Below are 55,839 nucleotides of genomic sequence, written 5' to 3'. Positions count from 1 at the left end.
ATTAACAGGCCCGCGAACTTCAAGGTAAATCTGTTCATGATTCAACCTCCTCGTTCAAGGTTTTGTGACCGGATCTTTAACGCCTGGCGGGGCGCGCAGGGCAGGAGGCGGGGCAAACTTGATCCGGCGCGCCGACTCGATCTGGTCAGGTTTGAAGAACGCCGCAGGCATCGCTGAACTGAGCTTCCAGTCACTGAAATCGACCTGATGCCGGGATCGGGTCGGGTCATCGAGAAACACTGCGCGCAGCCGGCGCGGGAGCTTGTCCTCGGCACCGATCCAGGCTTGGACGAACACGGTGTCGCTGGTGTATGCAATCACATCGGTGGTGGTATCGCCGACCACCGTGGACTGGCCGATGTAGAACGCCACACGCATATCCCTGGACAGGTCTTTATACGGATCAGCGACGATCACGTCGGTAAACGGAAAATAAATTGCCGCACGCTGGTACGCGGCCGCAAGCGTCGCGTCGATGGTGGGAGGCGCATCGGCTTGTGCGAGCAGTTTGTCTTTGCGCTCAAAGGCATAGGCTTGCTTGCCGTCGTAATAGAACTCGGTGGCCGAACCATCGCCTGAGGTCATGACACGAAGCTGATCCGGGCGTTGCTCAGTGACCAGCGCCACCGAGCTATAGGCCAGGGGTGGCCCAAGCCGGCTGGGCTTTTCGTAGGTGGTAACGGCTTTGAAACTCAGGCCCTTGGCGCTGGTCAGGCGAGCGCTCATGGCCTTCAGAATATCCAGCGCCTTGGGCTCCAATTGCACCGCAGGCGCATCGACCGCCGGTGTCTGGGCAGCGTGCAACGGGGTGGCAACGACAGCCATCACCATGCTGACCGTGAACAAGCAGGCGTACTGCTGGAGGCTAGGCATCTTTTGTTCTCCGCAGAGAGAGGTCAGGCGTTAAACGACGGGTGACGAAAATGACGTCGTAACGGATCGTATTCATATGAATACGTGTAGATGATGTATGCCTTGCACCGGTTTGCAGTCATCGACCACCCGGATATATCAGCAAAGCTCAATTTGCGGTCATTCGCCATTCATTCGAAAAAATAACCGGACCAATTCGGGTAATAAAAGTCAGTGCGGAACGCATGGGCTGGATATTTCAGCATTGCTACCTACGCTCTCCTCAGAAGTGTTTGCATTTCGACGCAAGTGGTCGATGGCCGACTGCATTAACGCCGAAACAATCGAATTTATCCCGGGAGCACACACCACCATGAACCTGTACCGAAAACTGCTCATCGGCACCGCATTGGCCACAATCCTGCTCGGCGGTTGCACCTCCAAAGTCACCGAGACGACGCAATACTCCGGTTTCCTGTCGAGCTACAGCGACCTCAAGGAAGTCGAAACGCCCAGCGGTGGCACGGCGATGCGCTGGGTGAGCCCCTCGTTTGACCGGAATGCGTATACCACCGTGGCGTTCAATACGCTGGAGTTCTACCCCGCGCCAAAACCCAACGAGCGGGTCAATATGCAGACGTTGCTCGACTTGCAGAACTACATGACCAGCACGGCCAAAAGCGTGCTGGGCCAGAAATACCGGATAGTGTCTAGCGCGGCCGCAGCACCGGCCGGAGCAAACACCCTGATCCTGCGTGCGGCAATCACTGGGGTCAGCGCCTCGAACGAAGGCATGAAGTGGTATGAAGTGGTGCCGATTGCAGCCGTTGTAGGAGCGACTCAGGCCGCCACCGGTCACCGGGATCAGGACACTAACCTGTTTATCGAAGCCGAGCTCATCGACGCCAGGACTAATCAAACCGTCGTCAAAGTGGTGCGCAAAATTTTCGGCACCCCGCTGGAGAACGACAAGCAGGCAATCACCACCAAGGACTTCAAAGCCGCGATCGACAAATTGAACGCCGATATCTGGGCGTTCATCCGCAGTTGAGCCCTGTTTCAACCGCCAAATAAGGTTGGCGGTTGAATTAACCCAAGCAGAGGACATTTGACATGCATCCGTTTTCCTCACGTCCATTATCAAATGTGCACAGAACGTTGTTCTTCACCGCGCTCATCGGTTGTGTACTGGCGTTAAGCGCTTGCGCAACGGTGGAAGCCCAGACAACCCAGTATGTTGGGGTCCCACAGTATCCGCCGACCATTGCGGCCGAAGTCCAGGTGTTACGCACAGACCCGAAGCGCCCCTTTGTACGACTGGGTGAAATTCTGATTGATGCCAGCATCGAACCGGCACCCCCGATGGCCGAGATTGAACTCAAACTGCAAAGCGAAGGCGCCAAGCTTGGCGCAGACGCGGTTGTCGTGGTTTACGACAAAATTGCGACCGTCGGGGCCTACGTGTCCGGCCCGGTATGGGCCCGTGACGTCAATACGATCCAGGGGCGCAAGCTCAAAGCCATTGCCATCAAATACAAATAAACAATTACCGACAATGAGGAACACCGCATGAAAGCAATCCTGTCCTGGATGACCCTCACGTTGGCGGCTGTGCTAATCAGTGCCTGCTCTGCTGTCGGATCAAGCTCTGGCGGTGCCGGTGAGATGGAGATTCGATCAGGGAAGATCGAGCAGATAACGCTGACACAGATGCAGACCAATCACGACAGTGGCATCGGTGCCGTACTCGGCGGCATTGGCGGTCTCGGTATCGGCAGCCTGATCGGTCATGGCACCGGGCGCGATGTCGCCATGGTTGCCGGTGCGCTCGCCGGTGCTGCCGGGGGTAATTATGTAGAGAAGAAAAAGTATGACCAACCGGTAGCCGCGCAACAGGTCATCGTGCGGGTCACCAGTGGCGTGCTGGTATCAGTGACCCAGCCGATCAATCCGAACTTGAGTAAAGGCAAGAAAGTGTATATCGAAGGCTCAGGCAATGATGCCCGCGTGGTACTGCAAGGCGGTTAAGGTCACGAGATCAACATGAGCGGGCTGGGGCTCATCTGGGAAACAAAAACGTAATCGCCGCGCGAAATCCCCAGCCACGCGCACCGTCTTCGGGACTGTCGGCCCAATAGCGTGGCCCGGCCTGAATGGTCAGCGGCTGGTCTCCCAGCTTGAGCAGCTGAGTCACCGTGGCATTGATGGGGACTGACCATTCCTTGGTTTGCCAGTTGTAGGTCGACTCGGTGTTCACCCCAAACGTGGTGTAGGTGTGAGTGGTGTACGACCAAAAGGGCTGCAAGAACGTCTGATTGACCTTTGGCGCATTGGACTGCTCGCCGCTCAGGCTCCAGATCTGATTGGCCAGAATGCCGCGAGTCCATCCGTTTGATTGTTTCAGCGCCACGATGGTCGGCCCTGCCCCCCACTGGCGACTGCTCAGCAACCTGTCACTTCCGGTGGGAATCAGCAATACGGGTCCGCCACCAAGAATCCAGCCACTTGCCGTTGGGTCCTTGGGCGAGAAGAAAAAACTTTGGGTCACATCACCCACACCGGACTTGTCCGCCACGCCGTCTGGAGCCAGGCCATGCTGGTCGATAATCGGCAGGATCGTGCGGGAGATCAGGTTCCAGTGGTCATTCAACTCGAAGGGCAGGACCGGTTGGACGTTGGTCACGTTTTGCATGCCATCCCCTGTGGGGCCCATCTTCTGATTCCAGTTGTACTGGATCGGGAGGCTGTACAAGTTCGCGATCGGATTCAGGGATTTTTTGGCCAGCTCGGCGGAATCATCTGCGTGCGCACCTAACGCCCCGAAGAAAAGGGCACAAGGCAACAGATAATAATTTTCAGGTCGCAGGCTCGGCATGTTTAACACCTCGGTGGTTTGAGCATCAGCAAAGCGCAGTTTTATCGCTCTCACCATTCAATCGCTAAACAAATTGAAGTTTTGCGTAGGTTTTACCTCTTTTAAGAAGGCTGCTTCTGGAAATTTCGCAATACCTACCTAATCTCTTCGCGGGGGGATCCAATATTTCAGGAGAAGCCTGGGGGCTTCTTTTCAGCGTGCGAACCGCCGTACATAGGATCTTCATATGAACCGGAAAAAAATTTTCTCCGTACTCGCAACACCTTTGCTGATGTCGGCAATGTTTATCCCCGCAATGACACATGCCGCGGATAAGCCGCCCAACATCCTGGTGATCATGGGCGACGATATTGGCTGGTCCAACATCGGTGTCTACAACCAAGGCATGATGTCCGGTCGCACACCTCATCTCGACCAGCTCGCCAATGAGGGCATGCGCTTTACCGATTATTACGCCGAGGCCAGTTGTACCGCCGGGCGCGCCAACTTCATCACGGGTGAACTGCCGATCCGTACGGGCATGACCACCGTCGGCCAGGCCGGTTCGCCGATCGGTATTCCCGCCGAAGCCGTGACCATCGCCACCACCCTGAAATCCATGGGTTACGCCACCGGTCAGTTCGGCAAGAACCACTTGGGCGACCTGAACGAGTTCCTTCCCACCGTCCACGGCTTCGATGAGTTCTTCGGTTACCTCTACCACCTCGACGCCATGGAAGACCCGGCACACCCCAACTATCCAAAAGACCTGCTGGACAGGGTCGGCCCGCGCAATATGGTCCACAGCTGGGCCACCACCACCGATGACACCACCGTCATGCCGCGCTGGGGCAAGGTCGGCAAACAGAAAATCGAAGACGCCGGCACCCTTTATCCAGAGCGGATGAAAACCATCGACGAGGAGATTCGCGACAAAACCTTCACCTTCATCGACAAGGCCAAGCAGGACAACAAACCGTTTTTCGTCTGGTTGAACCCAACCCGCATGCACATCGTCACTCACCTGTCCGACAAGTACGAAGCCATGCGCAATGCAGAAAACGGCTGGTCGGAACAGGAAGCCGGCATGGCCCAGCTTGATGACATCGTCGGCGATGTCATGGACAAGCTGAAAAAAGAAGGCATGGATGACAACACCATCGTGGTTTTCACCACCGACAATGGTGCGGAAAACTTCACTTGGCCGGACGGCGGCACCACCCCGTTTGCTATGGGTAAAGGCACTGTGATGGAAGGCGGTTTCCGGGTGCCGGCGATCGTTCGCTGGCCGGGCAAAGTACCGGCTAACACGGTCGGCAACGGCATTATGTCGGGGATGGACTGGTTCCCGACTCTGGTCGCTGCGGCGGGTAACCCGAACATCACCACGGAACTGCTCAAAGGTAAACAACTGGGCGATACCACCTACAAGGTGCATCTCGACGGCTACGACCAGACACCGATGATCACCGGTAAAGGTCCGTCGAACCGGCATGAAATCTTCTACTTTGGAGAGAGTACGCTGGGTGCGGTGCGCATTGATGATTACAAGTACCGCTTCATTGACCAGCCTGGCGGCTGGTTGGGCGCCAAATTATCAGTAGATGTGCCAATCCTGACCAACCTTCGTCTTGACCCTTTTGAACGCATGGGTTGGCCGGAGAACCAGTCAGCACAGGGCTCCCAACAGTACTTCGACTGGTTCAAGTTCCAGTTCTGGCGCTTCGTATTCGTCCAGCAACAGGTGGCTAAACTGGCAGAAACCGCCATCGAGTACCCGCCAATGCAAAAAGGCGCGAGCTTCAACCTGGACTCGGTCAAGGCCAAGATCGAAGCCGCCCGGGCAGCCATGGCCAAGTAAGCAGCTGAATGCAAGGGTAGCCGGCGTCGGCTACCCTTGTTTGAAGGGACATTTTCTGGGGGGAAATCCATGCCGACAAAAAAAACAGTTGCCCTACCCACTTTCACCTTGATTGCCTTGTGCTGCCAGCAAGCCTGGGCCGGTGGCATCATGCTTTACGAAATAGGCACGGATAACGTCGGCCTGGCCAACGCCGGCGCCGCAGCCCGCGCTCAAGGCCCCTCGACCATCGCCTACAACCCGGCGGGCATGAGTTACTTGCCGGGTACGCAAATCACCGGCGGTTTGCAAGTGCTCTACGGTGACGTGTCCTTCAATCGCGATTCCGGCACCAACGGCACGGGCAGTGGCAGTGGTAACGCCCTCGATCCGATTCCCGGCGGCAGCTTCTTCGTCACCCATGAGCTGGACGATCACTGGAGCGTCGGTTTCGGCACCTACGGCGACTTCGGGCTCGCGGTCAATTACGACAACGATTGGTCCGGGCGCTATTTTGCACAAAACGCCAGTATCGTCGGTTTGTCCCTGGTGCCCAGTGTCTCTTACCGCTTCAACGAACAATGGTCGGTAGGTTTGGGCGTCAAGGCCATGTACGGCGAGTTGAAGGCGCAAACCGCCATTGACCGTAGTCCCTTCGGTTTCACCGATCGCACCGATGGCCAATACAAGTACCGGGATGGCACCTGGGGCTATGGCGCCAACGTGGGGGTGATCTACGCCCCGCAAGCGGGCACGCGCATCGGCCTGACCTACACCAGCCAGGTCGATCTGGACTTCGAAGACCGACTGGATGTGAAAGGCGATGGGCGACTGCTGGAGCGCGTCAACAACACCAATACCAAACTAGACGTGAAGGTGCCGCAAACCGCCACCCTCAGCTTGTTCCAGCAAATGGACCCGAAATTGGCGTTGCTGGCCTCGGTCAACTGGCAGGACTGGTCGGAGTTCGGCGACATAGGCGTACAGGTCGACACCACGGCGTTTGGAGCGCAGTCGACAACGGTCAACGCGCATTTCAAAGACACCTGGCACCTCTCCCTTGGCGCGCAATACCAGGCCACCGAGCAATGGCTGTGGAACGTTGGTGTGGCATACGACAGCAGCGCCGTGTCCGACAGCAATCGCAGCGTGATCGTGCCGATGAACGAATCATGGCGCCTTGGGACGGGAGCCACGTATGCTCTAGACAAGGACACCGACGTTAATGTCAGTTGGGCACTGATCTGGCTCGGGGACATGCCAGATCAGCAGATCAAGACCGTTTCGGGCAATCGAATTTCCGGTCAATTCGATAACGCCTGGATTCAAGCGCTGACCGGGAACATGACTTGGCGTTTCTGATGCATAGCAAAAAAAAAAACACGACTTAAACCATGGAGTAAACACTACTATGATTTTATCCCGAAGCTTGTTCATCGGTGCTGCACTGACCGGCGTCCTGTTGGGCGGTTGCACCTCGAAAGTCACCGAGACAACGCAGTACTCCGGTTTCCTGTCGAGCTACAACAACCTGCAGGAAGTCGAAACCCCCAGCGGTGGTACGGCGATGCGTTGGTTGAGCCCATCGTGGAACCCGAATGCGTATAACACAGTGGTATTCAACAAGCTGGATTTCTATCCAGCGCCGAAACCCAATGAACGGGTCAATAAGCAAACGCTGGCCGATATTCAGAACTACATGACCACCAAAGCCCGGGCCACACTGGGCACGAAATACCAGGTAGTCAGCACTCCGGCAGCCGCTCCGGCCGGTTCCAAAACATTGATCCTGCGCGCGGCAATCACGGGGGTGAGCGCTTCGAACGAAGGTATGAAGTGGTATGAAGTGGTGCCTATTGCGGCCGTCGTCGGGGCGACTCAGGCAGCCACCGGCCACCGCGACCAGAATACCGAGCTGTATATCGAGGCGGAATTCATCGACGCCAAAACCAACCAGACCGTGGGCCGAGTCGTGCGCAAAGTGTTTGGCACGACCCTGGAAAACGAAAGCCAGAATGTCACTGCGAAAGATTTTAAAACCGCTATCGACAAACTGAACTCTGACCTCCAGCAGCTCATCAAGTAACTGCTTTCAAGTCATAAAGCGGTCCTACCGGCGCCCCGTGAACGGGGCGTCGGCATTTTCGCCTCCGATCACTTTTTCATTCCCACCCGCCGTCGCATCTCGGCCGTAATCGTCTGCCGGGTCTTCTTCAGATCCGCCCAAGGAGCATTTCCCACCTCGGCCAGGCGTTCATGCACGGTGTGCACGTTCCATTGATTGCCACCCTTGAGTTCAGCGACCTCCTCGCGAAAGATGGGCACCGACACCGGCAACCCTTCACGGGTTCGTACCGCGTAGGCGCAAATGGTGGTGGCGCCCAGGCCGTTGCGCAGGTAATCGATGAAGATCCGCCCTACCCGATTTTTCGGTCCCGACACTGCGGAAAAACGCTCCGGCAACAACTTGGCCATATGGCTGACAATCGCATGGCTGAAGTCTTTTACTTCGTCCCAGCCGAGCTTGCGGGTCAACGGCACCACCAGATGAACGCCTTTGCCGCCGCTGGTTTTGAGAAACGCCTTGAGCCCCAGTTCATCGAGCACCGACAGCGTCAGTTGAGTGGCTTCGACCATGCTCTTCCAGGGCAGCGCCGGGTCCGGGTCGAGGTCGAGCACGAAGCGGTCAGGCCGGTCGAGTTTATCTGCGGTGGCATTCCAGGTGTGCAGTTCCACGGTGCTCATCTGAACGGCGCCAATCAACGCTTCGGCGTTGTTGATGATCATCACCGGTTGGCCGGTCAGCTCCTTGTCCAGAGTGGTGATGCCTGGAATAGCCAGGCGCTCGGCGTTTTTTTGGAAAAACAGCTCACCGGCGATGCCATCAGGCGCGCGAACCAACGCCACCGGGCGGTCCTTGAGCTCAGGCAAAATCCATTGGGCAACACTGGCGTAATACTCGGCCAGTTGCACTTTGGTAGTGCCGCTGGAGGCGTCGATGATCCGATCGGGATGAGTGATACGCACTTTGCCTTCGCCCAGGCCGATTTGCGACGGTGCCGGTTGGGCCGTGCTTTTTTTGGTGGCAGCGGGCTGTTTTTTCGCTGGGGTTTTCACCACTTTCGCTCGCTCCTCTGTGATGCCTTCGGCGGGTTTGTCCTCGCGCAGGCCATGGAACACCGCATGGCGAACCGAGCCTTCCTTGGTCATTTCAGCGAACGCCACTTCCGCCAGCACCTTGGGTTTGAGCCAGTGCACTCCCTTGGCCTCGAAACCGGTGGGTGGATTGACCACCGACGGCTTTTTCGCCTGCAATGGTTTCAGTTGTTCATAGATGTATTTGAGCGTGGTCTCGTTGAACCCTGTGCCGACCTTGCCGGCATAACGCAACTGGCCGCTGTCACGGTCATGCAAGCCGAGCAGCAATGCACCGAAGGCGTTGCGCGAACCTTTCGGATCGGTGTAGCCGACTACCACAAATTCCTGCCGGTGTTTGCACTTGAGCTTGATCCAGTCGCTGCTGCGCCGGGACACATAAGGCGAGCCCAGACGTTTGCCGATCAGCCCTTCCATCTGCATTTGACAGGCGCTGTTGAGCAAGGCTTCCGGCGCTTCGTCGAACGAGTCCGAGAAGCGCAGCAACCGGTCCTGATTGAGTTTGAGTACGGTAGAAAGCGCCACCCTGCGCTCTTCGACCGGCACCTCTCGCAGGTCCACGCCGTTGAGGTAAGGGAGGTCGAAAAGGTAATACAAGATGTTGGCGCTGGCACCCGCGTCGAAGGCATTCTGCAGCGCCTGAAAGTCCGGCACACCTTGCTCGTCGGCTACCACCATTTCACCGTCGAGCCAAGCCGACTCGAGGTTCAGCGCCGCTAACGCTGCGGCTTGTCTGGGGAGTTTGTGGGTCCAGTCGTGACCGTTACGGGTGAAAAGTTTGACGTCGCCGTGATCGACGCGAGCCATGATCCGGTAGCCATCGAACTTAATCTCGTAGCTCCACTGGCCCTGCGGGGCCTTTTCGACCAACGTGGCCAGTTCCGGTTTGAGCTGGTCTGGCAGTTTGGCTTTGCGGGCGCCGGTGAGCGGCGCAGAAGTTGTTTTAGCGGACGGTTTAGCGGGCTTCTTGACGGGCTGGGGTTTAGCCGCGGTTTTTGATGGCTTGGCGACTAGGGTCCGGTCACTCAGTACACTGTCAGGCTCGGCTGTGACTACGTCGTAGTCGCTCTCGGGTTTGGCCGCGCTGTCCTGATGCTTGATCAAAAACCATTGTTCCTGCTTGCCCGGCATGTGCGTGCGCACCAGATTCCACAGCCCGCCGAGCTTCTCGCCTTGCAACTCGAATTTGAGTTTGCCCTTGGCGTAGGCCTTGGCCGGGTCCTCCTGCGGAATCCACACGCCACGGTCCCAGACGATCACATCACCCGCGCCATAGTGCCCCTCTGGAATACTGCCCTCGAACGTCGCGTAGTCCAGCGGATGGTCTTCGACGTGGACCGCAAGGCGCTTGACCTTGGGGTCAAGCGAAGGACCTTTGGGCACCGCCCAGCTTTTCAGCGCGCCATCGAGCTCCAGGCGAAAGTCGTAATGCAGGCGTGAGGCATCGTGCTTCTGAATGCAAAACTGCAACGCATGGTCTTTCGCATTTTTTTTGCCAGGGCGTTTGGTCGCGGCGGGTTCAGAGGTCGCCGAGAAGTCGCGCATGCGGTTGTAGTCGTCGAGGTTCTTGTTCATGGTGCACCTGCAGACGCAACGATCCCCCCGATACCGGGGCCGACCCGCGTGACGATCAGCGCCACCACCGCAATCCGCTCCACCCGTTGATAACCGGGAGTCAGCAACTCTTCGCCGAACACGTCGGGGTCGAGTTCGCGGTAGGTCCAGCCGAACATAGCCGACTCCAGGCGCGGGGTCAGCGCTTGCAGAAACGGATCATGACCATCGATCATCGCCACACCGGTGTACAGCACCAACGAACCGCCGGGTGCCAGTCGATTCAAGGCTTGCTCGACAATGCGCACCGACAGTTGCGCGCCGTACGCCCCGCCGCCATGGCGATAGGCGCGCTCGGCCGGGTCGGCCATGTAGGGTGGATTGGCGACGATCAGGTCGAAGTGACCGTCGACGTCCTGCAACACATCGCTGGCCTCGATGCTGACATTGGCCACTTCGGCGAGGGCAGCATTGATCGCCGTCCGGCGCAGCGCCGTCGGGTTGATGTCCACGGCCAGCACTTGGGCTTCACGGCGGGCGCGGGCAATCAATATTGCACCGACGCCGGCACCACAGCCGATATCCACGGCACGCCGGATCGGGGCGAAGTCGTGTTGCAGATGGTCATGGATCAGCTGCGCAAACCGGTACGTGTCAGGGCCAAAGAACACCGCGTCCGTCGCGTCGGTGGGAAATGCGGAATGCACAAACAACAGATCATCCAGGCTCGACCAGCGCACCCGACTTTTCAGGTGGCCGTTGCCTTCCTCGAGCACGCCAGCCTGTAACAACTGCCGCTGCTCATCCGCCGACAACAGGCCCGGTTCGAACGGCCGCGACCAGCCGAACACATCGCGCAGGGTCTGGGCCTGTCGCCAGGCCTCGCGATCAAGCACTCGCTGATGCGTCAACGGTGTCGGCGTGATGAATCGATAGCCGTCAGCTTGCAAACGGCGCCCCAGTTGCAGTAACGCCAGATCGGCAGTGTCCATGTGTTCTTCCTGATTCATGTAAGGCTCCTATCGAAGGCTGGATTTGAGCTCGATGAATCTGCGCGTGGCCAACAGGCCGGCGGGATGGGAATGCCGGTGCGCCGACAGCCACGGAATTAACACCAGCATCTGCTCGGCAGCGGTCCGCCCCTGCAGCGCGGCTTCCACGCTCTGGACATCCGGGTCGCTGGCGGGCAAAACGGGTTCGACGGCATCACTGTGGCTGCGGCGATACGCCGGTGGCGGGCACGCGGGCGTCCAGTCGCCAGCGATCCAGTCGTGCAGCAGCTGTTTTTCATAAGGGCTGAACACCCCGAACATCGCCGCGCCGTCGCCCTCAATCAACTGCCAGAAACGGCTGGCTTGCGGATCTTGGTGACGCTTGATCCAGCCCTTGTTTTCCAGGGCGGCGAGGAAACCGGGCAACTGTTCTGGCGCCGATAGCCATTGGTTGACAGTCTTGCCTTCAAAGCGGCAGTAGTCGGAATGCATGTGCTGGCCGAACGGGCGTTTGCGTTCGAGCATGTTCAGCACTTCGCCGTACAGGTCGAACGACTCGATGATCGCCCGACTGCCGGACCCCAGATCATTGAGCCGATAGCCCAGCGCGACCCGGCGCAGAAAATCGTCGCGATCCCCTTCCAGTGGCATCAGTTGCAGCACCGCCTGCACGGCCTTGTGCGCGTGGCCGGTGCTGGCATTGTCGATGGTTACGTGCAGCGTGAAGTAATACGGATCGATGCCCAACTCGCTGAGTTCATAGGCACTGATCAGCAGGTGCAGCGGCAGCTGTTCATAGCCCAGGTTGTAGCCGATCACCTCGGGCAAAAACTCCTCGGCGCATTCGCCCAGCGCCAGCTGTATCGCGCCTTGCAGGTAATGCTCATCGGCGATGACGCCGGTGTCCTGCAAGCCCAGTTCGGCCAGCAGTTTTCGGTAGATCACCACATGGTTGTGCGCCGGGTTGCCCTCACCCAACTCCTCCAGGTAGGTGCACATCAGCCCGTCGAAACGCGGGTCACGCCACTGCGCCAGCAACCCGGACAGCCAGGCGCCATCCACCAACTTGGTGGGGGCAACGGCTTGCAGGAAATACAGGGCATGGGCCTTGTTGCTGAAATACTGCCGACCGCCCCCCGCTTTGCGAGCTTTGAGGTACTCGGCGTATTGGCGAGCCACTTCGGTAGCGTGGTGTTCGACAAAGTTTCGCAGGTCTTGCGGCAGATCCTGCGGCACGGTCGCTGCTTGCAGCAGTTGAGCGTGCAGAAACGTCCTGGCGAGAGGCTGGGCATCGTCACTGAGCAGCAATTGCTCGTAGGTCTGCTTCAGGTTACCGGCGGCAGATATCGCCTGCTCGTGGGCAGGCCGGGATTGGAGTCGTGTCAGGGCAGTCATGGGCGCATCTCTCGGTCTATGGCCAGTGGCAGGACGTTCAAGCAACACGTCTCTACATCAGCAGAGCGACAGGCGCGGAGAAAAATTCAATCGGCGTTCAGATTGCCCGGACAGACGGACTTGTGGTGGGGAATGCCGCCCGGAGCCGGCTCGCTCCCACATTAGATTTGTAAACACAGATCCAATGTGGGAGCGAGCCGGCTCGCGATGGCAATCGGATAGCCAACATGGGTTTTGTTGCTGCACCTCAAACCGCGCCACCCTTGGCCTGCTGTTCCAGATGCACCTGCAACTGGGGATCGATGTTCAGCGCCGCCGCCAGCTCGTCCAGATAGGTACGCTCGGCCTCCCCCTGATCGTTCACCAGCATGACACTGGCCAGATACATTTCCGCCGCAATCGCCGGATCGGTTGCCGACAGCGACACATCGGTGGCATTCAGTGGCCGAGCCACCTCTTCATCCAGCCATTGCTGAAGATCCGGATCATCGGTGTGTTTGCGAATTTCAGCGCTGATCATCTGCTTCTCTGCATCATCAATGCGGCCATCGGCCTTCGCCGCCGCAATCAACGCGCGCAGCACGGCGTGGCTGTGGTCTTCGACGTCCGGGCCAGACAACAAATCGACGGTGCTCGGCGACTGTTGTGGCGCCGCGGCCTGACTGCGCTGCCAGGCTTGATACGCCTGAAAGGCCATCATCCCCAGCGATGCGAGGGCGGTATAGCTTGCGCCGCCACCACTGCGATTTTGAGACACACCGCCTGTGGGTGCGCCGCCGCCCAGCAAACCGCCGAGCAAGTCATCCAGCCCACCTGCGCTACTGCTTGAGCTGCTCCCACCACCCATCAGGCCGCCCAGCAACCCGCCCAACCCGCCGAGCGGATCTTGAGAGGACGCACCACCGCCACGCTGTTGTGAAATCGAGCCCTGCCCGGCCCGCAGTAACTGTTCGAGTAAATCACTGGTGTTCATGACGATGCCCTCCTCAAGGACGTGAATCAGTCAGGCAACGATAGTTCTCGTCGGTAAACGCGCCACCACCGTTGGGCAGGCGTGAAAGCCTGATAGGCCGCCAGGATACCTACGGTGAACCTTATTCCCGGATTCCCGGTCGATACCTGCAACCCGACCCGGTTTGCCGACACCCCTAGAAGGGGTGATAACAGGCTTGCTTCACTTTCTGGAGAACGCCCCCGTGATTTCGACCGTACACATTGCCAGGCTCAAAGCGTGGGGAGCCCACGGTTTCACCGCGACCGGCGTAGTGAGCGCCTTCCTGGCTACCTTGGCGCTGCTGGACAACCAGCCGACTATTTGCCTCCTGTGGCTGGGGGGCGCGCTGATCGTCGACGGGCTGGACGGCGCACTCGCGCGCAAGGTCAATGTGCAGTCGGTGCTGCCCGGTTTCGATGGCTCGATTCTGGATCTGGTGATCGACTACCTGACCTATGTGTTCATCCCGGCCCTGTTTATTTATCGCTACGTACCGTTGCCGGCTCACACGCTGCTGCTGACGGTGTCGCTGATTCTGGTGTCATCACTGTTTTGCTTCTGCAACGTCAACATGAAAAGCAAAGACAACTACTTTCAGGGCTTTCCGGCGGCGTGGAACGTGGTTGCGCTATGCCTGTACATCATTGCGCCGACACCGTGGGTGACTTTGTTTACGGTCATCGGCCTGGCCTTGTTGACAGTGACGCGGATGAAGTTCCTGCACCCGTTTCGCGTGCGCCGTTTCATGCCCATCAACATCGCTGTGACGGCCATCTGGTTGCTGTGCAGTTTGTCGCTGGTGCTCAACCATCCGGTCATCAACCCGATGGTGATGGGGCTTTGGCTGCTGATGTCGGCGTACTTTCTAGGGATCTGCATCTGGCGCACGGCATTGGAGTGGTTTGACGGCTCGCGTCATCCATAATGTGACATGGCTATTTATATCGTTCGACTCGGTTCACCGCGCGCACCCAATGAAGGTTTGCGTTTAGGCACGGTACGCCGCCCTCCCCGCGGCGTACCGAAGGCCGAGTTTGCCCGCCGGGATTTTTATGATGTCTGGCAGCCGCTGCTGTCGCCCAGCGCGGAGTTGCTCGCCGAAGCCAAAGCGGCCATCGATGACAAGGCCTGGGAAGCCTTCAAGCGCAAATTCAAGGCTGAAATGAACCATCCCGCGCCGAGTCAGCTATTGGACCTGCTGGCGGCCCTCTCCCATCAAACATCGCTGGCCGTTGGTTGTTATTGCGAGGACGAAACGCGTTGCCACCGCTCGGTATTGCGTGAACTGTTGAAGGCTCGTGGTGCCAGCATCTCGTAGAACTAAAAAACACCATAATCCCCTGTAGGAGCGGGCTTGCCCGCGAAGGCGGTGTATCAGTCAACCTATATATCGACTGATACACCGCCTTCGCGAGCAAGCTCGCTCCTACAGTCAGATCTACGTCAGTTCAGCGCCTGGTGATGACGACTTCGAGGTATTCGCTCGGCACCACCAGTGACTTCTCCCCTGCCCGGTTCGCCCGGCTCAGCAACTCGGCCAGGTCCTGTTCCAACGCCTGGGCTCCATCGGGGGGCAGCGCCGCAAAGGCTTTATGGAGCGGTCCATACCATTTGCGGAAGACGTCGATGAAGTGCGCCGCCGAGCGATAGCGGAAGTTAAACGTACGACGCGTCACCTGGACCAGAAAGTCGCGTTCATCAAAGTGTGTATGCAGCCAGGCTTCGGTGCCCCAATTGGAAGGCGGTTGTGCCCCGGCCGGGGGCGGCATGTGGCGGCCCAGGGTCTTGAACATCTGCCCGACATAGCCTTCCGGCGTCCAATTGGCCAGGCCGATCCGCCCACCGGGGCGACAAACTCGCGCCAGTTCGGCGGCGGCTTTGGGCTGGTCGGGGGTAAACATCACGCCGAAGGTCGACAGCACCGCATCGAAGCTCGCATCCGCGAACGGCAGCTCTTCGGCGTCGGCCACTTGGAAAGTCACGTCCAGGCGCTCCGCCCTGGCCCGGTCTTCGCCACGCTCCAGCAGCGCGGCGACGTAGTCAGTCGAGGTGACTTTGCAGCCCCGGCGTGCGGCGGCGAGTGTCGCATTGCCGTTGCCAGCGGCGACGTCCAGCACCCGCTCGTCACAGAGCAGATCGCAGGCTTCGGCAAGCTGCTCGCCGACAATCTGCAACGTGGTGCCGATGACGGCGTAGTCGCCGCTGGCCCAAGAGGCCATTTGGCGGTTTTTCAGGGCAGTGAGATCAATCGGTGTACTCATGAAGTCTGCTCCGTAAGGATTGCAACGCGATCGCGGCCTATTCCGCCGTGGTGGGATCGATAATGCCCGTCACCTGGGAAATACGGTTGGCCGGGAAACCACTGCGGGTGGCGTGTTCTTTAATGAGCGCTTCGCTGGGTGCGATGTACACGCAGTAGAGCTTGTCGCCGGTGACGTAACTCTGAAGCCACTGCACCTCTGGCAACTCGCGCAACACGCTGCAGGACTTTAGCGCGGCGGCTTTCAAATCGCGCTCTGACAGTGTTCCAGCGCCCGGGATCTCGCGCTCTATGACGAACTTTGGCATGGCAACCTCTCATTCTTGTTATTGATGACGGGGTCGGAAGCGGCCCCGTTTGCCAACTATCGTCCTGGCGCAGGCCAACGTCCTGCCCGATCGTCGGCCAACCCTGTCCGATCGTCCGGAGGTTGGCCGCGGGGCTGCGACAGGCTCACAATCAACACCATCCGCACATCGGGAAACCGCCATGGACGCCCTGTCACAAACCTTGCGTGTCGTGCGCCTGGTCGGAGCGATTTTCATCAATGCCAGGTTCTCCGCGCCCTGGTGCTACCAGTCCCCCAGCGCCGACACGGCGGCACCGTTTCTGGAACCGGGTGCCGAACGCGTGGTGATCTTTCACTTGATTACCGAGGGGGAGTGTTACGTCGAACTCGGTGATGACCCTCCCTTGTTGCTGTCAGCCGGCGATGTGGTGGTTTTCCCGCAAGGGCATGCTCATCGCATGTGTTCTAAACCGGGCCTCCCGCCCGCCACCGGTGCGCGGCTGGACGTGGTGCTGGCGCGGCGGCCACGGCAATTGAGTTATGGCGGTGGCGGCGTGATCACGCGGTTGGTGTGCGGTTATCTGGCATGCGATACGCGCTTGGCCGGCATGTTGCTGACAGGGCTGCCGGCGGTGGTCCGGGTCAACGTGCGCGGCTCGAATGCCGGCATGTGGCTGGAGTCTTCGGTGCGTTATGCGCTGGCTGAAGCTCGCTCGCCAAGGCCCGGCGGTGAAGGTGTGCTGGCGAAACTGGCTGAGGTGTTGTTCATTCAAGTGCTGCGCCTGTACATGAATGAACAGGGCGAAGGACGCACCGGCTGGCTGGCCGGGGTCGGGGACCGGATTGTCGGCGGCGCGTTGAACGCCCTGCACAAAAAGCCCTGTCACGCCTGGACGCTGGATGAGCTGGCGCGCACGGCCGGCACCTCAAGATCGGTATTGGCCGAACGCTTTCAGCAATTGGTGGGAAGTTCGCCGATGCAATACCTGACGCAATGGCGGATGTTGCTGGCGGCCAATCTGTTACGCAGCAGCAACAGTCCATTGATGCGCATTGCCGAAGAAGTGGGTTACCAGACCGATACAGCGTTCAGCCGGGCCTTTCGTCGTGAGTTCGGTGCGCCGCCGGCCGCGTGGCGGCGCAGTCAGGCGAACAAATCAATGGCCCAAGGCGCGTAGCCTGTGGGCCATTGATCTGATGGGTTTATGCAGCCGGGGCTTTCGCCTCTTCCAAAAGCTGCCGGATCACCTTCTCCTGAGTGTCGTAGCTGCCTTCACCGAAGTGGGTGTAACGCACCTGCCCCTTGGCGTCGATCAGGTAATGCGCGGGCCAGTACTGATTGTCGAAGTTGCGCCAGATCGCGTAGTTGTTGTCGATGGCCACCGGATAGGTGATGCCGAGCTTTTTCACTTGATCCTTGACGTTGTCGATAATGCGTTCGAAACCGGACTCAGGGGTGTGCACGCCGATCACCACCAGGCCGTCCTTCTCGTACTTCTTCGCCCAGTCCTTCACATACGGCAACGTGTGCTGGCAGTTGATGCAGTCGAAGGTCCAAAAATCCACCAGCACCACTTTGCCTTTCAGCGATTCGTTGGTCAGGGCCGGCGAGTTGAGCCATTCGACGGCGCCGTTCAGCGACGGCATGGCGCCTGTTGCGTTGTCCATCGTATCGGCCTTCACTTTGCTGACGAAGTAATCGACCACTTTCGGCACGGTTTCCAGCACGCCTTTTTCGAGGCTGCTGACGCCTTCGGACGAAGTGCCGGCCAGCAGGGTTTTGTCGGTACCGGTGGAAATCACTGCCGCCGCAGCCAGCACCGCAACACCTGCACCTCGACGCAGCCATCCGGTGACCGGGATCGACGCTTTCAAGCGATTGACCAGGCTGCGACCGGCGAAAATCAAGGTGCCCAGGGACAACGCACTGCCCAGGCCGTACGCCAGCAGCAACAGGCTGGTCTGCGCATTGGCACCTTGCAGCATGGCGCCGGTGAGGATCACACCGAGAATCGGCCCGGCACACGGTGCCCACAGCAGCCCGGTGGCGACACCGATCATCACCGAACTCAACGGGCCCGACATTTTGCGGGTGTCGGGGTCAAGGCGATTGCCCAGTGCTACGAACGGACGCGCCATCCAGTCACCGACCCGGGCCGATATCAGCGACAGGGCAAACAGCCCCATCACGAACAGGGCGACATGGCGACCGGTGTTATTGGCTTGCACCACCCACTCACTGCTGACTACGGCCAAACTGGAGATCAGAGCAAAGGTCAGGACCATGCCACCGAGGGTCAGCAGAATGGAGGAACGGGTACGTTTGACCCCGGCGAACAGGAACGGTACGACCGGCAGGATGCAGGGACTGAGGACGGTCAATATGCCGCCCAGGAAAGCGATGAGGAACATGGGATCACCTTTGAAATAAAGAGCGCGACACACCACACAATCCCTGTAGGAGCGGGCTTGATCTGGGCCAGTACATTCAACATTGATGTCGACTGACACTCCGTTTTCGCGGGCAAGCCCGCTCCTACAATGGATCGTTGGTGTTCACACAACAGTGTTCTGGCTTCAGGCAGTCTGGTTTTCCAGTTGCTGCCCCTGTGGAGTCCGGCTACCGCCGTCCTGTGCCAGAAACGCATTCGTGTCCTTGTGCGCCACCGGCGTCAGCTGGAAGCAGGTGACGCTGCCACAGCTACTCTGTTCAACAGCGGCATTGGCGTGGGCGGCGGCGCCGGCGAAGGTGAAGGCAATGGCGGTCAAATAGCGGCTTACGTTGTTCATGATGTGCGTCCTGTAATAGAGGGAATGGGTGATGGACGGAATCAGTTGTTCGAGTTACAGCCATCAGCCACTTTGAGGTAGTCCAAGACCTGGGTTTTGTTCTGCGAATCCAGGTAGGTCAGTTGCGCATCCACTACTCCGCAGGTCGGCGTTGCGCCCTGTTTCAGTGACACGACTTTCTTGATATCCAGATGGGTGCCGTAGGTGTAGGTTTTCGGGGTAACGTCTGCTTCGGCACGGGCCGACAAGGTGCAGATGTTCAGGGCGGCAAACAGGCAAGCGGCGTAGATGGCTTTAGTGTTCATGGCGGTATCCTCAGGCTTCAATGGGTCAGTGGTTCGATTGAGTCGAGGCGGTGTGGTTTGCCTCGTTGGAACCTATTAGAAGCCTGCGAGGTATCTGGTCTGTGTCGAAAACAGACGCGTATAAATCGGTACGTATCAAAGCCGGACCCCGATACACAGCGATACAAAACCCCTGATAAACCGTGTTTTTGCGTCTGCGTGTATCCGCCGCCAAGCCAGATACACTGCAATACAAAGGGTGGCGGCCGAGCGGACGCAGGCTCGATAGACTGCGCGATATCCCCCATTGATAGAGGCCAGTCCCCATGGAACACGTCGATCACATTCTCATCGTGGACGATGACCGCGAGATCCGGGAGCTGGTAGGCAACTACCTCAAGAAGAACGGCCTGCGCACCACAGTCGTCGCCGACGGTCGGCAGATGCGCGCCTTCCTTGAAACCACGCCTGTGGACTTCATCGTGCTCGATATCATGATGCCTGGCGACGACGGCCTGATGCTCTGCCGCGAATTACGCGCCGGCAAACACAAGGCCACCCCGGTGTTGATGCTCACCGCGCGCAACGATGAAACCGACCGCATCATCGGCCTGGAAATGGGCGCCGACGACTACCTGGTCAAACCGTTCGCCGCCCGCGAGCTGCTCGCCCGAATCAATGCCGTCCTGCGCCGCACGCGCATGCTGCCGCCGAACCTGGTGGTGACCGAAAGCGGTCGTCTGCTGGCGTTCGGTCGCTGGCGCCTGGACACCTCGGCCCGGCACTTACTGGACGAGGACGGCACCATGGTCGCGCTCAGCGGCGCCGAATACCGGCTGCTGCGGGTCTTTCTCGATCACCCGCAGCGGGTGCTCAATCGCGATCAACTGCTGAATCTGACCCAAGGCCGCGACGCCGACCTGTTCGACCGCTCCATCGACTTGCTGGTCAGCCGCTTGCGCCAGCGTCTGCTCGACGACGCCCGCGAACCGGCCTGCATCAAAACCGTGCGCAGTGAGGGCTATGTGTTTTCACTGCCGGTGGAAGTACTCGGGGCGCCCTCATGAACCTCGGCCTGCGCTGGCCCCGCACCCTCGCCTCGCGGCTGTCGCTGATCTTTCTGATCGGCTTGATCCTGGCGCAGGCGCTGTCCTTTGGCGCGCAGTATTACGAGCGTTACGAAACCGCAAAAAACACCATGCTTGGCAACCTGGAGACCGACGTCTCGACCTCCATTGCTATCCTCGACCGCTTGCCGGCGGCGGAACGGATGAGCTGGTTGCAACAACTGGATCGGCGCAATTACCGCTATCTGCTGGATGAAGGCTCACCGGGCGAGGCCATGCGCGACACGCCGATTGCAGTGACTTCGATCAAGGACGCCATCGGCAAGGATTACCCGATGACCGTGACCGACATTCCCGGCCCGATCAAACACTTCCAGGTCCATCTGAAATTGACCGATGGCAGCCCGGTGACCATCGATGTACGCCCGTCGATGGTGCCGTTGTCGCCGTGGCTGCCTTTCGTCTTGCTCGGACAATTGGCGTTGATGATCGCCTGCACCTGGCTGGCGGTGCGCATCGCCATCCGCCCGCTGACGCGCCTTGCCCAAGCCGTGGAAACCCTCGACCCCAATGCCCACGCGGTGCATCTGGACGAGAAAGGCCCGACCGAAGTCGCCCACGCGGCCAAGGCGTTCAATTCCATGCAAGCGCGCATCGCCGCCTACCTCAAGGAACGCATGCAACTGCTGGCGGCGATTTCCCACGACCTGCAAACCCCGATCACCCGCATGAAACTGCGCGCCGAATTCATGGACGACTCCACCGAGAAAGACAAACTGTGGAACGACCTCGGCGAGATGGAACACCTGGTACGCGAAGGCGTGGCGTACGCGCGCAGCATTCACGGTGCCACCGAAGAAAGCCGCCGAACCGACCTGGATTCATTCCTCGACAGCCTGGTGTTCGACTATCAGGACATGGGCAAAGACGTGCAACTGAGTGGAAAAAGTGGCGCGGTAATCGACACCCGGCCGCATGCGTTGCGGCGGGTATTGGTGAACCTGACGGACAATGCGTTGAAGTTCGCGGGTGCGGCCGAACTGAAGGTAGAAACCAGAAACGGCCGCCTTTGGGTGAAAGTCATGGACCGAGGGCCGGGCATTGCCGAGGAAGAACTGGCGCAGGTGATGGAACCGTTTTACCGGGTGGAGAATTCGCGTAACCGCAGCACCGGCGGGACCGGGCTTGGCCTGGCAATTGCCCAGCAACTGGCGACGGCCATCGGTGGGTCGTTGACGCTGAGCAATCGTGTGGGGGGCGGGTTGTGCGCGGAGCTTGGATTACCGATTCAACCGAGCTGAGTTCATCGTTACGCTTAAAGACATCAAGCCTGCCCCCGGTCGTCCAGCGCATCATCTTGCGACGGGTCTTGCACCCATTGCCAGAACAACTGATAGCCGACTGCAAGAAGAACAGGACCGATAAACAAGCCAATAATGCCGCCGCTGATCATGCCGCCCAAAGCGCCGATCAGCACCACAGGCATCGGTACATCGACGCGCCGCCCCAGCAACATCGGCTTGAGCACGTTGTCGGCCAAACCCGCGATAAACACATAGATGGCAAATACTACAGACACCGTACTCGCACCCTCACTCGCAAAAACATAGATGATCACGGGAGCGGTCACCAAGGTGGCGGGTAACTGCATGATACCCAGTAGCAACAGCACAAGCGCTAACAAGCCGGCACCGGGCACCTGCCAGCCCGCTTAAAAGGGAAAGGACGACGGTCTTGATCTCAGGCAGGTATTTTTGAATCAGGTCAGGCAGATCGGAGACAGCCTGCATCCAGAGGCTATGCAGCAGTTTGCCCACCAATGGCCAGTGGGCGATCGTTTCGGGCGGTAGAGGAATCTGGAAGCTACCTGTTTTGACCATTGTCATGGCCCCCTCAACCGAATCAACCAACGACTGTCCCAGCAGACAGACAGTCGCTATCAAGACGCCAATGGCAATAACCACGATTAGCACCGCTGTGAAACCATTGCTTCGACCCAGCTTGCGTTTAAGACTGCGTTGCAGTGGATAGAGCGTGATCGTCAGGATGACTGACCACAGCATCAAACTCATGAATGGACTAAAAATCCGGAAGCAAAAAATCACCATAATGGCGAGCAGCCCGGCACGAATCAGTACATCGAGCATGTTTCGGGACAAGGTCTTCTCGGAAAAGATCGAGGGGGGGCATTCATAAGCTCCAGAAGCTGACAACCACGTTGTGAGATCGGTACATCCAGACTACGCGCAAAAAAAATCCCCACGTCTTCGTGAAAAGACGTGAGGCAAAGGGATATTAGAAACGAGAGTTGAGAAGAGTGGGTACCTGAACAAGGGACCATCATTGCACTCCCTGCCAATGCTTCTCGACACCGATTAAAAGGTGAACCGGCTCAGAGACGAAATTAATAATTATCAAAAATTGGTTTTTGATAAGAGCGAAGTGAGTTGAAGACTGCTGAAAACAGCCTTCCGCTTGGACAAAATATTGACGGATATCGGTGAAGCTCTGCATCGGCAAGGGTATGGGTAGAATCACGCCAAGCCCAAAACCCCTTCCCCCTGCATCTGCCGCATCAGCGCCGCCCCGCTCGTCATAAACTCCAGCGACCCGGCCATCCCTGCCTCCACCGCCAGCCCTTCCAGTTGTGCTTGCCCGCTCAGTTGAGGAAACGCCTCAATCCGCTGCAACAACCGCCACGCCAAAGGGCTCAGCTCAGAAAACATCACACTCCAGTCATCCGCCCGTCTCACCAGCAATAAAGTCGGCTGAGCGGGTGCTGCCTGGGGTTGAAAGTCCGGCCCCACCAACTGCACCGGCCAGGCATAGGCCAGCGGCCACGCCAGTGGCGAAACCCGTAATGGTCGCTCAAGGATCAACGCCACATCACTCGGCGCTAACGGCTCGGCATCAGATTGCTGCAAGGCCATCTCGACCCATTCGTAATGTGCCAGTTCCACCATGAACAGCGGCCATGTGCCCTCGCTCAATGCCTGCGGACAAGCCGCGAGAAACTCGACAAACTCCTGGGCAATCTCACCGAACTTCGGCGCGCGCGCGCGGTAGTCCCGCAGGAAAATTCGCACCAGCGCACGCCACTGTTCATCGCCGAGAATCTTGATCAGCACCGGAAAAGTCCCGCTGAGCAACGTCGACAGGTTGACGAAAATCAGGTCGCGATACACTTGGGCTCGCTCGGCGTTCATTTCGCCCGGTGGCGCGCAGTGATCGGGGTCGCGCAGGTAGCGGCCCAGGGTGGTTTGTTGCTCAAACAAGCTCGGCTTATCCACGGATCACCCCCTCGACTTGCAGGCGGCGAATGGTCTGCAATTCAGCCACCAGTTCAGAAAACGCCGGGAAGTTGAAATCACGTTCCAGTAGCGTCGGTTGTGCGCCGAAGCGGGCATAGGCTTGCGCCAGCAACGACCAGACCACCGGTTTGACCGAGGCACCATGGGTGTCGATTTTCAAGGTATCGGACTCATCGAAGTGCCCGGCAACATGCATCGCCACCACCCGGCCGGCGTCGATGCCGGCCAAAAAGGTCTGTGGATCGAAACCGTGATTGATCGAGTTGACGTACACGTTATTGACGTCGAGTAGCAGGTCGCAATCGGCTTCGCGTAGCACCTCATTGGTGAAGGTCACTTCGTCCATGTCCTGCTGCGGCGCCGCGTAGTAGGAGACGTTTTCCACCGCCAGACGCCGGCCGAGAATGTCCTGGGCCTGACGGATGCGCGCAGCCACGTGGTACACCGCTTCCTCGGTAAACGGCAGCGGCAGCAGGTCATAGAGGTGACCGTCATCGCTGCAATAGCTCAAATGCTCGCTGTACAGCGGCACCTTGTACTGATCCAGGAACATCCGGACTTCTTGCAGAAACCCGACGTCCAGCGGTGTCGGCCCGCCGAGGGACAACGACAAGCCATGACAGGACAATGGAAAGCGCTCGGCCAGGGCGCGCAGTGCATGGCCATGGGCGCCGCCGATGCCGATCCAGTTTTCCGGTGCGACTTCCAGAAAGTCGAAATCGCCGGTGCGGGCGGCCTGAAGGTCTTTCATCAAGCCGCGACGCAAGCCGAGCCCAACGGTGGCATTCGTGGAGGTGGAAGAGGTCTGCATGGTGTCGATCTCAATGATTGCCGTAACGGAATCACAGTTAATCGAAACGCTGTATCGGGGCTGTGTTCGATTGCGGCAGAAAATCTCGGTGGATGTATCAGCGACGGGTCTGTACACACTTTGGTACAGACCCATGGGCGGGCGTTACGCCAGGGCGTATTTCTCGCGCACCAGATGACCGATGCCGATCCGGTCCAGCACGGTCATCGGGCACAGGAAGGTCACGCGGACGGTGCCGGGCAAGCGGCTGATGTCGATGGAGCCGGTGATGGTCGCGCGGTTGAGCACTTCGTCATACGCCAGACCAGTGACCGAGGCGGCACGCTTGAGGCCGTTTTCGACCGCAACGTTGAGGTTCTCACCGCTGCCGATAAAGGTGATCGGGCCGCTTTGCTCGATCTCGTGCTGCCCCCAGCGTTCGCCCAGTTCGCGGACTTTCTGCCGCTGCTGTGCATTCATCGGACGGGCCATGGGCGGCAGGTCATCCAGGTTCTGCAGGAGGATCGGCCCTTCCAATGTCAGGTGCTTGATCACTTCCACCTGTACTTCGGTTTCCCCCGAGCAATCGGTGGCATGCCCGGCGATCTCGCCGTTGCCCTGCTGGGCATGCATGTCGCCCATGTACACGCCGGCGCCTGGCACCTTGACCGGACAGATCAATACGCAGCCTTCGCGAATCGAATTGGTGTCCATGTGGCCGTCGGTTTTCGCGGCGTGAAGTTCTTCGCGGGTCATGCCGAAACGGTGCGGCGCGTTGATCAGGTATTGGCCGAAATCAGCGCAGTTGTGCGAGTCGGGCAAGTCACGGGACGGCGTGGTGCCGATGTTGCCGAGAAACGGGCGCATGTGCGCGGCGACGCCGGGGATGTCAGCGCGGGCCAGCGACAGGATCGAATGCTGGGCGGCGAACTCCGGCAGTGCCGACATCTCGGACGCATTGCCGGCCAGTTGGTTGGCGACGTCCTGATTGACGGTCAGGCTGACCTGATTTTGCGCATCGAACACGATCACGTAGCCGTGGCTGAAACGAAACGCGCTGACTTCGGCGCCGCAGTTATTGCAACGAATGGCGTCTTCACCGATGCCGTCAACGTGGCTGGCCGGGTGCTCGATGCCGCAATTGGCGCAGAATTTGGAGACGAACGGATCGCCGTTGTAGCGCCCCTCGACAAAACTCATGACCCCGGAGGACGTCGCCAGGGAGGTCACACGCATGCTTTTGATCTTGATCGCCACGGCGTCGCCGACTTCGGCACCGGCGATGGCCACCGGTTGCGTCACTTCGTGGCCACCCTCGAAGGCCGGCGTAATCATCGGCCCCCAGCAGCCCGGCGGTGTACCGGTGATCAATGTGCCACCGTCGGCCAGCGGCCCGAGCATAGGTTGGCTCGGGCCAATGATGCCTTGGGTGTAATGGTCGACGCGCAGGCGATTGACGGGTTTGGTTTCAGTCTGAAGCATAGTCATCAGGAGGTTCCCTTCACGGAGTCAGGAGCGAAGACGGCCGCCTGTTGTGACGACCCTAAAATCGCCTGGGCAGCACCGGTGTTCGGGTGCTGGACGGCCTTTTCAGTTGATCTCAGGTTTGTATCTGGGCTGTGTTCGGCAATGGCCGGGAATGAAGTGGAATGTATCGGGATGACGGTTAGACACAATGTAATACACACCCCAAATCCCCTGTGGAAACACAAATCCCCTGTAGGTGCGAGCTTGCTCGCGAAGGCGGTGTACCAGTCAGCATAGATATCGACTGACACACCGTCTTCGCGAGCAAGCTCGCTCCTACAAGGGGTTCAGTGTCAGGTTGGGAAATTAGGTTTTCGTCGCTCCAGGCCGCAGCACACAAGCCACGAACTAAACTTAATGCACCCAGGACGTGTTTGGCGTCCTGTTCATTCCTACGACCACCGCCCAGAGGCGAATGCCTCGATAAATACTGCCTCTGGACCGTGATCCTGCTAAAGGAGCACACGTGATGGACGAGGCCAGACTCAATGATTTCATGGGCAAACTGGTGAACGACATGGGTGGCGCGGCGATGCTCGCCAACGTCATTCTCGGCGAGGAACTCGGCCTGTACCGGGTCATGGCCGATAGTCAGCCCATCAGCCCTGAAACCCTCGCCGATAAAACCGGCTGTAACCCCCGCCTGGTGCGCGAATGGCTCAGTGCCCACGCAGCCTCCGGCTACATGGAACACCGCGACGGCCAGTTCCGCCTGCCCGAAGAGCAAGCCCTGGCGCTGGCGAATGAAGACTCACCTGTTTATGTGGCCGGCGGTATCAGCGTGGTTGCATCGTTTTTCCATGACAAGGACAAACTGGTCAAGGCCATGCGCGGCAACGGCGCCCTGGCCTGGGGCGATCACCATCCGTGTATGTTCAGCGGCACCGAACGGTTTTTCCGGCCCGGTTACAAAGCGCACCTGATCGCCGAATGGCTGCCGGCCCTCGACGGCGTGGTGGCCAAGCTGGAGGAAGGCGCCAAAGTGGCGGACATCGGCTGCGGGCATGGCGCCTCGACGGTGATCATGGCCCAGGCGTTCCCGAACTCGCGGTTTGTCGGTTTCGACTACCACGCGCCCTCTGTCACGGTCGCCACCCAGCGCGCCGAAGAAGGCGGCGTGTCCGCACGAGCACGGTTCTTCCAGGGCACCGCCAAGAGCTACCCCGGCACCGACTATGACTTGGTCTGCTACTTCGACTGCCTGCACGACATGGGCGACCCGGTGGGTGCAGCCAAACATGCCTATGAATCGTTGAAACCGGACGGCGCGGTGTTGCTGGTCGAGCCCTTCGCCAACGACTCGCTCGACGACAACATCACCCCGGTGGGACGGCTGTTCTACGCGGCTTCGACGTTCATTTGCACGCCCAATTCGCTGTCCCAGGAAGTCGGCCTCGGGCTCGGTGCCCAGGCAGGTGAAGCGAGGTTGCGCAAGGTCTTCACCGAGGCGGGGTTCAAGACGTTTCGGCGGGCCACTGAAACCCCGTTCAACCTGATTCTGGAGGCGCGTAAATAAACGCCGCTCAGCACCCGGACAGGCGCGCTGTCCGGGTGATGGGTCTGCTACGCTGCAAACACTCAAGACCCTCCCCGGAGTGTTGAATATGCTCGACAGGCTCCTGCGCGAACAACTCGAGCAGCTTCGGCAACTGATGGCTGACCAGCCGTTTGTGGTGCTGACCGGCGCGGGCATCAGCACCCCGTCGGGCATTCCGGACTACCGCGACAACCAGGGCGTGCGCCGCGGCCGGCAACCGATGATGTACCAGGAATTTCTTTCGGCCCCGCAATCACGTCGACGCTACTGGGCACGGGCCATGCTCGGTTGGCCGCGCGTGCACCTGGCGCAGCCGAATGTCGCGCACGAAGCGTTGGCCAGTTTGCAAAGCAACCGGCATATCAGCGGCCTGATCACCCAGAACGTCGACACCCAGCACGATCAGGCTGGCAGTCACGATGTGATCGAACTGCATGGCAGCCTGCACCGGGTCCTGTGTCTGGATTGCGGGATACGCAGCGAAAGGAATGCCATTCAGCGATTGATGGAAGCACAGAATCCTTACCTGGCCGGGGTCGATGCGGTACAGGCGCCGGATGGCGACACCTTGCTGGACCCGGCGTTTGAAGCACGGTTTCAGGTGCCGCACTGCCCGCATTGCGCAGGCGAGCGAATGAAACCGGACGTGGTGTTTTTCGGCGAAAACGTGGCGCAGGCAACGGCGGCCAAGGCGATGACGGCAGTGGAAAAGGCTGCGGGATTGCTGGTGGTCGGGTCTTCGTTGATGGCGTATTCGGCGTTTCGGTTGTGCCGGGCGGTGGCGGATCAGGGGAAGCCGTTGATTGCGATGAATCTGGGGAAGACTCGAGCGGATGACATTCTGGATTTCAAGATTGCAGGATCGTGCGAACAGCTTTTGCCCCTGCTGGCCCAACGGCTCACCACTTGAATACTGAAGAAGCCCGCTCCCACAGGGACTGGTGTTCATTTCGCAGACAGGCGCTGGCCGAGGTTTTGTTCCTTGAGGATATCGAACAACGCCTGCGCCGCCGCCGACAGTTCAACCCCAGGCTGCGTCAATACGCCGATGGCCCGCTCCACCACCGGATCACCCAGGGTAATGCACCGCGCGCCGAGCTCTTGCATCTGCCCGGCGCACAACGCGGGCACCGCGCTCACGCCCAAGCCGCTGGCGACCATCCTGCCGACCGTCGCCAACTGATGACTTTCAAACTCCACCGGTAACTTCATCCCCCGCGCCTGCAAATGTTCTTCCAGCATCACCCGCAACGTCGACGGTCGCTGCAAAGTGATGAACGGCTCCTTGAGCAACGTTTGCCAGTCGATATCATCAAGCTCAGTCAACGGCGAATCCTTCGGCACGATGGCAACGAACCGGTCCATGTACAACGGCGTGAACGCCAACGAAGAACTCTGCGACGGCTCGAACGCCACGCCCAGTTCCACCTGGCGGTCACGGACCATTTCCAGCACCTGCTCGTTGATCACGTCATTGACCGTGACATTGACCTTGGGATAACGCGCGCGGAACGTCTTGAGGATCGGTGGCAGCAGGTTGCCGGCAAACGATGGCATGGCCGCCAGCGTCACGCGGCCGCGCTGGAGGGTGAAGCGTTGGCGCAGTTCGTCCTCGGCATTGTCCCAATCGGCGATCAATCGACGGGCCAGCGGCACCAGCGATTCGCCTTCGGCGGTCAGCGACACATTGCGTGTGTTGCGGGTGAACAAGCGCCCGCCCAAGCCCTCCTCCAGCGCCTTGATCGTCAGGCTCAACGCCGATTGCGACAGATGCAGGCGCTCGCACGCCACGGCAAAACTCAGACTTTGGGCCACGGCCAGGAAGGCGCGGATCTGCTTGACTGTCATGACCGGTGGCTCCAACGTAGTACGGGCGATTGATTGGTGAGTTTTATCTATTAATCAACCTTAAAAATCAACTTAACAAATGAATAAAGGGGCGAGACACTTCGCCACATACGGCTAGCCAGCCGACCACAAAGAATAAAAGAGGTGCATATGGCAGGTTTCGACAAGCGCGTGAGTTCCTACGAGGAAGCTCTGGCAGGTCTTGAAGACGGCATGACCGTGATCGCTGGCGGCTTCGGTCTGTGCGGGATCCCGGAAAACCTGATCAACGAGATCAAACGCAAAGGCACCCGCGACCTCACCGTGGTTTCCAACAACTGCGGCGTCGACGGTTTCGGCCTCGGTGTGCTGCTGGAAGACCGGCAGATCAGCAAGGTCGTGGCCTCCTACGTCGGTGAAAACAAGATGTTCGAAGAGCAGCTGATGAGCGGCGCAATCGAAGTCATCCTGACCCCCCAAGGCACCCTCGCTGAAAAAATGCGCGCGGGCGGCGCCGGCATTCCGGCGTTCTTCACTGCGACTGGCGTTGGCACCCCGGTCGCCGACGGCAAGGAAGTACGCGAATTCCATGGCCGCCAGTACCTGATGGAAGAATCCATCACCGGTGACTTCGCCATCGTCAAAGGCTGGAAAGCTGACCATTTCGGTAACGTCGTCTATCGCCACACTGCCCAGAACTTCAACCCGCTGGCCGCCACCGCCGGCAAAATCACCGTGGTCGAAGTTGAAGAAATCGTCGAACCCGGCGAGTTGGACCCGGCACAGATCCACACCCCTGGCATCTACGTCGATCGGGTCATTTGCGGCACGTTTGAAAAGCGCATCGAACAGCGCACCGTGCGTAAGTGATCCCCAGCCCCCGGACCGAATGAAGGAATAACAACAATGGCACTTTCCCGCGAACAAATGGCTCAACGCGTCGCCCGCGAAATGCAGGACGGCTTCTACGTCAACCTGGGCATCGGCATTCCGACCCTGGTCGCCAACTACATCCCTGAAGGCATGGAAGTCATGCTGCAATCGGAAAACGGCCTGCTCGGCATGGGCGCGTTCCCGACCGACGCCGAAGTCGATGCCGACATGATCAACGCCGGCAAGCAAACCGTGACTGCACGTATCGGCGCCTCGATTTTCTCTTCCGCCGAATCCTTCGCCATGATCCGTGGCGGCCACATTGACCTGACTGTGCTCGGCGCGTTTGAAGTCGATGTCGAAGGCAACATCGCGTCCTGGATGGTCCCTGGCAAGCTGATCAAGGGCATGGGCGGCGCAATGGACCTGGTGGCCGGTGCGGAAAACATCATCGTCACCATGACTCACGCGTCCAAGGACGGCGAGTCGAAATTGCTCTCCCGTTGCAGCCTGCCGCTGACCGGCGCCGGTTGCATCAAGCGCGTACTGACTGACCTGGCCTACCTGGAAATCCAGGACGGTGCATTCATTCTCAAGGAACGTGCTCCAGGCGTCAGCATCGAAGAAATCGTTGCAAAAACCGCTGGCAAACTGATCGTGCCTGATCACGTTCCAGAAATGCAGTTTGACGCTCAGTGAGGAATCCTTCCATGCAAGACGTCGTCATTGTCGCCGCCACCCGGACTGCCATTGGCAGTTTTCAGGGCTCTCTGGCAGGCGTTTCTGCGGTTGACCTCGGCGCTGCGGTGATTCGCCAGTTGCTGGCGCAAACCCGGCTGAATCCGGCTGAAGTCGATGAAGTGATCATGGGCCAGGTATTGACCGCCGGTGCCGGGCAAAACCCGGCGCGCCAGTCCGCGATCAAGGCTGGTCTGCCGTTCACCGTGCCGGCCATGACGTTGAACAAAGTCTGCGGTTCGGGCCTCAAAGCCCTGCACCTGGCCACTCAGGCGATTCGCTGCGGCGACGCTGACGTGATCATTGCCGGCGGCCAGGAAAACATGAGCCTGTCCAACTACGTCATGCCGGGTGCGCGCACCGGTTTGCGCATGGGTAACGCGCCAATCGTCGACACCATGATCAGCGACGGCCTGTGGGATGCGTTCAACGATTACCACATGGGCATCACTGCCGAAAACCTCGCCGAGAAATACAGCCTGACCCGCGAGCAACAGGACGCCTTCGCTGCGGCCTCCCAGCAAAAAGCCACGGCGGCCATCGAAGCCGGGCGTTTTGTCGATGAGATCACGCCGATCCTGATTCCTCAGCGCAAAGGCGATCCGCTGTCCTTCGCCACTGACGAACAGCCGCGCGCCGGCACCACCGCTGAAGCGCTGGGCAAGCTGAAACCGGCGTTCAAAAAAGACGGTTCGGTGACGGCGGGCAACGCTTCATCGCTGAACGACGGCGCCGCCGCCGTGATCCTGATGAGCGCCGACAAAGCCAAGGCCCTCGGCCTGCCCGTATTGGCAACCATCGCGGCTTACGCCAATGCTGGCGTGGACCCGGCGATCATGGGCATCGGCCCGGTGTCGGCCACACGTCGTTGCCTGAGCAAGGCCGGTTGGTCCATCGATCAACTGGACCTGATCGAAGCCAACGAAGCGTTCGCCGCGCAATCGCTGGCGGTGGCCAAGGACCTGGAATGGGACTTGAACAAGGTCAACGTCAATGGCGGCGCCATCGCGCTGGGTCATCCGATCGGTGCATCGGGCTGCCGCGTACTGGTGACGTTGCTGCATGAAATGATCAAGCGCGACGCCAAGAAAGGCCTCGCCACCCTGTGCATCGGTGGTGGTCAGGGCGTGGCATTGGCGATCGAGCGAGCGTAAAGCGTTCATCAGACTGTGCGGGGACCCACGAAGATCCGCGCAGCCTGGCAACACACCCGGCGTGATTCACATCACGTCGGGTCCTACCGCAGTACCTTCAGGCAAATTTCACCAGATCGATCCCAAAGAATCCCAACTGATCGATCAGCGCCGCCACTTGGGCTTTTGCCTGGGTGTCATTCCCCAATTTGTGTTCACCGCAGATCCACTGTGGGAGCGAGCCTGCTCGCGATGAGGCCTGTCCAGTCACCCCAAGAACTGCAGGGCCACTAGATTTTGTATACAAAACACGCCAATCCATAGAGCAATTCACCGCACGCAATGCTAACGTTGCCGCCTCACTCAGGTCGCAGAGGCGTGCGTGCTGATGCTTAAACTGCTGGTGATTCCGGGGTTTCTGTTGCTGATTTCCTTGGCGGGTAAACGTTGGGGCCCGAGCGTGGCCGGTTGGCTGTCCGGTTTGCCGGTGGTGGTCGGACCGATTCTGTTCTTCCTCACCATCGAGCAAGGTGAAGTGTTTGCAGCTCAATCGGCGACGGCCGCATTGTCGGCGATGTTCGCGATGATTGCCTTCTGCGTGACCTATGCCCAGGTTGCCCAACGGGCCAGTTGGCCGTTGGCGCTGGTGGTTTCGCTATCCGTCTGGGCCTTGGTGGCTGCCATCCTGTCGCTGATCCCTCCATCCTTGGTGTTCTCCGCCATCGCCGCTGCCACCGCGCTGCTCGCCGCGCCTTACCTGTTCCCCAAGGTGCAGCCCATCGTTTCCGGCCCGGCACCGAAGTCCGACAAATTGCTGCTGCGCATGCTGGCCGGTGCCCTGCTGACCCTCGCCGTCACGCTGCTGGCCAGCTCCGTCGGCGAACGCTGGAGCGGCCTGCTCGCGGTGTTCCCGGTATTGGGCAGCGTGATGGCGGTATTCTCCCAGCAAACCCGAGGCCCGGCGTTTACTGCCGCATTACTGCGAGCTACGGCGACCGGCATGTATTCGTTCGCGGCGTTTTGTCTGGTGTTGGCGCTGACGTTGCCGCACTGGGGACTGAACGCGTTTGTCCTCGGCGTAGCAGTGTCCGTGGCCATGCTCGGGGTCACCCGACAACTGCTGACACGGCCGGTCAACGCTGCCGCAACACGTTCAATAAAATCGAACATATGAAGCAATAACCTCGTACGTCAATCGAACAGGTTTCCCGCAACATCAGCCTCAGTTCACACCCCACCACTGACTGAGGCCTACACCATGAAATTCTTTTTCCACCCTTCGCCAAACCCGATGAAAGTTGCCCTGCTGCTTGAAGAGCTACAAACGCCTTACGAATTGATCGGCGTCGACACCTTCAAGGGTGAACAACACCTGCCAGCCTTTTTGACGATCAACCCGAACGCCAAGGTTCCGGCCCTGATCGATGGCGACGCCACGGTATTCGATTCCCAGGCCATCCTGCTGCACCTGGCGCAAAAACATCAGCGTTTCCTGCCGACCACCGCTACCGGCAATGCCGAGTTGCTGTCGTGGTTGATGTTTATCGCCACCGGCCTGTCGCCGTTTTCGGGTCAAGCGGTGCACTTCCTGCACCACGCGCCGGAAGACCTGCCCTACGCGAAAAACCGCTACCTCAAAGAAGTTGAACGTCACTACCGTGTACTTGACCAGCGTCTGGCTGATCATCCATACCTGGCCGGCGACACCTACAGCATCGCCGACATGGCGCTCTGGGGCTGGGCCAATTACGCGCCGTACATCCTTGGCGAGAACGGCCTTGCGGCGTACCCGAACGTCAAGCGCCTGTTCGATGAGATCAGCGCCCGCCCGGCCGCTCAGCGTGCCCAGGGCCTGAAAGAAAAACTGGTGCTCAAGGCCGAGTTCGACGAAGAAACCCGTCGCAACCTGTTCCCCCAAAACCAGGCCTGACACTCGCCGAAACCAAAGAGCGGCTGCTGGAACGATCAGCAGTTACCCGTCGCGCCGCGAGGTGTAAACCGCTGCCGCGCTGGAATGCCTGACAACGTCCATGGGATGATCGCCCTCAAAGCGCGATCATCCCTGGAGTTTTTGCATGTCACTGTTGAGTAAAAAAGCCGTTGTCCTGTTGCTGACAGCGGTTGCCAGTCTGGGCGCGTTGAATGCACAGACCGCCACGGCCGCCGATAGCAATATTTCGTCCGCACAGAAAGTCTCGATGCTGGACGGCAAGTTCACGTTCACCTTGCCCAAAGGCTTTACCGCCAACACGCTGCCGGCCAGCCCGGACGGCGCAATCGGGACCCTATACACCAACGAAACCACCAAGACCGTGGTAATCACCGCTGAAAACAACCTCCCGAAAGACGTCACCGTCAAAGACAACGACGGTGCATTCCTTGATGGGACGGCCGCCGATTTCGAAGCCGCACAACGCCAGGCCCTGCCGGACTTCAACAAACTCAGCGAAAAAAGCCTGACGCAAAAAGCGAACGGGCTGGGCCTGCGTCAGGTGGACAGCACGGCCACACAAGGTGGCGGCATGACCCTCAATACCACGCTGATGGCGGCATCCGGCAACCGCATGGCCGTGGTACAAGTCCTTTCCCGTCCTGGCGACATGGCCGCACACGAAACGTTGATCAAACAAATCGTCACCGGGAAATAAGCCTCAAGGGTTGAGGCGCTGCAGCCAGGCGCTCAAATCGTTGATCTCGGTTGCACTGATGGTGTGGCCGAGACCTTCGTAGCCATGAAATTCGGGCTTGAGTGAGAGTTTCTGCAACAAGCTCTGGGCGTCAGTGCCGTCCTTGTACGGCAGGATGTCATCCTCAGAGCCATGAGCAATGAAAATTGCCAGTTTCTGGAGTTTTTCATCTGGTTTCAGTTCGGATTCGAGCACCGGCAAAATCCGTCCGCTCAACGCCGCAATCCCGCCGACCGCTTCGGGATGACGCAATCCCACCTCGTAAGACATGATCGCGCCCTGGCTAAACCCCACCAGGTACACCTTCTGCGGATCGGTGTGATATTTCTTTGCGGCGCGTGCGATGAAATCCAGCAGGATCTGACCGGCGGTTTTCAAGTCATCGGTATGGCCGTTATAAGCGCCCTCGCCCTTCTGGCGAAACCACTGGTAACTGCCCTCTTCCAACGTCATTGGCGCACGCACCGACAGGTAAGTGTAGGTGGCAGGCAAATCATCCTTGATGCCGAACAGGTCCTGCTCGTTACTGCCGTACCCGTGGATGAAAATCACCAGCGGCTGATGGCTTGATTTCGCGGTGGTCTGTTCCTGGTAGTTGAGCGGCAGATCGGTTTGCAGCGGGGTTTGAGCGTGGACCGGGGCGGATGCCAGGAGCGTCAGCAGAGCGAGAAACTTCAACATAAGCCTTCCTTCACAGGGTGCAAGGTTTCCGGGGTAAGCCTAGCACTGCGAAACCTGCCGGGGGATTTGGGTGTTGCTGATGGCCTCAGGGAATCCGGATCAGTCGTTGATCAGTTTCCCAACCCGAATCGGCTCACGCCCCGCCACTTTCGCCTGCCACGTGCCCGGTTGCGTATATCGCCCGCGATCAATTGCAAACAACACACCGCTGGTCCCGGCGCGCACCGTGCTCACCCGGTCATTCAACGGGTTGACCACTTCAAACAACGCGTCGCCCTGTTCCACCCATTCACCGGCCTCGCGCAGGAAACTGACCACCCCGTGATGCGGCGCGAACAGGTACTCGGTGCCTTCGAACGGCATGCCTTCACAGCACTCGATCGGTGCCGTCGGCCAGGTGCCTTTAATGAAACCCTGCTCGTTCAGAAAGCCGAGGATAGCCTCGCAATTGGCCTGAGCCTGATCGACCCGCGTGTCGCCCATGCTGCCCAGTTCCAGGGTCGTCGCCAGATTGGCCGGGGGAATGTCGGCCTCAGGAAATGCCCGAGCCAGCCGCAGCCACGGCGAAGAGCACGACTCGTCGAACGAACTGCCGCCGGAATCTTCACACAACAACGCCACGCCGGCCTTCAACCGCGCCGCCAGGGACTGCCACTGCGGCCAGTGCTGCGGCAACGCATAGATATGAATCGCAGCATCGAAATCGCAATGCAGATCGAGGGTGATGTCGGCATCGCACGCATGGCGCAACAGCAAGCGGTGCATGGCTTCCAGCTGCGACGCCGGTGCCGCCAGACCATCGAGCACCTGGCCCATGGTCTGGCGGATCAGGGCAATGTTGGCCTGTGCATCGTTGCCCAACCGGTCGCCGATCAGCGCGGCCACGGGGGCGCTGAGCTCTACGAACGAACGGTTGAAATTCTTGCCGCTGCCCAGCTCAAAGCGGCCCATGTGGCTGCCTTGCAGGTGCTGATCGAGGCCGATCGGGTTGGCCACCGGCACCAGTTCGATCACGCCTTGCAGTTGGCCCTGGGTTTCGAGTTCGGCCAGGCGTTTCTTCAACTCCCAGGCCGTGCGCATGCCCGGCAGTTCGTCCGCATGCAGACTGGCCTGGATGTAGACCTTGCGCGTGCCCGCGCCATAACGAAATACACTGAGGGTACGTTCGGTGCCCAGGTGGCTCCAGGGCAGTGAATGGTCGATGCGTTGCATGGTGAACTCCTGATGCCTGAACGGTGAAAATCAACTGTGGAAAATCACCCTGTGGGAGCGAGCCTGCTCGCGATAGCATTCTTCCAGTCAAAAATTTTTTGCCTGACCCACCGCTATCGCGAGCAGGCTCGCTCCCACAGGGTCCTCCTCCGATAGAGAATGCACAAAAAAAATGGCAACCGCGTCAACGGATGCCATTTTTTTGCACGGCGTGATTACTCGCCGTAAACGTCAAACTTGAAGTACTTGTCCTGCACTTGCTTGTACTTGCCGTTGGCGCGGATTTCGGTGATCGCAGCGTTGAACTGGTCAGCCAGCGCGGTATCGCCCTTGCGCACCGCAATGCCGGCGCCACCACCGAAGTACTTCGGATCGTTGTACTCAGGGCCTACGAATGCGAAACCTTTACCGGCGTCGGTTTTCAGGAAACCGTCGTCCAGGTTGACCGAGTCGGCCAGCAGCGCATCAACGCGGCCAGAGACCATGTCCAGGTTGGCTTCTTGCTGGTTACCGTAGCGAACCACTACGATCCCGGCCGGAGCCAGCACTTCAGTGGCGAAGCGGTCGTGGGTACTGGCGCGCAGCACACCGACTTTCTTGCCTTTGAGATCGATCAGCGGATCCTTGACATCTGTGCCTTCCTTCATCACGAAGCGCGCCGGGGTGTGGTAGTACTTGATGGTGAAGTCGACGTTCTTTTTACGGTCGTCGGTGATGGTCATGGACGACAGGATCGCGTCGATTTTCTTCACTTTCAGTGCCGGGATCAGGCCGTCGAACTCTTGCTCGACCCACGTGCACTTCACTTTCATCTGCTCGCACAACGCATCGCCGATGTCCACGTCGAATCCGGTCAGTTTGCCGTCAGCGGTTTTCATCGAGAATGGTGGGTAACCGGCTTCGATACCGATGCGGATCGGCTTGGCGTCTTCGGCCACAGCGGTCAGGGACAACATCGACAGTGCCAGGGCACCGAACATCACTAGCTTTTTCATTTATAACTCCCGTGTGCGGAGGCTTTTATTGGCAGCTTACGATTGGCTTTCGGCCGGTGAAAACCGAAGTGGCCGGCAGTCTAGAGCGGCTGCAGACGGGCAAATTGTGTTGAAGCGACAAATACTTATAGAAAAGTGGCGGGTGCAACAGAGTCCCTTGAAGCATGCGCCTCGGCGGTGCAAAGACTGTAGGACAAGCCCTTTTTTCAGACAAAACCTACAAACAAAACGACAGAGAGTCCTGATGCCAACACTGAATCTGATCCAGCACCACCCTGCCGAAGGGCCCGGTGCGATTGCTGACTGGGCCACGTCCCGAGGCCTGACGTTGAACGTCTTTCGCGCCGACCTCGGCCAATTGCCGCCCGTCAGTGCGGCGCCGGTGATTGTGTTGGGCGGGCCTTATGAATCCAACGCCGGGCCACAGTGGCTGGAGGCGGAACGGCAGTGGCTGGCAGCTAGTCTGGATCAGGGCGCGGCGGTGTTTGCGATTTGCCTGGGGGCGCAGTTGCTGGCGTTGAGTCTGGGCGGCAAGGTGCGGCGGATGGATCGGACCGAAACCGGATGGACTAAGGTGACGTTCGTCGATGGCCAGCAGTTGAAGGTGCTGGAGTGGCACGAAGACGCGTTCGATATGCCGCCTGGAGCGCAATTGCTGGCCAGCAGTGCTCAATGCGAACAGCAGATGTATCACTTGGGACCGACTCGGGTGGGATTGCAGTTCCATCCGGAATGGAATGCCCGGTCGGTGGCGATGCTCAATGAGCACTTTGCCGAGGAATCACCGTTGCCTCGGGGTGAACAGGACAGCGCCGCTTACACCGCCGTTTATGACTGGTTGCAAGCGACGCTGGATGGGTGGTGGACCGTTTCGTCAACTATTCGCCACGGTTGATCAACATTCACACCCTATGGCAGCCGAGGCTGGCCGTTGCACCGCCACACTCAACTCAAACCCTTCATCCAGCCATCCGGTCACCCCGCCGATCATTTCCTTGACCGGGTAGCCCAGCGCCGCGAGTTTCACGGCGGCCTTGTTGGCGCCATTGCAATGCGGGCCCGCGCAATACACCACGAACACATTACTTTTCGGGTAAGCCGCCAGGCTTTCAGCGGTCAGCAACCGCCCCGGAATGTTGATCGCGCCTGGCACATGGCCGCGTTCGAACGCCAACGGACCGCGCACATCCACCAATACAAAATCCACCTCGCCGGCCTGTTGACTGCCATGGACGTCGGAACAATCGGTTTCGAAGGTCAAGCGGTTGCTGAAATGCATCAGGGCGATGGCCGAAGGGGCGGCGGGAATTTCGCGAACCAGGCTGGTCATGGTCTGTACTCCAAAGTGCGGGTGGGTGTGAGAAGACTTTATCCGCCTACCCCTTACCGCTACAGTGGCGCACAAGACACTCATCGGGAATTTTCCGCCAAATGCAGCCTAACCCTGGTTTGGTCGCGATTCTGGCCTACGACGGCCTCTGTACTTTCGAATTCGGCATTGCCGTGGAGATCTTCGGCCTGACGCGGCCAGAGTTCGACTTCCCGTGGTACGAACACCGGATTGTCGCCGTGGATCAGGGTCCGATGCGCGCCATGGGCGGGATCCAGGTGCTGGCCGATGGCGGCATGGATCTGCTCGAAAACGCCCGAACCATCATCATTCCCGGCTGGCGTGACCGCCACGCGCCAGTGCCCGAACATTTGCTCGACGCCCTGCGAAAGGCCCATGCGCGAGGCGCACGATTGCTGTCGATCTGCTCTGGCGTGTTTGTGTTGGCGGCGACCGGTTTGCTGGACGGACACGGCGCCACCACCCACTGGCGCTACACCACCGAACTGGCCGAACGTTTTCCGGACATTCTGGTGGACCCAGATGTGTTGTATGTCGATTCCGGTCAACTGATCACCTCGGCCGGCAGCGCGGCGGGCATTGATGCGTGCCTGCATCTGGTGGCGCGGGATTTCGGCACCCAAGTGGCAAACTCAGTGGCGCGACGGCTGGTAATGTCACCGCAACGCACTGGCGGCCAGGCGCAATTTATTCCGACACCGGTCAGCCCGACGCCGCGCAGCGATGTGTCACGCGTTATGCAATGGGCCCGCGAACGCTTGCACGAACCGCTGGAGGTTCGTGAACTGGCGAGAGAGGCGGCCATGAGTGAACGGACTTTTCTGCGTCGGTTTACGGAAGCCACCGGCATGCCGCCCAAAGCGTGGTTGCAGCATGAGCGACTGGCCCGGGCTCGGGAGTTGCTGGAGAGCACCCGCGACAACACGGATCAAATCGCCGAGCGCTGCGGGTATCGATCCGTGGAGAGTTTTCGCGTGGCATTTCGCGGGGTGGTGGGCGTGCCGCCATCGGTGTATCGGGAGCGGTTTGGGCGTGGAGACAAGGCTGCCATTTGAGGTGTGTTTGAGGACCCCTTCGCGGGCAAGTCGAATCGTCGCACCGCCGCTCCCACAGGGGAATGCATTTCAAATGTAGGAGCGGGCTTGCCCGCGAAGGCGTCAGCCCTGACACCGCATATATCAAGGCTTACGCAGCAGGTAGGTATCCATAATCCACCCATTCGCCAATCGAGCCGCCTTGCGCACCCGCTCAATCTCATCCGCTACATCCTTGAGCTTGCCGCTGATCAGGATTTCATCCGGCGTCCCCAAATACGCCCCCCAGTAAATCTCGGTCTCCGGATCCGCCACCTGCTGGTAGGCATCCTGCGCATCCAGCATCACCACCAGACTGTCGGCACCACTCACCTGCCCCGCCGTCAGCCGCCGCCCGGTGGTGATTTCTATCGAGCGACCAATGCGATTGAGCGGCACTTTATGCTGCGCTGCCAATGCCTGGACGCTGGTAATGCCGGGAATGACCTCAAACTCAAACACACAGCGGCCCGAAGCGAGGATCGCCTGCAATATCCTGATCGTGCTGTCGTACAGCGACGGATCGCCCCACACCAGGAAACCGGCGCACTGGTCGTCAGTCATTTCCTCGTTGATCAGTCGCTCGAAGGTCAACTGCTTGGCAAGGTTGAGGTCTTCGACACTGGTCTTGTAATCCACCTCACCGCGCTCACGCTCGGGGCTGTGGGCTTCGACGAAGTGGTAGTCGCGACCGGTAATGTAGCGCTCGCAGATCTCGCGCCGCAGGTCGATCAGTGAGTCCTTGCTCTGGCCCTTATCCATCAGGAAAAACACGTCGACGAGGTTCAGCGCCTTCACGGCCTGCATTGTGATGTAGTCAGGGTTGCCGGCGCCGATGCCGATGACCAACAGTTTTCTCATCACTGCGCTCCTTGAGCATCAGTGCCGAGCAATCGCAGGCGCCAACGTCCGGTGAACCGCAGTTCGATCGCCGACAACGGTTCAACGTCGATCTGATTGAACGCCGCGCCCTGCAGCACTTGGGTCAGCGCGGCGCGTATGACAAACGGATGAGTGATGGCAACGATATGCCCCGGTGTTGCCTCCAGCGTCTGTAACCATTGCGCCACACGCTGCCCCAATTGTGATATCGACTCACCGCCATGGGGCGTCGAGGTCGGGTCATCGAGCCAAGCCTGGAGTGCCTCGGCTTGTGATTTTTGCAAGTCATCGATGGAGACGCCATGCCACTGTCCGAAGTCGCAATCCCTCAATGCCGCGACGACTTCAACCTCATCACCAAACAATGCAGCCGTTTGTCGGGTGCGCAACTCCGGTCCGCAGAGTAAACGCGGTGTCCGTTTAAACATGTGACGACGCGAACCCTGTGCCGATCGCCAATCCATTTCCAATGGTTCATTTGTAGGAAAACACGCCAATTTCTGTGCGACGGTTCGCGCATGACAGATCAGAGTCAAACGGGTTGCTTGCACGGATGATCACCCTGCCGATGAAACAAAAAACGGCAACACGCCGCATACATTTGCCCAATTGTGCCGCAAGAAGCCCGGTTCAGGGCGTTTCGTTTTAATCTGCAAGCACGGGTGACCGATCCAGTGGATCGACGGAATTCGGCAATGTCCGACACGGCTATAGGCGATGTCCTACAAGTCATATCCACTTCCGTGTAGCCCTTGTCACACGCGGGTTGTGCCCCGTTTTGGGGCTCGAATAAATCACGAAAAAATTCACTAGACTTGTAGAGTCCGCTACACAAATACTGTTTTAGCAATTTATGAAATGAAACCGACACATCCATCCAGCAGGAGCCCGGATGCCCACCCTCAGAGACCTGATTACCGACGCTGGCCTGGAATTGACGCCGGCGGAACGCAAAGTCATACGTGCCTTGCTGGACCAGTACCCGCGTAACGGACTCGGTCCGATGTCACGTTTGGCCGAACATGCCGGTGTCAGCGATCCGACCATTGTGCGGCTGGTGAAAAAACTCGGATTCAGCGGTTATGCCGATTTCCAGGAAGCCCTGCTCAGCGACATGGACCACCGCTTGCGGTCCCCCAGCGCCCAGTTGCAACCGCGCTCCCATCTGCAAAAAGGCGATGCCTGGAGCCACTATCTGGAGGGCAGCCATCGGGCGCTGGTGGATACCCACGCGCTGACCCAACCCGAAGACATCCGAATCCTCGTCGAGTGGCTGCTCGATACGCGCCATCAGGTGCATTGCTTTGGCGGGCGCTTCAGCAGTTTCCTCGCCCACTATTTACTCAATCACCTGCGCCTGCTGCGACCCGGCTGTTTTGCCCTGGAAGACAACGCACAACTGCCGGACCGCGTGTTCGACGTGCAGCGTCAGGACGTGGTGCTGGTGTTCGACTATCGCCGCTACCAGTCGCGAACCTTGCGCCTGACCAGCGCCGTCAAGAGCCGATACGCGCGGGTGGTGCTGTTCACTGACATCTATGCTTCGCCGCTGCGAGAGATGGCGGACCTGATCATCAGTGCGCCGGTGGAATCGGTGTCGGCCTTCGACACGATGGTGCCCGCGCTGGCCCAAGTGGAAGCCTTGATTGCCTGCCTGACGTTGCGCAGCCCTGACCTCGCCGATCGCCTGGAAGGCATCGACACCCTGCGCGGCGAATTTGACACCCACCTGTTGGAGGATAAATAAGGATGTTTACGCTCCTCCATCGCTCTCCCCGGGACCTGCCGTTTACCACCCACCACACCGCGTTATTGCTGGTGGACATGCAGCGCGCCTGGCTTGAACCGCAGTTTGACTCGCACCTCAACGGGCCAAACGCCGAATATTTTTTGACCCGTGCCCACAGGCAGGTGGTGCCCAATCAACGCCGGTTGCTGGGTGCCTTTCGCAGCGCCAGGCAAAACGTGCTCCACACGATCATCGAAAGCCTCACCGCCGATGGCCGCGACCGCTCGCTGGACCACAAGCTCTCGGACATGCACGTGCCCAAGGGCAGCCCGCCTGCGCAAATCATCGAAGACCTGATGCCAACGGAAAATGAAATCGTCCTGCCGAAAACCTCCTCCGGGGCGTTCAACTCCACCAACATCGACTATGTGCTGCGCAATCTCGACACCCGGCATCTGGTCATCGCCGGTATCGTCACTGACCAATGCGTGGACTTGGCGGTGCGTGACGCCGCCGACCGCGGCTACCTGGTGACGCTGGTGGAAGATGCCTGCGCGACCTACACGCCAGAACGCCATCACGCCTGCCTGAATGCGATCAAAGGTTACTGCTGGATTACCGACACCCAGACCGTTCTCGACCGGTTGCAGGACATGCGGGCATGAGCGAACGCCTGTCACCACTGCCCATGACCACTCTCGTTACCACTGACCTGATCGGTGTGACACGCGGTCGCTCGTTTCCCACGGACGAACTCGAACACTATCTGGCAGCGGGTTGCGGCTGGGTCCCGGCCAACAGCGCATTGACGCCGCAAGGCATCATCGCCGCCACCAACCCGTGGGGCGCTTATGGCGATTTGCGACTGATCCCTGATTTAAGCAGCCGGGTGACGGTCAACAATGGCCCGGATGACTTGGCCCCGACGCTGGATTTCATTCACGGTGACCTTCGCGAAACCGATGGCCGCCCGTGGGGTGCTTGCCCGCGCACTCTGTTGCGCAATGAAGTCGAGCGATATCGGGCCGAACTGGGTTTGCAGGTCAACGCAGCGTTTGAGCACGAGTTCAACCTCAACTGCGGCGCGACGGAACATCATGCGTTCTCCCTTGAGGCCCAGCGCCAGGGCGCCCGGTTTGGCGGCTGGTTGCTCAGTGCCCTGCGTGCCGGCGGAGTCGAACCCGAAATGTTCCTGCCCGAATACGGCAAACACCAATACGAAATCACCTGTCGCCCGACGCTTGGTGCGGCCGCAGCGGATCGCGCGGTGAACGTGCGGGAAATCACCCGCGAGATCGCCCGGCAGATGAACCTGGACGTGAGCTTCGCGCCCAAGACATCCGGGCACGCGGTGTGCAATGGCGTGCACCTGCATGTCAGCCTGCTGGATTTGGTCGCTCAACCGGTGATGTATGACCCTGACACCGCCAACGGCCTATCGCCCCTCGGCCAACACTGGACCGCCGGCATCCTGCATTACTTGCCTGCACTCTGTGCGTTGACGGCGCCGACGCCGGTGTCCTACGAACGATTGCAGCCGCATCACTGGAGTGCGTCCTACGCCTGCCTTGGCCAACGCAACCGTGAAGCGGCGCTGCGGATCTGCCCGACCGTGAGCCTGGGCGGTAAATCCGTGGCGGCGCAATACAACGTGGAGTTTCGCGCCCTCGATGCCACTGCCTCGCCACACCTGGCAATGGCAGCCCTGCTGATCGCCGGACGACTGGGCATCGAGCAGCGCCTGACTTTAAACGCGATCACCGATGAAGTCCCCGACGCCCTCAACGAAGAGCAACGCCAGGCCCGCGGCATCGTCGCCCTGCCCACGTCCCTTGCCCAAGCGCTGGATTGCCTGCGCCACAGCGAAGCACTGATCGAAGCTTTGCCGAATGCATTACTGGACACCTATTTCGCCCTTAAATCCGAGGAGCTGAAGCTGATGGAACAGCTCTCGCCCGCCGAACTCTGTGAGCACTATGCACGCCTGTACTGAATCTTCTGAACTCGGACTTTTCACCGAGCCGGCCTTCACCTTGAGCCGCGACACCAGCGAGCACCCGCTGATTCTGGTGTGCGAACACGCCAGCCGCTTTATCCCGGCCGCACTCAATGGCCTGGGCCTTGACCACGCAGCGGCCCGCGAGCATATCGCCTGGGATATCGGCGCTCTGGCGCTGGCGCAGGGTTTGTCCAATGCGCTGGGGGCGACGTTGCTGGCGGCCAATTATTCGCGATTGCTGATTGACCTCAATCGCCCGCTACACGCTCCGGACAGTATTGCGATCCAGAGTGAGATCTATCCGATTCCCGGCAACCGGGATCTGGACGAGGCCACTCGCGAGTACCGGCGGCGATGCCTGTTCACACCGTTTCATTCGCAGCTGCAAACCTTGATCGACGAACGTCTCGCACAAGGCCGGCCGGTGCGGCTGGTCGGCATTCACAGCTTCACCCCTGTTTACCACGGCCAACCCCGAACGCTGGAAGCCGGAGTGCTGTTTGGCAACGCCCAGGACTATGCCCAACGATTGATCGATGGTTTGAACCAACACCCTTTGAAGGTCGCCGCCAATGAGCCGTACAAAATCAACCCGCTGGGCGACATGACCGTGCCCGTGCACGGCGACGCGCGTGGGTTGGAGGCGGTGCTGATCGAGGTGCGCAACGACTTGTTGCGCACGCCTGAAAACGTCAGTCGCTGGACCGACTACCTGGCACCGCTGTTGTAAGCCGATAGTTTCAAACTGGCAGCCAGTCGCTGCTTACACCTCAAGGAGAAGGGTCTCATGGACATTGAGAAATTTGGCTACAAGCAAGAATTGAAACGCAGCCTGACACTGACCGATCTGGTGGTGTACGGGATGATTTTCATGATCCCCATCGCGCCCTTTGGCGTATTCGGCTATGTCAATGCAGAGGCACCGGGCATGGTGCCGTTGGCCTATATCATCGGCATGGTTGCGATGCTGTTCACGGCCCTCAGTTACGGCAGCATGGCCCGGGCTTTTCCGGTTGCAGGCTCGGTTTATTCCTACGCACAACGGGGCCTCAACCCCCATGTCGGGTTTATCGCCGGCTGGCTGATGTTGCTCGATTACCTGCTGATTCCACCGCTGCTCTACGTTTATGCGGCGATGGCGCTGAATCACCTTTACCCGGACATCCCGAAAGTCGGTTTCATCCTCGCGTTTTTGGTGAGTGCGACCTGTGTGAACCTGCGGGGCATTACCTTCACCGCACGCATGAATATCGTGTTTCTGCTCGCGCAACTGGTGGTGCTGGGGATCTTCCTGTTCTACGCGTGGAGCGCGCTGCACAACGGCGGCGGTAACGGTCAGCTGACGCTAGCGCCACTGTACAACCCCGAGACCTTCAATTTCGCCCTGCTGATGCAAGCGGTGTCGATTGCCGTGCTGTCGTTCCTGGGGTTCGATGCGATTTCCACCCTCGCCGAAGAAATCAAGGGGGACCCGGGCCGCAGCGTCGGCAAGGCTGCGTTGATCACCCTGCTGGTGATGGGCGCTATTTTTGTCGTGCAGACCTGGCTTGCCACGGATCTCGCCGCCGGCATGGGCTTCAAGTCCGCCGACACTGCATTCTATGAAATCGCCGACATCGCCGCTGGCAGTTGGCTGGCCAACCTGACCGCCGTGGCCACGGCCCTGGCCTGGGGGGTGGCGGTGGCAATCACTTCGCAAGCGGCGGTATCGCGCCTGTTGTTCGGCATGGCCCGAGACGGCAAACTGCCAAAAGTGCTGGCCAGGGTTCACCCTAAACACAACACCCCGTACCTGAGCATTTACCTGGTGGCGGTGCTATCACTGGTGATCTGCTATCTGTTTATCAATTCGGTGGACACCCTCACTTCGCTGGTGAACTTCGGCGCGTTGAGCGGTTTCATGTTGCTGCACCTGACAGTCATTAACTACTACTGGCGTCGGCAGAAGTCCGGCCAGGTTATCCGGCATCTGATCTGCCCGTCGATTGGCTTTATCATCGTCGCGGCAATCATGTACAACATGGGGGTTGATGCACAAAAACTGGGCCTGCTCTGGATTGCGTTGGGGCTGGTCTATCTGTTTTTCCTCAACAAACCGGGCGCCAGTACAGTGCTGTCCGACCCGAGCAATGGCTGACAAGAAAAAGGGCGGCGTCTGACAACAAATCAGGCAGTCGCTACTTTCACGCGTGGAACCCGACAGTGATAGTCAGGTTCGGTGCACTACACCGAGCCCTTTGATACAGGAGTGCAGCCATGCTGGTCTTACGCCCAGTCGAGTTAACCGACCTGCCCCAGCTACAACAACTGGCACGCGACAGCCTGCTAGGCGTCACGTCGTTGCCGGACGACACCGAGCGCCTGCGCAGCAGAATTGTCGATTCCTGCGCCTCATTCGAAAAAGACGTTGAGGAACATGGCCCGGAGAACTATTTCTTCGTGCTTGAGGACCTGACGGCCCGACGCCTGGTCGGGTGCTCGGAAATCCTGGCCACCGCCGGTTTCAACGAGCCGTTCTACAGCTTGCGCAACCGCCACTTCACCAGCGCCTCCCGGGAGCTGAACATCGAACATGGCGTTCCGGCACTGTCGTTATGCCAGGACCTCAACGGTCACACCTTGCTGCGCGGCTTTCACATCGACATCCCGCTGGTGCGCACTGCGTTTTCGGAGTTGCTGTCACGGGCGCGGCTGCTGTTCATCGGCGCCCATTCGCAGCGATTCGCCGAAGCGGTGATCACCGAAATCGTCGGCTACAGCAGCGACGACGGGCAATCGCCGTTCTGGGATGCGCTGGGTAAACACTTTTTCGACCTGCCTTATGCCGAGGCCGAACGACTGTGCGGCCTGGAAACCCGGACCTTCCTCGCCGAACTGATGCCGCAGTACCCGATCTACGTGCCGATGCTGCCCCAGGCGGCGCAGGACTGTATTGGCCGGATTCACCCCGACGGCCAGGAGGCCTTCGATATTCTTGAGCGCGAAGGGTTTGAAACCAACAGTTACATCGATCTGTTCGACGGCGGCCCGACCCTGTATGCACGCACCTCGAACGTCCTCTCCATCATCCAAAGCGTAGTCGGCACAGTACAGACGGCCTCGTCTATCGATGCGCGTGGTCGCTACCTGGTCAGCAACGACGCACTCAAGGGCTATCGCGCCATCGTCGCCGAACTGGATGTTCAAACCGGGCAACCGGTGGGGTTGAGCGCCGACATGTGTGTAGCCCTGAACGTGACCGATGGCAGCCCGATCCGGCTGATCGCCCTGTGAGCACCACCCGGCCCCGCGCCCAACGACAGCGCCCGAACTGGTGCGAAGAAGGAGCAGCATCATGATTGTCCGCCCGGTTAGCGTCACCGACCTGCCCGCCTTGATGGATCTGGTGCAACAAGCCGGCCCCGGGTTCACCACCCTGCCGGCGAACGAGGAACGCCTGGCGCACCGGGTGCGCTGGGTCCAGCGGACATTCGCCGAACAGGTTGAGCGTGCGGATGCCGATTACCTGTTTGTGCTGGAGGATGACGATCAGCACGTGGTCGGCTTCAGTGCATTGGCGGGCGCCGTAGGCCTGCGCGACCCCTGGTACAACTATCGGGTCGGGCTGACCGTCAGCGCTTCACCGGACCTTGGGATTGAGCGGCAGATTCCGACCTTGTTTCTGAACAACGAAATGACCGGCCAATCGCAACTCTGCTCGCTGTTTCTGCGACACGATCAACGCCAGGGTACAAATGGCCGCTTACTGTCGCTGGCGCGCCTGCTGTTCGTCGCCGAGTTCCCGCAATTGTTCGGCGACAAGCTCATCGCCGAACTGCGGGGCAGTGCCGACGAGCAGGGCTGCTCGCCGTTCTGGGACAGCCTGGGCCGGCACTTCTTCAAGATGGAGTTCAGCCACGCCGATCACCTTTCAGGACTGGGTAGCAAATCATTCATCGCCGAACTGATGCCGCGCCAACCGCTCTACACCTGCCTGCTGACCGAACAGGCCCAAGCCGTGATTGGCAAAGCACACCCGAACACGGAACCGGCCATGAAGATCCTCAATGCCGAGGGGTTTGCCCACAAGGGTTACATCGATATTTTCGACGCCGGGCCGGTGATTGAGGCACCCGTGTCGAATATCCGCACCGTGCGCGACAGCCAGGCGCTGATACTGGCCATTGGCACACCCGACGAACAGGCGCCGGTGTGGCTGATCTATAACCGCCGCCTGGAAAACTGCCGCATTACCGCCGCCCAGGCGCGAATGGTCGGCAACAGCCTGGTGGTCGACCGCCTCACTGCCAAACGCCTGCAACTGCAACCCGGCAACTCGGTGCGTGGGGTGCCTTTGCTGAGTCAACAGCGGCAGGCTGTGGCTGCGTAACCGCCCGGTTACTGTGGCGAGGGGCTTGCCACAGGATGGGCGTGATCCTGCCAGTACAAAATCCGTCATCACCTTCTCCTCGTCCGCGTGATAGCCTTTTGTTGCTTCGGCGTTGAGACTTTTGCTCAAGCCCTTCCATTCCCATTGCAGTGGTGGAACTCGTATGTCCAGGCTTTCCCATCAAGATTTGCGCCGTAACTTTCGCGAACTGTTCGCTTCCAACACCTGCTACCACACGGCTTCGGTCTTCGACCCGATGTCGGCCCGCATTGCGGCGGACCTGGGTTTTGAAGTGGGGATTCTGGGCGGCTCCGTCGCATCATTGCAGGTGCTGGGCGCCCCCGACTTTGCGTTGATCACCCTCAGTGAGTTCGCCGAACAGGCCACCCGCATCGGCCGTGTCGCACAGTTGCCGGTCATCGCCGACGCCGACCATGGCTACGGCAACGCGCTCAACGTGATGCGCACCATCGTCGAACTGGAACGCGCCGGCATCGCCGCACTGACCATCGAAGACACCTTGCTGCCCGCGCAATTCGGCCGAAAATCCACCGACCTGATCGGGGTCGCGGAAGGCGTCGGCAAGATCCGCGCAGCGCTGGAAGCCCGGGTTGACTCGGAAATGGCGATCATCGCCCGCACCAACGCCGGCATCCTGCCCATCCAGGAAATCATCAACCGCACCCAGCAATACCAGGCCGCCGGCGCAGACGGGATCTGCATGGTGGGCGTGCAGGACTTCGACCAACTGGAAAAAATCGCCGAGCACCTGAGCGTGCCGCTGATGTTGGTTACCTATGGAAACCCGGCGTTGCGCGACGACAAACGCCTGGCTGAACTGGGCGTGCGGGTGACCATTGATGGTCATGGTGCTTACTTCGCGGCGATCAAGGCGACGTACGACAGCTTGCGCGAGCAACGGCAGATCTTTACCCAGGCGTCGGACTTGAGCGCTACGGAGCTGACGCATACGTATACACAGCCTGAGGATTACATTCGCTGGGCCGAAGAATTCATGCGTGTGAAGGAATAACACTTTCGTCGACGCCCTCGATTCGGCCAACGCATGGGTTTTGACGGGGGGGAGTGACAAAACCAGCATAGTTGGTTGAGGTGAGCCGCAGGGGCTTGCTTCATCAGGGACCGGCGACAGTGCAATGTCGAACAATGCACTGCCGCCCCACTTGGTCAGGCCTTCGTGCTTCGTGCGACCGACACAGTCAGCGCTGACTTCCTGGCCAGCAGGTAGTAAAGAACACCCGGCACCACCAACCCGACGATCCAGGAAATATCAACGCCACCGAGCTGCGCGACCATCGGCCCGGAGTAGAAGTGCGTGTCGACAAAAGGCAGCTGGATCAATACGCCGCTGACATACACGCTGATCCCCAACACGTTCCAGCGACCGTAACGCCCTGCCGGGTCGGACAAGGCCGGGATGTCATAACGCTCCTTGTTGATGAAGTAGTAGTCCACCAGGTTGATCGCGCTCCACGGGGTGAAGAACGTCAGCAAAAACAGGATGAAGTACTTGAACGAGTTCAGGAACGAGTACTGGCCGACCAATGCAAGCGTGGTCGATGCCGCGACGATCAACAAGACGAACAGCATGCGCTGACGGGCGGTGATTTCCAGACGACTGCGAAAGCCGCTGATGATGGTGGCCACGCACATGAAGCTGCCATAGGCGTTAAGCGTCGACACCGTGACCTTGCCGAACACCACGCTCAGGTACAGCAGCGACGCCATCACCCCGGTACTGCCCAGGCCGACGATGGTCGCCACTTCATGACCACGAAAGTTGGCGCCGGCCAACGCAGCGGCAAACACCCCCAGCACCATGGACGCCTGGGCGCCGAGCACGGTTCCCAGGCCGACGGCAGTGAAGGTTTTCCAGGACGACGTTTTGCTCGGCAAGTAACGCGAGTAATCGGCTACATACGGGCCAAACGCAATCTGCCACGACGCCGACAGCGACACCGCCAGCAGGAACGTGCTCCAGCCAAAGTGACGATTTTCCAGGAGCTGGCCGATGTCGTTGAGGGTCATCAACCGGGTAAACAAGTAGGCGAAGGCGATGATGCCCAGCACGCTGGCCACCCTTCCCACCAAGTGGATCACCCGATAGCCGAAGATCGTCAGGAACGCGATGCACGCAGCAAATATCAGGATGCCGGTGCTGTCGCTGACGCTGATCAACTGCGCAATCGCCTGCCCCGACAGGACCGCGCCGGTGGCGCTGAAACCGAGGTACATCAGGCACACCAACACAATCGGGATGGCCGCGCCGTAAACCCCGAACTGCACACGGCTGGAGATCATCTGCGGCAGACCCAGTTTCGGTCCCTGTGCAGCGTGCAACGCGACGACCGCACCACCGAGCAACTGGCCGATCAGTAAACCGATCAATGACCAGAACACATCGCCACCCAACACCACGGCCAGTGCCCCGGTGACGATCGCGGTGATTTGCAGGTTGGCACCCAGCCACAGGGTGAACTGACTGTAGAGGCTGCCATGACGCTCGGCCTCGGGGATGTAATCGATCGAACGTGTTTCGATCAGGGGACTTCGTTGCTGGCTATCGCAGTGCTGGGGCATTATTTTTATTCTCTTCAAAAGTAGAAGGCATTCACACAATTCCCTGTGGGAGCGAGCTTGCTCGGGATGGCGGACTGTCTGACACATTAATGTTGGATGTGCCGCCGTCATCGCGAGCAGGCTCGCTCCCACAGGGAAAGTGTTTCAAGGGACGGTTATTTTTGTTGTTCGGCCATGGCCACTTGTCCCACAAACGGTGCTTTGGCCCACACGACTTTGCCACCGACCACCGTCATCAGCACAGTGTTGCGAGCCAATTCATCTTCGGGCACCTGCATGAAGTTTTTATCCAGCACGATCAGGTCCGCAAACTTGCCGACCTCGACCGAACCGACGACGTTCTCCAGCTTCAGTTGCTCGGCAGCGTTGACGGTGATGGTGCGCAGCACTTCGGCACGGGACAGCGCCGGGTCAGCATTCAGGCGACCGGCGTACTTCGGGCCGTAGCTGTGCGGGTTCGTCGGATCACCGGAACGGGTGACGCCGACTTTCAGCGCCAGGAACTCATCAAGCGGGTCAACCGGCCAGTCGCTGCCATACGCCACCCGGCCGCCAGCACGGGCGATGCTGCCCGAGGGCTCCATGCGGGCAAAACGCGCAGGCCCGAGGTGATCGCTGGTGCCGTCGACCGTGGACGGCGCTTGCTGCGCCCACTGAAAGGACATGTTGGCGGTCACGTCGAGGGCCTTGAAGCGCCCATAATCGGCGGGGTCCACAGACTCGTTGTGGGTAATGGTCGGGCGAAATCCATTGCCAGGTAATTGCTGACGCACGTATTCGATGCCATCGAGGGAGTCACGCACGGCGCGGTCGCCGGTGGCGTGCAGGTGCGGGTCGAGGCCTGCTTGCACGGCTTGCAACAGCAGCGGCTTGAGCACTTGCGGCGGGAAGTACAACTCACCGACGTTTTTGCCCGGCGTCCATTTAGGCGCCTTCTCGGTGCCGGCATTGTGCAGGTACGGCGTCAACATCGCACCGGTGTCCGCCGGCGCGTTGATGATGCCATCCATGAACAATTTGACGTGACGCATGCTCACGCCCGGCGCGACTTTGGCTTCGCCCTGATCGTAAGTGGCGGCCATTGCCTTGGCCTCGGCGATGGTTTTCGCCGGGTCGGCTGCGGCGGCGGCCGGGTCCAGTTTGATCGCCAGCAAGGCCCGGGCGGTCAGCTCACCCGACTGTTGCAAGGTGGTGAAGGCTTTGCCATTCTCCGGCCCCGACAACGCGTCGAAGAAACTGGTGATGCCCTGCTGGCGCATGGCGTCGAGCGCGGCGCGGGTCTGGTTGAGTTTTTCGGCGTCGGTGGCTGGAGGCACCACGGCGGCCATCGCGTCGGCCGCGCCGTCTTCGCAGATGCCGGTGAGGTTGCCGGCACTGTCACGCACGTACTTGCCATCACTGGGGTTGGCCGTGTGCTTGTTGATGCCGGCGACCGCCAGGCCGCGCGAGTTGGTCAGTACTGTGTGGAAATCGGTGGAGCGCACCTGAATCGGCCGGTTGGTCTTGAGGGCGTCCAGCGTCGATTTGTCCGGGTCGCCGTCGAGACCGTCCATGCCCATCCGGTCCCAACTGCCGACTTCGAGCCAGACATCAGGCCCCTTGCCCTTGTCGGCATCCAGGCACGCCTGAATGGTGGTCTGGAACTCCTTGCGCGTCATGGTCTGGTATTTCAGGTCGCACAAGGTTATGGCGCGGCCGCCGTCACCCGGGTGCATGTGTGCATCGATGAAGCCCGGCATCAGCATGCGCCCCGCCAGATCGACCAATTGCGTTTGCTTGCCGATGTACGACGCCGCCCCTTCATCGTTGCCGACGTAGACGATCTTCCCGCCTGTAACGGCAATCGCCTGCTGCACCGAGTTCTGGCTGTCGACGGTGTAGACATAGCCGTTGCGCATGACCATGTCTGCCGGGGTCGAACCCTGGGTCTGGCACCCCACCAGCGCCAGACCGGAAACTGCGCTTGTCGCCGCCATGGCGATAAAAAGCCTGGAAAATTTCAACTGCCTCACCTCTGTTTTTATAGTTTTGGAAGCGGCCCGAACAGCCTGCGCGCAAGCCCCTGATATGCAAGGCATACCCTATAGCGCGCGGGCTTTGGATGGACCTCCACAAATGAGGAGGGGTCAGTGAATGATCCGGGGTCGTCAGAGTGATTCGCGGCGAGTTGCTTGTGCAGACAGGACCGAACCCAGCTCGACCTTGCTCTTCACCCCAAGCTGCAAGTAGCAGTTGCGCAGATACGTGCGCACGGTCGCGGGGCTCAAGCCGAGGATCCTGGCAATTTCCTTATAGGAGTTCCCGGCCGCGAACAGCATCGCCGCCGTCCGTTCGCGTGGTGCCAGCACGACACCGCGTGACTGGGTTTCTAGGGACAGAATGACGTGCTCGCCATTCGGGCTGAGGGTCAGTGCACAACGTCCCAGGCGCATGACGCTCGGCGCTTTTGGCAGTTGGGCGATCACCTGCGCCGGCAGCATCGAACCGCTCCACCCCGGCACTTCACGCTGAATGGCCACACAGAGGCTGGCGCCGACGTATAGCAGCGAGCCATCCATTCGCGCAACGCCAAAGTCGCTGGCACCGTTACCGGTGTCGATGCGGATCATGTCCTGCACCTGGAAGCGCCACAGCTGCAACAGGTGATCGCAGAAGGCTGAAAACAACGCGGCCTCGCTGTCGTTGAACCCTGACGCGTGTTCGCCGCGATACAGGCAGACAAAAAACATCAAACCGCTTTCGGGCAACTCGAAGGTGATGCATATCACATGGTAGAGGTCATGACGGCGAGCGAACGCGTCGACTTCTTCATGGAGATCGGTGTAACCACTGTCACGCACCACTGCGCCGGGTTGGCTGAGGGTGTCATGGGAGAACCGGTCGCTGCCTGCGCTTTTGTGCCATTCGGCAGCAAACGATTCGGGCAGGTCGATGCGCCCGTGCATCCAGCTTTTCGGCGCCACATCGGCGTCTGACGTGGACATCTCGCCCCACCACGCCGACGCGAATGGCACCAGTGGGCGAAAGGCTTGCAGCCCGCCTTCGATGAATTGCGAGGCGCCGCGCTCCCGTGCCAGTCGCCCGAGGTGCAGCACGCATTGATTGAATGCCTTCAGCGTCGCCATCGACGGTGTGCCACCGACCTGACTCCCCTCCTCCATCGTCTAAATCCTGTTGGCTGCGTGGCATTTTTTCGACCATGCCACAAGGACAGTGATGACGTCCAGAAGCCCTGCATTAATGCGCAAACCGGCAACAGTGTTTGTCCTGCGTGCTTCTGTTTGAGGCCAGGATTAACCCCTAGCATCGTTCCTACCCCGTGAGCATTTGCCATGAGCTCACAAGGTAGAAAAACGGACGATCAAACCGGTCGCCCACCCCACCTCAAACGATACGGTGAACAATATGAAACTTTCAAAAATCGCTCTCCTGCTGGCGTTCGCCAGTGTCGGTGCACCCGCCTTCGCCGCAGATAATGCCTCAGCCACTGCAGCCGCCAAGGCCCCGGTTGAAACCTATACCTACGACACCCACCTCGACATCAAACGGGTCATCAGCGTGACAGACATTCCCAACGAGTGCGGCCCGGTACCGGCGCAAATGACCTACGAAGACTCGCGCGGTCAACAGCACGTCCTGCAGTATCAAGTCATGGGCACCGGGTGTTCCAACGGTTGAGTACCGTGCAGACGATGGAGGGTCGACACTCCATACCGGCGGCACAGGCGTTTATCTTTTTTTGCTTGAACCGACGATTTTTTTATCGGAGGCCAGCAAGACCGGAATGTAATCCTTGAGAAAATCCACCCACGTCTTGATTTTCGCATCGACGAATTTGCGTGACGGGTAGATGGCAAACACATTCAGCTCTTCAAAATGATACTCAGGCAACACCCGCACCAAAGTCCCCGCTTTCAAACCTTCCACGGCGGACGCAATCGGTTGAATGCCGATGCCCATTCCGTTGCTGATCGCCACTGTCATCGCATCCGCCGTGTTGACGTGAAACGGCGACATCGGTGTGCTCACCGTCTCCACGCCTTCGGGCCCTTCGAACACCCAGTTTTCCGCCGGCATCACCGTATTCACAATCCTCAGGCAATCATGTGCGCCCAATGCACCCGGTGCGTCGGGCATTCCGCGTTTGTTCAGGTACGCCGGTGAGGCGCAAAGAATGCTGTAGGTAATGCCCAGCCG

General features: G+C 59.5%; 56 protein-coding genes and 1 pseudogene (2 of these 57 only partly in view). 30 read left to right on the top strand and 27 right to left on the bottom strand.

Annotation, left to right across the window (positions count from 1 at the left end; all coding sequences use genetic code 11):
• Together AC3ISI_RS10920 and AC3ISI_RS10915 are read right to left on the bottom strand one after the other, a co-directional pair.
• Positions 1–38: the 5' end (the start) of a hypothetical protein gene (locus tag AC3ISI_RS10920; protein ID WP_489336931.1), read on the bottom strand. 748 nt of this gene lie to the left of the window's left edge; 38 of the gene's 786 nt are visible here — the first part of the coding sequence; its start codon is at positions 36–38; its stop codon lies off the left edge, out of view.
• 16 nt (positions 39–54) lie between these two features.
• Complete coding sequence (locus tag AC3ISI_RS10915) at positions 55–873, bottom strand: DUF2092 domain-containing protein (RefSeq protein ID WP_489336929.1); 819 nt, start codon at positions 871–873, stop codon at positions 55–57.
• A 352-nt stretch (positions 874–1,225) separates the two neighbouring features.
• On the opposite strand from AC3ISI_RS10915, the gene AC3ISI_RS10910 reads away from it, so the two are divergent.
• The 3 genes from AC3ISI_RS10910 (at position 1,226) to AC3ISI_RS10900 (ending at position 2,880) form a co-directional block, all read left to right on the top strand.
• Positions 1,226–1,903 (top strand): DUF3313 domain-containing protein, encoded by a 678-nt coding sequence (locus AC3ISI_RS10910; RefSeq protein WP_489336928.1) that lies wholly within the window; start codon positions 1,226–1,228, stop codon positions 1,901–1,903.
• 62 nt (positions 1,904–1,965) lie between these two features.
• Entirely contained in the window at positions 1,966–2,394 is a 429-nt protein-coding gene (locus AC3ISI_RS10905) for a hypothetical protein (protein ID WP_489336927.1), read from the top strand.
• A 27-nt stretch (positions 2,395–2,421) separates the two neighbouring features.
• The gene (locus AC3ISI_RS10900; RefSeq protein ID WP_489336925.1) at positions 2,422–2,880 is read left to right on the top strand and encodes a glycine zipper 2TM domain-containing protein; all 459 of its coding nucleotides are present in this window, start codon (positions 2,422–2,424) and stop codon (positions 2,878–2,880) included.
• A 31-nt stretch (positions 2,881–2,911) separates the two neighbouring features.
• On the opposite strand, the gene AC3ISI_RS10895 is transcribed toward AC3ISI_RS10900, so the two are convergent.
• Positions 2,912–3,727: a transporter gene (locus tag AC3ISI_RS10895; RefSeq protein WP_489336924.1), complete on the bottom strand. Its 816-nt coding sequence runs from the start codon at positions 3,725–3,727 to the stop codon at positions 2,912–2,914.
• A 226-nt stretch (positions 3,728–3,953) separates the two neighbouring features.
• On the opposite strand from AC3ISI_RS10895, the gene AC3ISI_RS10890 reads away from it, so the two are divergent.
• The 3 genes from AC3ISI_RS10890 to AC3ISI_RS10880 all read left to right on the top strand — a co-directional run bounded on the left by AC3ISI_RS10890 (position 3,954) and on the right by AC3ISI_RS10880 (position 7,632).
• Entirely contained in the window at positions 3,954–5,567 is a 1,614-nt protein-coding gene (locus AC3ISI_RS10890; RefSeq protein WP_489336923.1) for an arylsulfatase, read from the top strand.
• A gap of 69 nt (positions 5,568–5,636) precedes the next feature.
• Entirely contained in the window at positions 5,637–6,908 is a 1,272-nt protein-coding gene (locus AC3ISI_RS10885; RefSeq protein ID WP_489336922.1) for an OmpP1/FadL family transporter, read from the top strand.
• A gap of 49 nt (positions 6,909–6,957) precedes the next feature.
• A complete protein-coding gene (locus AC3ISI_RS10880; protein ID WP_489336920.1) occupies positions 6,958–7,632 on the top strand; it encodes a DUF3313 domain-containing protein in 675 nt (224 codons plus the stop codon).
• A gap of 68 nt (positions 7,633–7,700) precedes the next feature.
• Here the strand turns inward: AC3ISI_RS10880 and ligD are convergent, their stop codons facing one another.
• From ligD to AC3ISI_RS10860, 4 genes are all read right to left on the bottom strand, one after another.
• Entirely contained in the window at positions 7,701–10,277 is a 2,577-nt protein-coding gene (ligD, locus tag AC3ISI_RS10875; protein WP_489336918.1) for a DNA ligase D, read from the bottom strand.
• Complete coding sequence (locus AC3ISI_RS10870; RefSeq protein WP_489336916.1) at positions 10,274–11,266, bottom strand: methyltransferase; 993 nt, start codon at positions 11,264–11,266, stop codon at positions 10,274–10,276. The genes ligD and AC3ISI_RS10870 overlap by 4 nt, the downstream gene beginning before the upstream one ends.
• 9 nt (positions 11,267–11,275) lie before the next feature.
• Positions 11,276–12,643 (bottom strand): iron-containing redox enzyme family protein, encoded by a 1,368-nt coding sequence (locus AC3ISI_RS10865; RefSeq protein ID WP_489336914.1) that lies wholly within the window; start codon positions 12,641–12,643, stop codon positions 11,276–11,278.
• Positions 12,644–12,890: 247 nt separating this feature from the next.
• Positions 12,891–13,616 carry a tellurite resistance TerB family protein gene (locus AC3ISI_RS10860; RefSeq protein ID WP_489336913.1) on the bottom strand — a complete coding sequence of 242 codons (726 nt, stop codon included), beginning with the start codon at positions 13,614–13,616 and terminating at the stop codon, positions 12,891–12,893.
• A 223-nt stretch (positions 13,617–13,839) separates the two neighbouring features.
• Between AC3ISI_RS10860 and pcsA the strand changes: the two genes are divergently transcribed.
• Complete coding sequence (gene pcsA / locus AC3ISI_RS10855) at positions 13,840–14,562, top strand: phosphatidylcholine synthase (protein WP_489336912.1); 723 nt, start codon at positions 13,840–13,842, stop codon at positions 14,560–14,562.
• Between the two features lie 6 nt (positions 14,563–14,568).
• A complete protein-coding gene (locus AC3ISI_RS10850) occupies positions 14,569–14,955 on the top strand; it encodes a DUF488 domain-containing protein (RefSeq protein WP_489336910.1) in 387 nt (128 codons plus the stop codon).
• Positions 14,956–15,085: 130 nt separating this feature from the next.
• Here AC3ISI_RS10850 and AC3ISI_RS10845 read toward each other — a convergent pair whose 3' ends face one another.
• Positions 15,086–15,898 (bottom strand): class I SAM-dependent methyltransferase, encoded by an 813-nt coding sequence (locus tag AC3ISI_RS10845; protein ID WP_489336909.1) that lies wholly within the window; start codon positions 15,896–15,898, stop codon positions 15,086–15,088.
• A 37-nt stretch (positions 15,899–15,935) separates the two neighbouring features.
• Positions 15,936–16,205, bottom strand: coding sequence for a DUF4242 domain-containing protein (locus tag AC3ISI_RS10840; RefSeq protein ID WP_489336908.1), 270 nt, complete (start codon positions 16,203–16,205; stop codon positions 15,936–15,938).
• A 181-nt stretch (positions 16,206–16,386) separates the two neighbouring features.
• Between AC3ISI_RS10840 and AC3ISI_RS10835 the strand changes: the two genes are divergently transcribed.
• Positions 16,387–17,364, top strand: a complete 978-nt coding sequence (locus AC3ISI_RS10835) for an AraC family transcriptional regulator (RefSeq protein WP_489336907.1) — start codon at positions 16,387–16,389, stop codon at positions 17,362–17,364.
• 25 nt (positions 17,365–17,389) lie between these two features.
• On the opposite strand, the gene AC3ISI_RS10830 is transcribed toward AC3ISI_RS10835, so the two are convergent.
• The 3 genes from AC3ISI_RS10830 to AC3ISI_RS10820 all read right to left on the bottom strand — a co-directional run bounded on the left by AC3ISI_RS10830 (position 17,390) and on the right by AC3ISI_RS10820 (position 19,281).
• Positions 17,390–18,598 (bottom strand): cytochrome c biogenesis protein DipZ, encoded by a 1,209-nt coding sequence (locus AC3ISI_RS10830; RefSeq protein WP_489336905.1) that lies wholly within the window; start codon positions 18,596–18,598, stop codon positions 17,390–17,392.
• Positions 18,599–18,763: 165 nt separating this feature from the next.
• Positions 18,764–18,976, bottom strand: a complete 213-nt coding sequence (locus AC3ISI_RS10825) for a hypothetical protein (RefSeq protein ID WP_489336903.1) — start codon at positions 18,974–18,976, stop codon at positions 18,764–18,766.
• A 41-nt stretch (positions 18,977–19,017) separates the two neighbouring features.
• Positions 19,018–19,281, bottom strand: coding sequence for a DUF2790 domain-containing protein (locus tag AC3ISI_RS10820; protein WP_489336902.1), 264 nt, complete (start codon positions 19,279–19,281; stop codon positions 19,018–19,020).
• A 305-nt stretch (positions 19,282–19,586) separates the two neighbouring features.
• Here AC3ISI_RS10820 and AC3ISI_RS10815 point away from each other — a divergent pair, with 305 nt between their 5' ends.
• Both AC3ISI_RS10815 and AC3ISI_RS10810 read left to right on the top strand, forming a co-directional pair.
• Positions 19,587–20,327 (top strand): response regulator, encoded by a 741-nt coding sequence (locus AC3ISI_RS10815; RefSeq protein WP_489336901.1) that lies wholly within the window; start codon positions 19,587–19,589, stop codon positions 20,325–20,327.
• Positions 20,324–21,628: an ATP-binding protein gene (locus AC3ISI_RS10810; protein WP_489336900.1), complete on the top strand. Its 1,305-nt coding sequence runs from the start codon at positions 20,324–20,326 to the stop codon at positions 21,626–21,628. The genes AC3ISI_RS10815 and AC3ISI_RS10810 overlap by 4 nt, the downstream gene beginning before the upstream one ends.
• Before the next feature lie 23 nt (positions 21,629–21,651).
• On the opposite strand, the pseudogene AC3ISI_RS10805 reads toward AC3ISI_RS10810, so the two are convergent.
• From AC3ISI_RS10805 to AC3ISI_RS10790, 4 genes and pseudogenes are all read right to left on the bottom strand, one after another.
• Positions 21,652–22,474 (bottom strand): annotated as a pseudogene (locus AC3ISI_RS10805) (AI-2E family transporter).
• A gap of 387 nt (positions 22,475–22,861) precedes the next feature.
• Entirely contained in the window at positions 22,862–23,617 is a 756-nt protein-coding gene (locus AC3ISI_RS10800; protein WP_489336899.1) for an HvfC family RiPP maturation protein, read from the bottom strand.
• Positions 23,610–24,449 (bottom strand): HvfB family MNIO-type RiPP peptide maturase, encoded by an 840-nt coding sequence (locus tag AC3ISI_RS10795; protein WP_489336897.1) that lies wholly within the window; start codon positions 24,447–24,449, stop codon positions 23,610–23,612. Before AC3ISI_RS10795 ends, AC3ISI_RS10800 begins: the two co-directional genes overlap by 8 nt.
• Positions 24,450–24,593: 144 nt before the next feature.
• Entirely contained in the window at positions 24,594–25,916 is a 1,323-nt protein-coding gene (locus tag AC3ISI_RS10790) for an acetamidase/formamidase family protein (RefSeq protein WP_489336896.1), read from the bottom strand.
• A gap of 508 nt (positions 25,917–26,424) precedes the next feature.
• Between AC3ISI_RS10790 and AC3ISI_RS10785 the strand changes: the two genes are divergently transcribed.
• Complete coding sequence (locus AC3ISI_RS10785; RefSeq protein WP_489336895.1) at positions 26,425–27,471, top strand: class I SAM-dependent methyltransferase; 1,047 nt, start codon at positions 26,425–26,427, stop codon at positions 27,469–27,471.
• 88 nt (positions 27,472–27,559) lie between these two features.
• The gene (locus AC3ISI_RS10780) at positions 27,560–28,402 is read left to right on the top strand and encodes an NAD-dependent protein deacetylase (protein WP_489336894.1); all 843 of its coding nucleotides are present in this window, start codon (positions 27,560–27,562) and stop codon (positions 28,400–28,402) included.
• A 35-nt stretch (positions 28,403–28,437) separates the two neighbouring features.
• Here the strand turns inward: AC3ISI_RS10780 and AC3ISI_RS10775 are convergent, their stop codons facing one another.
• Positions 28,438–29,340 (bottom strand): LysR family transcriptional regulator, encoded by a 903-nt coding sequence (locus AC3ISI_RS10775; protein ID WP_489336892.1) that lies wholly within the window; start codon positions 29,338–29,340, stop codon positions 28,438–28,440.
• Positions 29,341–29,490: 150 nt separating this feature from the next.
• On the opposite strand from AC3ISI_RS10775, the gene AC3ISI_RS10770 reads away from it, so the two are divergent.
• The 6 genes from AC3ISI_RS10770 to AC3ISI_RS10745 all read left to right on the top strand — a co-directional run bounded on the left by AC3ISI_RS10770 (position 29,491) and on the right by AC3ISI_RS10745 (position 34,711).
• Positions 29,491–30,189, top strand: a complete 699-nt coding sequence (locus tag AC3ISI_RS10770; protein ID WP_310336326.1) for a CoA transferase subunit A — start codon at positions 29,491–29,493, stop codon at positions 30,187–30,189.
• Positions 30,190–30,225: 36 nt separating this feature from the next.
• Positions 30,226–30,891, top strand: a complete 666-nt coding sequence (locus AC3ISI_RS10765) for a CoA transferase subunit B (protein WP_007948745.1) — start codon at positions 30,226–30,228, stop codon at positions 30,889–30,891.
• A gap of 11 nt (positions 30,892–30,902) precedes the next feature.
• Complete coding sequence (locus AC3ISI_RS10760; protein WP_489336890.1) at positions 30,903–32,084, top strand: acetyl-CoA C-acetyltransferase; 1,182 nt, start codon at positions 30,903–30,905, stop codon at positions 32,082–32,084.
• Between the two features lie 361 nt (positions 32,085–32,445).
• Positions 32,446–33,237: a hypothetical protein gene (locus AC3ISI_RS10755; protein ID WP_489336889.1), complete on the top strand. Its 792-nt coding sequence runs from the start codon at positions 32,446–32,448 to the stop codon at positions 33,235–33,237.
• Between the two features lie 84 nt (positions 33,238–33,321).
• Entirely contained in the window at positions 33,322–33,993 is a 672-nt protein-coding gene (locus AC3ISI_RS10750) for a glutathione S-transferase family protein (RefSeq protein WP_489336888.1), read from the top strand.
• A 145-nt stretch (positions 33,994–34,138) separates the two neighbouring features.
• Complete coding sequence (locus AC3ISI_RS10745) at positions 34,139–34,711, top strand: DcrB/PsbP domain-containing protein (RefSeq protein WP_489336887.1); 573 nt, start codon at positions 34,139–34,141, stop codon at positions 34,709–34,711.
• Positions 34,712–34,714: 3 nt separating this feature from the next.
• Here AC3ISI_RS10745 and AC3ISI_RS10740 read toward each other — a convergent pair whose 3' ends face one another.
• From AC3ISI_RS10740 to AC3ISI_RS10730, 3 genes are all read right to left on the bottom strand, one after another.
• Positions 34,715–35,431, bottom strand: coding sequence for an alpha/beta hydrolase (locus tag AC3ISI_RS10740; RefSeq protein ID WP_489336886.1), 717 nt, complete (start codon positions 35,429–35,431; stop codon positions 34,715–34,717).
• Between the two features lie 99 nt (positions 35,432–35,530).
• The gene (locus AC3ISI_RS10735) at positions 35,531–36,643 is read right to left on the bottom strand and encodes a succinylglutamate desuccinylase/aspartoacylase family protein (RefSeq protein ID WP_489336885.1); all 1,113 of its coding nucleotides are present in this window, start codon (positions 36,641–36,643) and stop codon (positions 35,531–35,533) included.
• A 215-nt stretch (positions 36,644–36,858) separates the two neighbouring features.
• Positions 36,859–37,638 (bottom strand): ABC transporter substrate-binding protein, encoded by a 780-nt coding sequence (locus tag AC3ISI_RS10730; protein ID WP_489336884.1) that lies wholly within the window; start codon positions 37,636–37,638, stop codon positions 36,859–36,861.
• Positions 37,639–37,882: 244 nt separating this feature from the next.
• Between AC3ISI_RS10730 and AC3ISI_RS10725 the strand changes: the two genes are divergently transcribed.
• Entirely contained in the window at positions 37,883–38,533 is a 651-nt protein-coding gene (locus AC3ISI_RS10725) for a type 1 glutamine amidotransferase (RefSeq protein ID WP_489336883.1), read from the top strand.
• Here the strand turns inward: AC3ISI_RS10725 and AC3ISI_RS10720 are convergent, their stop codons facing one another.
• The gene (locus AC3ISI_RS10720) at positions 38,534–38,968 is read right to left on the bottom strand and encodes a rhodanese-like domain-containing protein (protein ID WP_489336882.1); all 435 of its coding nucleotides are present in this window, start codon (positions 38,966–38,968) and stop codon (positions 38,534–38,536) included.
• Between the two features lie 101 nt (positions 38,969–39,069).
• Here AC3ISI_RS10720 and ftrA point away from each other — a divergent pair, with 101 nt between their 5' ends.
• The gene (gene ftrA / locus AC3ISI_RS10715; RefSeq protein ID WP_489336880.1) at positions 39,070–40,044 is read left to right on the top strand and encodes a transcriptional regulator FtrA; all 975 of its coding nucleotides are present in this window, start codon (positions 39,070–39,072) and stop codon (positions 40,042–40,044) included.
• Between the two features lie 123 nt (positions 40,045–40,167).
• Here the strand turns inward: ftrA and cobF are convergent, their stop codons facing one another.
• Together cobF and AC3ISI_RS10705 are read right to left on the bottom strand one after the other, a co-directional pair.
• Positions 40,168–40,923, bottom strand: coding sequence for a precorrin-6A synthase (deacetylating) (cobF, locus tag AC3ISI_RS10710; protein WP_489336879.1), 756 nt, complete (start codon positions 40,921–40,923; stop codon positions 40,168–40,170).
• Positions 40,923–41,495 carry a histidine phosphatase family protein gene (locus AC3ISI_RS10705; protein WP_489336878.1) on the bottom strand — a complete coding sequence of 191 codons (573 nt, stop codon included), beginning with the start codon at positions 41,493–41,495 and terminating at the stop codon, positions 40,923–40,925. The genes cobF and AC3ISI_RS10705 overlap by 1 nt, the downstream gene beginning before the upstream one ends.
• A gap of 341 nt (positions 41,496–41,836) precedes the next feature.
• Between AC3ISI_RS10705 and AC3ISI_RS10700 the strand changes: the two genes are divergently transcribed.
• From AC3ISI_RS10700 to AC3ISI_RS10665, 8 genes are all read left to right on the top strand, one after another.
• Positions 41,837–42,691, top strand: a complete 855-nt coding sequence (locus tag AC3ISI_RS10700) for a MurR/RpiR family transcriptional regulator (protein WP_489336876.1) — start codon at positions 41,837–41,839, stop codon at positions 42,689–42,691.
• 2 nt (positions 42,692–42,693) lie between these two features.
• Complete coding sequence (locus AC3ISI_RS10695) at positions 42,694–43,338, top strand: cysteine hydrolase family protein (protein ID WP_489336875.1); 645 nt, start codon at positions 42,694–42,696, stop codon at positions 43,336–43,338.
• Positions 43,335–44,666, top strand: coding sequence for a glutamine synthetase family protein (locus AC3ISI_RS10690; RefSeq protein ID WP_489336874.1), 1,332 nt, complete (start codon positions 43,335–43,337; stop codon positions 44,664–44,666). Before AC3ISI_RS10695 ends, AC3ISI_RS10690 begins: the two co-directional genes overlap by 4 nt.
• Positions 44,650–45,402, top strand: coding sequence for an N-formylglutamate amidohydrolase (locus AC3ISI_RS10685; protein ID WP_489336873.1), 753 nt, complete (start codon positions 44,650–44,652; stop codon positions 45,400–45,402). The genes AC3ISI_RS10690 and AC3ISI_RS10685 overlap by 17 nt, the downstream gene beginning before the upstream one ends.
• 57 nt (positions 45,403–45,459) lie before the next feature.
• The gene (locus AC3ISI_RS10680) at positions 45,460–46,809 is read left to right on the top strand and encodes an APC family permease (protein WP_489336872.1); all 1,350 of its coding nucleotides are present in this window, start codon (positions 45,460–45,462) and stop codon (positions 46,807–46,809) included.
• Between the two features lie 119 nt (positions 46,810–46,928).
• Positions 46,929–47,945, top strand: a complete 1,017-nt coding sequence (locus AC3ISI_RS10675; protein WP_489336871.1) for an arginine N-succinyltransferase — start codon at positions 46,929–46,931, stop codon at positions 47,943–47,945.
• Between the two features lie 61 nt (positions 47,946–48,006).
• On the top strand, positions 48,007–49,041 hold the full coding sequence (astA, locus tag AC3ISI_RS10670; RefSeq protein WP_489336870.1) for an arginine N-succinyltransferase: 1,035 nt from the start codon (positions 48,007–48,009) through the stop codon (positions 49,039–49,041).
• A gap of 163 nt (positions 49,042–49,204) precedes the next feature.
• Positions 49,205–50,074, top strand: coding sequence for an isocitrate lyase/PEP mutase family protein (locus AC3ISI_RS10665; protein WP_223512883.1), 870 nt, complete (start codon positions 49,205–49,207; stop codon positions 50,072–50,074).
• Positions 50,075–50,229: 155 nt separating this feature from the next.
• On the opposite strand, the gene AC3ISI_RS10660 is transcribed toward AC3ISI_RS10665, so the two are convergent.
• The 3 genes from AC3ISI_RS10660 to AC3ISI_RS10650 form a co-directional block, all read right to left on the bottom strand.
• Entirely contained in the window at positions 50,230–51,642 is a 1,413-nt protein-coding gene (locus tag AC3ISI_RS10660; protein WP_489336869.1) for a purine-cytosine permease family protein, read from the bottom strand.
• 155 nt (positions 51,643–51,797) lie between these two features.
• On the bottom strand, positions 51,798–53,645 hold the full coding sequence (locus tag AC3ISI_RS10655; protein WP_489336868.1) for an amidohydrolase: 1,848 nt from the start codon (positions 53,643–53,645) through the stop codon (positions 51,798–51,800).
• A 144-nt stretch (positions 53,646–53,789) separates the two neighbouring features.
• The gene (locus AC3ISI_RS10650) at positions 53,790–54,803 is read right to left on the bottom strand and encodes a helix-turn-helix transcriptional regulator (protein WP_489336866.1); all 1,014 of its coding nucleotides are present in this window, start codon (positions 54,801–54,803) and stop codon (positions 53,790–53,792) included.
• 244 nt (positions 54,804–55,047) lie between these two features.
• Between AC3ISI_RS10650 and AC3ISI_RS10645 the strand changes: the two genes are divergently transcribed.
• A complete protein-coding gene (locus AC3ISI_RS10645) occupies positions 55,048–55,320 on the top strand; it encodes a DUF2790 domain-containing protein (RefSeq protein WP_489336864.1) in 273 nt (90 codons plus the stop codon).
• Between the two features lie 51 nt (positions 55,321–55,371).
• Here AC3ISI_RS10645 and AC3ISI_RS10640 read toward each other — a convergent pair whose 3' ends face one another.
• A protein-coding gene (locus tag AC3ISI_RS10640) for a LysR family transcriptional regulator (RefSeq protein ID WP_489336862.1) crosses the window boundary here: on the bottom strand, positions 55,372–55,839 show its 3' end. Its footprint extends 471 nt past the window's final position; only the last 468 of its 939 coding nucleotides appear in the window; the start codon falls outside the window, past its right edge — the gene reads right to left on this strand; its stop codon occupies positions 55,372–55,374.

The organism is Pseudomonas sp. GL_139_B (genome assembly GCF_057834475.1).
Note: the sequence above shows the minus strand (reverse complement) of the source record. Positions and strands in the feature narration are given on the sequence as shown.

Bases quoted from the DNA above. Each gene is read 5' to 3' on its own strand.
- AC3ISI_RS10915 (WP_489336929.1), bottom strand. From the start codon at position 873: ATGCCTAGCCTCCAGCAGTACGCCTGCTTGTTCACGGTCAGCATGGTG.
- AC3ISI_RS10910 (WP_489336928.1), top strand. From the start codon at position 1,226: ATGAACCTGTACCGAAAACTGCTCATCGGCACCGCATTGGCCACAATC.
- AC3ISI_RS10905 (WP_489336927.1), top strand. From the start codon at position 1,966: ATGCATCCGTTTTCCTCACGTCCATTATCAAATGTGCACAGAACGTTG.
- AC3ISI_RS10900 (WP_489336925.1), top strand. From the start codon at position 2,422: ATGAAAGCAATCCTGTCCTGGATGACCCTCACGTTGGCGGCTGTGCTA.
- AC3ISI_RS10895 (WP_489336924.1), bottom strand. From the start codon at position 3,727: ATGCCGAGCCTGCGACCTGAAAATTATTATCTGTTGCCTTGTGCCCTT.
- AC3ISI_RS10890 (WP_489336923.1), top strand. From the start codon at position 3,954: ATGAACCGGAAAAAAATTTTCTCCGTACTCGCAACACCTTTGCTGATG.
- AC3ISI_RS10885 (WP_489336922.1), top strand. From the start codon at position 5,637: ATGCCGACAAAAAAAACAGTTGCCCTACCCACTTTCACCTTGATTGCC.
- AC3ISI_RS10880 (WP_489336920.1), top strand. From the start codon at position 6,958: ATGATTTTATCCCGAAGCTTGTTCATCGGTGCTGCACTGACCGGCGTC.
- ligD (WP_489336918.1), bottom strand. From the start codon at position 10,277: ATGAACAAGAACCTCGACGACTACAACCGCATGCGCGACTTCTCGGCG.
- AC3ISI_RS10870 (WP_489336916.1), bottom strand. From the start codon at position 11,266: ATGAATCAGGAAGAACACATGGACACTGCCGATCTGGCGTTACTGCAA.
- AC3ISI_RS10865 (WP_489336914.1), bottom strand. From the start codon at position 12,643: ATGACTGCCCTGACACGACTCCAATCCCGGCCTGCCCACGAGCAGGCG.
- AC3ISI_RS10860 (WP_489336913.1), bottom strand. From the start codon at position 13,616: ATGAACACCAGTGATTTACTCGAACAGTTACTGCGGGCCGGGCAGGGC.
- AC3ISI_RS10850 (WP_489336910.1), top strand. From the start codon at position 14,569: ATGGCTATTTATATCGTTCGACTCGGTTCACCGCGCGCACCCAATGAA.
- AC3ISI_RS10845 (WP_489336909.1), bottom strand. From the start codon at position 15,898: ATGAGTACACCGATTGATCTCACTGCCCTGAAAAACCGCCAAATGGCC.
- AC3ISI_RS10840 (WP_489336908.1), bottom strand. From the start codon at position 16,205: ATGCCAAAGTTCGTCATAGAGCGCGAGATCCCGGGCGCTGGAACACTG.
- AC3ISI_RS10835 (WP_489336907.1), top strand. From the start codon at position 16,387: ATGGACGCCCTGTCACAAACCTTGCGTGTCGTGCGCCTGGTCGGAGCG.
- AC3ISI_RS10830 (WP_489336905.1), bottom strand. From the start codon at position 18,598: ATGTTCCTCATCGCTTTCCTGGGCGGCATATTGACCGTCCTCAGTCCC.
- AC3ISI_RS10825 (WP_489336903.1), bottom strand. From the start codon at position 18,976: ATGAACAACGTAAGCCGCTATTTGACCGCCATTGCCTTCACCTTCGCC.
- AC3ISI_RS10820 (WP_489336902.1), bottom strand. From the start codon at position 19,281: ATGAACACTAAAGCCATCTACGCCGCTTGCCTGTTTGCCGCCCTGAAC.
- AC3ISI_RS10815 (WP_489336901.1), top strand. From the start codon at position 19,587: ATGGAACACGTCGATCACATTCTCATCGTGGACGATGACCGCGAGATC.
- AC3ISI_RS10810 (WP_489336900.1), top strand. From the start codon at position 20,324: ATGAACCTCGGCCTGCGCTGGCCCCGCACCCTCGCCTCGCGGCTGTCG.
- AC3ISI_RS10795 (WP_489336897.1), bottom strand. From the start codon at position 24,449: ATGCAGACCTCTTCCACCTCCACGAATGCCACCGTTGGGCTCGGCTTG.
- AC3ISI_RS10790 (WP_489336896.1), bottom strand. From the start codon at position 25,916: ATGACTATGCTTCAGACTGAAACCAAACCCGTCAATCGCCTGCGCGTC.
- AC3ISI_RS10785 (WP_489336895.1), top strand. From the start codon at position 26,425: ATGGACGAGGCCAGACTCAATGATTTCATGGGCAAACTGGTGAACGAC.
- AC3ISI_RS10780 (WP_489336894.1), top strand. From the start codon at position 27,560: ATGCTCGACAGGCTCCTGCGCGAACAACTCGAGCAGCTTCGGCAACTG.
- AC3ISI_RS10775 (WP_489336892.1), bottom strand. From the start codon at position 29,340: ATGACAGTCAAGCAGATCCGCGCCTTCCTGGCCGTGGCCCAAAGTCTG.
- AC3ISI_RS10770 (WP_310336326.1), top strand. From the start codon at position 29,491: ATGGCAGGTTTCGACAAGCGCGTGAGTTCCTACGAGGAAGCTCTGGCA.
- AC3ISI_RS10765 (WP_007948745.1), top strand. From the start codon at position 30,226: ATGGCACTTTCCCGCGAACAAATGGCTCAACGCGTCGCCCGCGAAATG.
- AC3ISI_RS10760 (WP_489336890.1), top strand. From the start codon at position 30,903: ATGCAAGACGTCGTCATTGTCGCCGCCACCCGGACTGCCATTGGCAGT.
- AC3ISI_RS10750 (WP_489336888.1), top strand. From the start codon at position 33,322: ATGAAATTCTTTTTCCACCCTTCGCCAAACCCGATGAAAGTTGCCCTG.
- AC3ISI_RS10745 (WP_489336887.1), top strand. From the start codon at position 34,139: ATGTCACTGTTGAGTAAAAAAGCCGTTGTCCTGTTGCTGACAGCGGTT.
- AC3ISI_RS10740 (WP_489336886.1), bottom strand. From the start codon at position 35,431: ATGTTGAAGTTTCTCGCTCTGCTGACGCTCCTGGCATCCGCCCCGGTC.
- AC3ISI_RS10735 (WP_489336885.1), bottom strand. From the start codon at position 36,643: ATGCAACGCATCGACCATTCACTGCCCTGGAGCCACCTGGGCACCGAA.
- AC3ISI_RS10730 (WP_489336884.1), bottom strand. From the start codon at position 37,638: ATGAAAAAGCTAGTGATGTTCGGTGCCCTGGCACTGTCGATGTTGTCC.
- AC3ISI_RS10725 (WP_489336883.1), top strand. From the start codon at position 37,883: ATGCCAACACTGAATCTGATCCAGCACCACCCTGCCGAAGGGCCCGGT.
- AC3ISI_RS10720 (WP_489336882.1), bottom strand. From the start codon at position 38,968: ATGACCAGCCTGGTTCGCGAAATTCCCGCCGCCCCTTCGGCCATCGCC.
- ftrA (WP_489336880.1), top strand. From the start codon at position 39,070: ATGCAGCCTAACCCTGGTTTGGTCGCGATTCTGGCCTACGACGGCCTC.
- cobF (WP_489336879.1), bottom strand. From the start codon at position 40,923: ATGAGAAAACTGTTGGTCATCGGCATCGGCGCCGGCAACCCTGACTAC.
- AC3ISI_RS10700 (WP_489336876.1), top strand. From the start codon at position 41,837: ATGCCCACCCTCAGAGACCTGATTACCGACGCTGGCCTGGAATTGACG.
- AC3ISI_RS10695 (WP_489336875.1), top strand. From the start codon at position 42,694: ATGTTTACGCTCCTCCATCGCTCTCCCCGGGACCTGCCGTTTACCACC.
- AC3ISI_RS10690 (WP_489336874.1), top strand. From the start codon at position 43,335: ATGAGCGAACGCCTGTCACCACTGCCCATGACCACTCTCGTTACCACT.
- AC3ISI_RS10685 (WP_489336873.1), top strand. From the start codon at position 44,650: ATGCACGCCTGTACTGAATCTTCTGAACTCGGACTTTTCACCGAGCCG.
- AC3ISI_RS10680 (WP_489336872.1), top strand. From the start codon at position 45,460: ATGGACATTGAGAAATTTGGCTACAAGCAAGAATTGAAACGCAGCCTG.
- AC3ISI_RS10675 (WP_489336871.1), top strand. From the start codon at position 46,929: ATGCTGGTCTTACGCCCAGTCGAGTTAACCGACCTGCCCCAGCTACAA.
- astA (WP_489336870.1), top strand. From the start codon at position 48,007: ATGATTGTCCGCCCGGTTAGCGTCACCGACCTGCCCGCCTTGATGGAT.
- AC3ISI_RS10665 (WP_223512883.1), top strand. From the start codon at position 49,205: ATGTCCAGGCTTTCCCATCAAGATTTGCGCCGTAACTTTCGCGAACTG.
- AC3ISI_RS10660 (WP_489336869.1), bottom strand. From the start codon at position 51,642: ATGCCCCAGCACTGCGATAGCCAGCAACGAAGTCCCCTGATCGAAACA.
- AC3ISI_RS10650 (WP_489336866.1), bottom strand. From the start codon at position 54,803: ATGGAGGAGGGGAGTCAGGTCGGTGGCACACCGTCGATGGCGACGCTG.
- AC3ISI_RS10645 (WP_489336864.1), top strand. From the start codon at position 55,048: ATGAAACTTTCAAAAATCGCTCTCCTGCTGGCGTTCGCCAGTGTCGGT.